We start from the raw sequence: 47,136 nt of genomic DNA on the forward strand, positions 1-47,136 counted from the left end.
GACGTCATCTGCAAGCGCCGCCACCACACGGTCGAGCTCTGGCACACCGTCCGGGCCGAGAAGCAGGCCGCGGACGTCGCCCGGCATCACGACCACTACGCCGCCGGACTGCGGGCGATGGGAACGTACCGGGCCAACATCGCCCAAGTGCTACGGAAGCTCGGCTGACCGGGAGCCAGGACCGAAGCGGGGGCTCACGGGGGCTTGCCGCACGCCCCCCGAGTCTGGTTGGGTACCAGCGCCTCAGGCACGTCGGGTGTGCCGAGCGGGTGGGGAGCGGAGCGGGCAACGTGCATACGACGGTACGGCAGGACGGTCCGTGGCCCTTGCCCGACGGGCTGGGACAGGCGATCCGGGGCACCGCCGAGGAGATCGCCACGCTGGTCCGCAGCGCGAGCGATACGGCGCTCGCCGTGCCCGGGTCGGAGTGGACCGTCGGCGAGGCCGCCGCCCATCTGGCCATGGCCAACGAGTTGATGGCCGATCTGGCAGCCGGGCGTGAGCGCCCCTACGGAGACGGAACGCCCCAGAGTCTCGCCGCGGCCAACGCGGAGTCACTCGCCGTCTTCGGGGAGCGCCGCGCCGAGCCTCTGGCGACGATGCTCATGGAGCAGGCGGAAGCGTTCCTGGACGCGCTGTCACGCCCGGCGGCCGACGCCACGGCACCCACCACTCCCCTGGGCCTGATGACTCGGCCCGTTCTCGCGTCGTACCTGCTGACGCACATGCTCGGCCATGGCTACGACCTGGCTCGCGCCCTGAAGCGTCCGCACATGATCGACCCTGTACGGGTGGGCTTGTGCATGCCGTTCATGCTCTCGGTCATGCCGCGTGTGGCGAACCCCGCGGCCACGGCCGGGCTGACGGCCCATTACCGGATCCGGCTGCGCGGGGGCGGGGCGTTCAATGTGTCTCTGGTCGACGGCGCCGTGCAGGTGACACCTGAGGCGCCGCCGGGGCGCGCGGACTGCACCATCCTGCTCGATCCCGTCGCCTTCCTGCTCATCGCGCTGGGCCGGCTGAATCCCTGGCGCGCCATCGCCCAGGGGCAGGTTCTCGCCTGGGGACCCCGGCCGTGGCTGGCCCCCCGGTTCCCGGCGCTGTTCACCGCCCCCTGAGTCACGTCGCAGGTCAGGACGTCGGCGCCGGCCCCTGGCACAACGCATGGTCCGTGAGGGTCTGGACCGCCTTGTTGAGCCTGTCCTCGTTGACGAGCGCCGTGGTGGAGGTCACCGACACGGTCACCGCGCGTCGTCCGTCGGCGCCGACCGCGGGCCGTCCGTACACTCCGAAGCCGTCGCCCTCGTGCGTGTAGTAGACGCCCCCACACGTCAGGGGCACGACTCGTAGCCCGAGTCCGTATCCGCCCTGCCTGCCCGCGGGCGGTACCGGCAGGTCGTCGTACGGGACGGTCTGCCGCATCAACGCCCACTGCGCGGCGGGCAGCAGTCGCCCGCCGGCGAGGGCGCGGAAGAACGTGTCGAGGTCCGACGGGGTGCTCACCACGCCGGAGTCGGCGGTGTGCTGGTAGCTCTCCTCGGTGAGGTCCAACGGCACGCCCCCGGGCCCGTCGACGGTGACCCGTTCGTGCGGGCCGATGAGATACGGGTTCTCACCGGGGATGTAGGTGCCGCGCAGCCCGAGGGGTGCGATGATCCGGTGCTCGACCAGCTGCCGCCAGTCCGCACCGCCCGCCTTCTCCGCGATCATCGCGGCCAGCAGGTAGTTGGTGTTCGAGTACGCCCACCGGCGCGGGGAACCGTTCGGCGGCGGGGTGAAGAGCGGGGCGTGCCGCATCGCGATCGCGACGAGCTGGGACGGCGGGGTGGCGTCGTACCGGTTCTCGTCGAAATGGTTCCGCAGTTTGTCCTGCACGCCGGGATCGGCGATGTAGTCGAAGATCCCGCTGGTGTGCCGGAGCAGGTCGCGTACGGTGATCCGGGAGCCGTCGTTGCCGTGGCCGCGGACCACTCCGGGCAGCCACCGCTCCACCGTGTCGTCCAGCGAGAGACGCTTCTGCGCGGCCAGTTGGAGCACCACCACCGCTGTGAACGTCTTGCTGGTGCTCGCCACCCGGAACTCCGGGTCCCACGGCACCGGAGCGGTCGAGCCCACGCCCGTGGTCCCGTACCGTGCCCGCAGCACGGCGCCGCCCCGCCCCTCCACTCGGGCCACCACGTTCGCGTCGCCGCCGGCCGCGGTGCGTACCGCCGCCAGATCCCGCCTCAGGTCCCCCGCGGAGTAGCCGCCGCCCGTCGCCTGCGCCCCGGCGGGCATCTCGCCCACCCCGCATGCCATGAGTACCCCCAGGCATGCCGCAACCGCCGTACGCTTCCCCGCCATGCTGTCACCTCTGTGGTCCGCCCAACGCTCCCCTGACCCGTGACAGTCAACCCGCCGCCGCACTCCTCTTCGATGGAGCTACCACCCGGACGCCGGGTGGGGCTGGCCCCCGCGTCTCGTCGTGCCGGCTACGGGGCGTGCCCTTCCAGCCCGCTCAGCAGGATTGCCGCCGCGTCCCTGGCCGCGGCCACCGCCCGCTCGTCGAGCCCGCACAGCCGCAGGCACGATGACGCGACGGCGTCCGTGTCGGCCGCGTCCGGCTCTCGCGAACGCCGTATCTGGATGACGACCTCCACGAGCTGGATCAGCAGTTCACCGATCCGTTCGGCGGCCATGCTCCGGGAGACGTCCTCGGTCGCCGCCAGGGCGCCGAGGGCGCCGTAGCTCGTCTGGAGCCGGCCCCGCTCGGCGCGGAAGGCGTCGAACCGCTCGGCCCGCACTTCCGGCAGCAGATACAGCGTGCCGATGTTGTACGGGGTGCGGGAGAGAGTGCGTACGTCCATCGCGGCCACCGCGTAGAGCGCGGCGGCCGGATCGGCCCGCTCGGGCACCAGCGCCTGGATCCGCTCCACCATCTGCAGACTGGGACGTACGGAGGTGTCCAGGAGTTCGGCGAGGATGTCCTCCTTGGTGGCGAAGTGGTAGTACAGCGAGGCCTGTCTGATGCCGACCCGCTCGGCGATCATCCGGGTGCTGGTGCCGGCGATCCCGCGTTCGGCGAACAGCGCACCGGCGGCGTCGAGGATCTCTTCCCGCGCGGAGGTGCCGGGACCGGACGGCGGCGTGTGCCGGGGCCTGCCTTGACGGGGACGCGTCGTCGTCATGGGCCCATCCTGCCACCCCGGCGCCGGGCACCCGACGGTCCGGCCCCGGGGCGGAAGGCCCCCGCACATGCCGCTGCCCGCGGTCATGCGGAGGCCGTGTAGGCCCGCCAGCCGCCGAAGCGGGTGATGTCGGGCGCGTCCCGGACGGCGTACGGCTCGACGAGGAAGCCGCTGACCCGGCGTCCGTCGGCGAGTTCGACGGAGCCGATGGTCATCGGCGGGGGCACGGCGGCGGTGAACGTCCCGAACCCCGCGGCCGGAAGCCGCCAGATCTCGCCCTCGATACCGGTCTCCGTCCCCCTTTCCGCCGCCTGCCCGGTGAGCCGGACCAGGCCCGGCTTGGGGGGTTCGGTGGCCAGGGCGTGCAACCGGTAGCCGGCGGTGGTGCGGGCCGGGCCGACCAGGGTGCCGCCCGCGTGCACCAGCTGGACGTTGAGCGGCTGCCCGGTGAGGTGGGCGCCGACCACGAACAGGTCGAGCCCCGGGCCGGCGAACCGCTCGGCCAGGACGGCCAGGGCTCGGTCGGAGAAAGCGGGCCCGGTGAACATCACGCCGAACGGCAGCCCGTCCACGAACCCGGCGGGTACGGCGAGCGAGGCGCAGTCCAGCAGGTTGGCGAAGTTGGTGAATCGGCCCAGCCGGGCGTTGGCACCGACCGGGTCGGCCGCCACCTCGTCCAGGGTGGGGTGCCACGTGGTGGTCGGCGTCATGAGCGCCGCGCAGCCGTCGAGCAGCGCGCGTCCGGCGGCGCCGAACGAGACGAGCCGCGCCGTGTCGGCGGCCCAGTCGGCGGCGGTCTTCTCCCGGCCGGCCAGCACGATGGAGGCGACGGTGGGGTCGAGGTCCGTACCGATCAGGTCGCGGTGCTTTTCCAGGTGCGCGCCGACGGCCGCGTACCGCTCGGCGACGAAGGCGCCTCCGTACAGGAGTTCGGCGGCGCGCAGCAGCGGGGTGATGTCCACCTCGACGATCTCCGCCCCGGTGCCGGCGAGTTGGGCCACCGCGGCGTCGAAGGCCTCGTGCCACCCGTCGGCCATGCCCGCGAGGTGCTCCCTGGCGGGGACGGCGATGCGGGGGCGCGCGGGGGGCGGCGGGAGCTGTGTGCCGGTGCGGGAGAGCGGGTCGGCCGCATCGGGGCCTTCGACGATCTCCGCGGCGGTTCGGGCCAGTCGCAGGTCGCGGGCGAAGACGGTCACGCAGTCGAGGGTGTAGCAGGCGGGGACGACCCCGGTCACCGGCACCAGGCCCTTGGTGGGCTTGACCCCGACGATGCCGTTGAGCGCGGCGGGCACCCGGCCGGAGCCGGCCGTGTCGGTGCCGAGGGCGATGTCGGCGATGCCCAGGGCGACCGCGACGGCGGAGCCGGAGGACGAGCCGCCGGAGATGCGGGCCGGATCCCAGGCGTTGCGTACGGCGCCGTAGGGGCTGCGGGTGCCGACCAGGCCGGTGGCGAACTGGTCCAGGTTGGTCTTGCCGAGGACCAGCGCCCCGGCGGCGCGCAGCCGGGCCACGGCGGGCGCGTCGGCCTGCGCGACACGGGCGTACGACGGGGCGGCCGCGGTGGTGGGCAGTCCGGCCACGTCGATGTTGTCCTTCACGGCCGCGACCAGACCGGCCAGCGGCAGCGCCGGGTCGATGCGGGCCGCCTCGGCGAGCACCTCCGCGCGCGGCCTGAGGTGGATCCAGATCTCGGGCCGGCCGACGCCCTCGATACGGTCGTAGGCGGCCTCGACACGGGCGGCCGGTGTCATGGTGTTCATGCCCGCACCGCCGCGAGGATCTGGCCGGGGGCGACCTGTTCACCGGGTTTGACGTAGATCTCCAGCAGCGTCCCGGCGATGGGTGCGTTCACCTTGGACTCCATTTTCATCGCCTCCAGGGAGAGGATCGCATCGCCGCCCGCGACGGTCGCGCCGGGCTCGGCGGCGATCTGCCAGACGGTGGCGGTGAACGGCGCGGTGACCGGGACCGCGTGGTCCGGGACGGTGACGGCGGCAGCGGCGGCCACGGGCTCGGGATCGTTGTCGCGGTCGAACTCGCCCGCGGCCCGCCAGCGCTGTTTCTCCGCCTCGAACGCGGTGCTCTGTCGTCGGCGGAACGCGGCGATCGAGTCGGCCTCGGCGGCCAGGAAGGCGTTGTACTCGGCGATCGAGAAGGTGCCTTCCGCGGTCGGGAAGTCACCGCGGCCGGCGTCGGTCTCGGCGCGCAGTTCGAGCAGTTCCTCCGCGGTGACGGGGTACCACTCGATGCGGTCGAAGAAGCGCAGCGCCCACGGCGATTCACGGAACAGGCCGCCTGTGCGGAACCGGTTCCAGATCTGCACGGTGCGGCCGACGAACTGGTACCCACCCGGGCCCTCCATGCCGTAGATGCACAGATAGGCGCCGCCGATGCCGACGGAGTTCTCCGCTGTCCAGGTGCGGGCCGGGTTGTACTTGGTGGTGACCAGGCGGTGCCGCGGGTCGAGCGGGGTGGCCACGGGTGCGCCGAGGTAGACGTCACCGAGTCCGAGCACCAGGTACGAGGCGTCGAACACGGTGCGGTAGACGTCGTCGGCGCTCTCCAGGCCGTTGACACGGCGGATGAACTCGATGTTCCACGGGCACCACGGGGCGTCGTCGCGCACCCCGGCCATGTACCGCTCGATGGCGAGCCGGGTCGCCGGGTCGTCCCAGCTGAGCGGCAGGCGCACGGTACGGGAGGGGACCACCAGTTCGTTGGTGGGCGCAACCTCGTCCTCCAGCTCGCGCAGCAGGGCGGTGAGGTCACGGGCCCGCAGCCGGCGGGCGTCGGTGTGGATCTGGAGGGAGCGGATGCCCGGGGTGACGTCGACGATGCCGTCGGGCGCGTGCGCGGCGAGGGTCTCCTGCAGGGCGTGGACCCGCATGCGCAGGCCGAGGTCTAGCACCATGGGCCCGTACTCGACCAGGACGTTGTCGTCACCGTCCCGGCGGTAGGTGACGCCGGGACGGGCGTCGGTGGCTTCCAGGCGGCCGAGGACACCGTCGTCGCCGTCTCCGCCCGCGCTGATCAGCGCGGGCGAGGCGCGGCGGGCGTCGAGGGCGGCTGCCTCGGCTTCCCTGACCGGTACGAAGCGGACGGTGTCACCCGGGCGGAGCTGGCCGAGCTTCCACAGCTCGCCGCTGGCGACCACCGCGGGGCAGACGAATCCGCCGAGCGACGGGCCGTCGGGGCCCAGGACGATCGGCGTGTCGCCGGTGAAGTCCAGTGCCCCCACCGCGTACGGCGTGTCGTGGATGTTGGAGGGATGCAGCCCGGCCTCGCCGCCGTCCTGGCGGGCCCACCGCGGCCGGGGCCCGATCAGGCGGATGCCGGTGCGGGCCGAGTTGTGGTGCACCTGGTAGTCGGTGGCGTAGAGGGTGTCGATGTCCTCGCGGGTGAAGAACTCGGGCGCCGCGTGCGGGCCTTCGGTGACACCTATCCGCCAGTGCGAGGTGATCGCCGGGCGGCGGTCTGGCGGGGTCGGGCCGCCGCCGGCGGTCGCCTCGGCCGCGGGCCGCAGAACGTCTCCGGCGCGCAGCACCCGTCCTCCGTGCCCGCCGAAGCCACCGAGGGTGAACGTCGAGGCGCTGCCCAGGTACGCGGGCACGTCGATGCCGCCCCGCAGGGCCACATAGCTGCGCAGGCCCGGTCCCTGGCAGGCGCCGAGCGTCAGGGTCCCGCCGTCCGGGACGGTGACCGGTTCCCACATGGCCGCCGCGCCGCCGTCCACCGTGACCGTGACGGGGGCGCCGGTGACGGCGACGACGGTGGCGTGGGAGAAGCGCAGGGTCAGCCCGTCGGCGGTGACCTCCAGGCCAGGTGCCTGGGCCGGGTTGCCGACGGCCAGGTTGGCCTCCGCGAAGGAGACGGCGTCGAAGGGGCCGCTCGGCGGCACGCCCACGTGCCAGTAGCCGAGCCGGCCGGGAAGGTCCTGGACGGTGGTCATCGCCCCCGCCGTCAGGACGTCGATGCGCGGCTCCGGGTCGGTGGTGGTGGCGAGCGTGCTGGTGCTGTGCAGCGCCTCGCGGACCTCACCGCGCACGGTCAGCTCGCGCAGCAGGCCCAGGTTGGTGACGATGCCGTCGACCCGGCTCGCGGCCAGGGCCTGGCCGAGCACGTCGAACGCGGCGTCCCGGGTGGGGCCCTTGGCGATCACCTTGGCGAGCATGGGGTCGTAGTAGGGCGAGATCTCCAGACCGGTCTCGGCGAAGCCGTCGACGCGGACGCCGGGCATGTCGCCGGCACCCTCTCCGGGGAAGACCGCCCGGGTGATCAGGCCCGAGGAGGGCAGCGAGTCCTTGCCGGGGTCCTCGGCGTAGACGCGGGCCTCCACGGCGTGTCCCGTCGGGGTCCACTCCCGCTCGAACACCGAGTCGGGGACCTTGCCGTCGCGGGCCAGCAGGAGCATGAGTTCGACGAGGTCGACGCCGTACGCCTCCTCCGTCACCGGGTGCTCGACCTGGAGGCGGGTGTTGACCTCCAGGAAGGCGGCCTCCTCGCGTACCGGGTCGTAGACGAACTCCACGGTGCCCGCGCCCCGGTAGCCGACCGAGGCGAGCAGCCGGCGCGAGGAGTCGTGCAGCAGTGCGCGCACCCGGGGAGGCAGGGCCGGGGCCGGGGCCTCCTCGATCACCTTCTGGTTGCGGCGCTGCAACGAGCAGTCCCGGTCGCCGAGGACGGCGATCCGGCCGGTGCCGTCGCCGAAGACCTGCACCTCGACATGGCGGGCGGGGCGCACGAGGCGCTCCAGGAAGACCCCGGCCGACCCGAAGTTGGACTCGGCGAGCGCCGCGACGCGGACGACGGCCTCACGTACCTCGTCGGCCGTGGCGCAGGCCTGCATGCCGATGCCGCCGCCACCGCCGGTGGCCTTGACCATCACGGGCAGCCCGATCGACTCGGCGGCGGTGACGGCCTCCTCGGCGCTCGCGAGCAGTTCCGTACCGGCCAGCAGCGGTACTCCGGCCGCCTTCGCCAGGGCGCGGGCGGTGTGCTTCTCGCCGAAGGCGGTGATCTGGTCGGCGGTGGGGCCGGCGAACCGCAGACCCGCCTCCTGGACGGCACGGGCGAAGGCGGTGTTCTCGGAGAGGAAGCCGTAGCCGGGGTGGATGATCCCGGCGTCATGGGCGAGCGCGGCCTCGATGATCGCCTCGCCGCGCAGATACGACTCGCGGGCCGGGGCCGGGCCGAGGCGGACCGCGTGGTCCGCCTCGCGGACGTGCGGTGCGGCCCGGTCGGCGTCGGAGAAGACGGCGACGGTGCCCAGCCCCATCTTTCTGGCGGTGCGGATGACGCGGCGGGCTATCTCACCGCGGTTGGCGACGAGGACGGCGGTGGGGCGGGTCACGCGGCTCCCTCCGGGGTGCGGGCGGCCGCCGTGGACCGCGCACCGGCGGCGGCCGGTCCGGGGTCCACGACGAGCATCCGCAGCGGGGTCGGGTTGAAGTCGTTGCACGGGTTGTTCATCTGGGGGCAGTTGGACACCACCACCAGGACGTCCATGTCGGCACGCACCGCGACCCGGCGGCCCGGCGCGGAGATGCCGTCCACGATGCCCAGCGCGCCGTCGGCCTCGACGGGCACGTTCATGAACCAGTTGAGGTTGGAGACGATGTCCCGCACGCCGAGGCCGCGCCGGCCGGCCTCGGCGAGGAAGTTCTCGCGGCAGCCGTGCTGGAACATCACGTGGTGGCCGTAGCGCAGGGTGTTGGACTCCTTGCCGCAGGCGCCGCCGATGGTGTCCTGGCGGTCGATCTCGTTGGCGACCACGGTCATCAGCGGGCGGCCCTCGCTGCTGCGCAGCACCGTGCCCGTGCGCACATAGGCGTTGCCCTGCCAGGCCAGGGTGTCGGGGACGCTGTAGCGCTCCTCGGGGTCGTCGGCGTTGTAGAGCAGGCAGTCGGCCGACTGGTTGCCGCCGACGTCGACGATCGTCAGGACGTGCCCCTTCCTCACCACCGCCGACCACGGCGCGTTGGGGGCCACCGTCTCGTCGAGGACGACGGCGCCTTCCACCAGGCTTGCTCCCCAGTCCAGGCGGGAGCCGCCGGCGTACACCGCGCCGACCGGGACGGTGGAGGCCACGGTGCCGCCGGAGACGGTGGGGTGGGCGGCGGGGGTGTTCTCGGTCCGTGCGGTCGCCATGTCACAGCCCCCGGGCTTCGCAGTAGTCGACGGTGTTCAGGTACGCCCGGCGCAGTTCCGGGGTGGCGGTGAACCGTGGCTCGTCCGGGCCGGTCGGGGCGCCGCGCCAGGCGTGCACCCGCAGTGGGCCGACGACGTAGTCGGGGCGTGGGTCCAGTGGGTGGGCGACGTTGGCGATCAGCACCAACAGGGGCATTTCCGCGACGAGTTCGACGTGGGTGCCCGGCCCGGCGCCGCCCCGCCAGGCGAGGGTGCCGTCCGCCTCGACGCGTACGCCCTGGAAGAAGGAGAGGCCGGGCGGCAGGTCGCGCCGGCTCAGCCCGTGCTTGGCGGCAGCCTTGAGGAAGAGCCCGCGGCCGGACGGGGAGGGCCCCTCGGGGCGGGCGTCACCGTACTTGCGCTCGTTCCAGGCGTCGGTGGTGGTGCCGCAGAAGGCGTCGTGCCGGCCGGAGGAGTCACCGCTGACGACGGCTAGGACCCGGCCGTCGCCGGACAGCAGCGGATGGTTCTCGCCCACGTACGCCTGCCACGCCACCTTCTGGGTGTCGGCGACATTGAGTCGCTCCACCGGTTCCAGGGCGTTGAAGAGCAGCAGGTGGGCGCAGGCGTCACCGGTCGGGTCGTCGAAGCGCAGCCGGGTGCCGCGGGCCAGGACCTTGTGGGTGTAGCCGCCAGGTGCCACCGTCTCCCCCCACACCAGGGCGCCGGGTTCCACACCCGGTGGGCGGTGCGGGCTGGCGGACGCCGGAAGGTACGGCATCCACTCCCCGGCCTGCCCGCCCTGGGAGCGGGCGTCGGTGCGGGAGTTGTGGACACTGTCGGTCCGGTGCAGGTCGCGGGCGCGGGCGGACATCGGCCCGGTGGAGTGCCGGTCGTGCGGCGGGCCGGCCGTCGGGTTCTCGGCGATGGTCAAGGGTGTCCCGTCGTTTCGTCGTCGGTGCGTCATCGGTACCTGGCTCGCGTCGTCCGGTCCTCAGGCGGGCTCGGCGACGGCCTCGGTCTCGCGGGGCGGCTCGGTGTGCGTGTGGGGCACGTGCTTCAGCTCGATACGGCGGTGCAGCCGGCGGGCGAGGAAGTAGGCGGCACCGGCGGCGAGGCTGAGTCCGATGAAGAGGGGGGCGCTCCACCTGAGCCACCAGGTGTCACCGGTGAGGTCGTAGATCTCCGCACGGGGCCAGACGAGATTGATGGTCATGCCGGCCTGGTAGAGCACCGCGACCGCGTTGACCGCCAGTCCGGCTCGGCCGAGTGAGAACAGGGGCCGTCCGGTCTCGTCGACGCCTTCCGGCAGCCCGCCGCTGTCGCGGCGCCGGATCCGGGTGATCAGCAGCGGCAGCATCACGCCCAGATAGGCCAGGTACAGCATGGCGATGCACAGGCTGGAGAGGGCTGTGAAGATCGCCGACTGGCGGATGTCGACCAGCAGCGCGACGGCGGCGCCCAGTCCGACCACGATCGACGTGGTGATCGGCGTGCCGGTGCGGGGCGAGACCTTGCCGAGGTGGCGGTGGAACGGCAGCGCGCCCTCGCGCGCCATGGAGTACATCATGCGCGCCCCGGAAGTCTGCACGGCCAGGGTGCAGGCGAACACGGCGACCGCCACGCAGCACAGCAGCAGTCGTCCCAGAACACCGCCGAGCCGGTCGGTGAGCACCCAGGACAGACCACCGGCGGCCAGTTTCCCGTCGGTCAGACTGCGCGCCGCGGTCAGACCCGACAGGATGAGCAGCGCGCCGCCGACACCCGAGGTGACCAGCGCCCGCAGGATGGTCCGGGGGGTGGTCCGGCGCGGGCTGTGGGTCTCCTCCGCCAGCTCGCCCGCCGAGTCGAAGCCGACCATCACGTACGCCGCCATCAGCGAAGACGCGAGGAAGGCCGCCATGTATCCGCCGTGGCCGGACCAGCCGGTGTCGTGGACCACCACCTGCGGTCCCCGCTCGGGCAGGAAGAAGAGCACCAGCACCAGGGCGATGACGCCGATGATCTCGACCGCGACGCCGAAGCTGGTGGCGGCGGCCATCTGGCGGATGCCGAAGACGTTCACCACCGTGGTGATCACCAGCAGGACGCAGCCCAGGAGGACCGCGTTCTGCGCGCCGGTCGGGGAGCCGACCGACGGATCGGCGCCCGGCCCCCCGACGATCTGGAACCCGGACCAGATGCCCGGCAGTACCGCCTGCACGGCGATCGCGGCCGCCGCGACCGTGAGGATCTGCCCGATGATCATGATCCAGCCGACGAACCAGCCCGTCGTGGTTCCGGCCAGCCGGCTCGACCACTGGTAGATCGCCCCGGACACGGGCCAGCGCGCGGCCAGTTCGGCGAAACACAGCGCGACCAGCAACTGGCCCACGAAGACCAGCGGCCAGGTCCAGAAGAACGCCGCGCCGCCGAGACCGAAGCCGAGGCCGAACAGCTGGAAGACGGTGGTGAGGATCGACACGAAGGAGAAGCCCGCGGCGAAGGACGCGAAGGTGCCCACCCCGCGCCGGAGTTCCTGCTGGTAGCCGAAGTCGGCGGGGGTGGTCGTGACGCCACTGTCAGGACCCGGCCCGAGGGGGAGTTCGGTTCGGCTCATCACTGCTTCTCCGATCGGCCGACGGATACCTGTCACTTGACAGGTATGGCGATGGTCGACCGGACCGGTCTCACCTTCGGGTCGGGGAAGTTAACTTCCTGTATCCGCGGCCTCACCGGGCCCGTCGCGGGATCAGGGACGTGAAGCCGGGCCTAACTGACGCGCGTTTCCACCGGAGTGCGCAGAGCGAAGAGGGCGACGTCGTCGTCGTTGCCGACGGGGCGGACCCGACGCAGCAGCTGGTCGGTGAAGGAGGCGAGGGGGCGGTGGGCGAGGGCCGCCGCGAACTGACGCAGCCGTCCGAGCCCCTCGTCCAGGGAGTGCCCGACTGCCTCGATGAGACCGTCGGTGTAGAGCAGGAGCGTGGATCCGGGCGGCAGCACGGCGGTGGCGTCGGGGCGGGGCTCACGGGCCCCGGTACCCAGGAGGATGCCGTGGCCCTCGGTGAGGTAGCGGGTGAGGCCGTCCCGGCTGACCAGCAGCGGCGGCGGGTGCCCGGCATTGGTCCAGCTCAGCTCCCAGTGGCCGGCGTCCGCCACTTTGACCCGGCCGAAGACCATGGTCGCCATGGGCACACTGGTGATGTGCGTGACCGCCTCGTCGAGCCGCTCGACGATCCGGCTGGGAGGTTCCCGCTGCGACCAGGCGTAGGCACGCAGCATGTTGCGCACCTGTGCCATGCCGGCCGCGGCCTCCAGGTCATGGCCGACGACGTCACCGACGGCCAGGGCGGTCGCGCCGTCGGACAGACGGAACGCGTCGTACCAGTCACCGCCCACCTGTGAGGCGTCGGGTGCGGGCAGATAGCGGGCGACCATCTCCAGGCCGGGCACACGCGGCAGCTGGGGCAGGAGGTGGTTCTGCATGGTCTCGGCGACCTTGCGCTGCCGCTGGTAGAGGCGGGCGTTGTCCAGGGCGACCGCGGCCCGGCGTGCGATGTCCTCGATCAGGGGCAGATCCGCGGTGGTGAAGTCCCCCGCCTGGTCGGCGCGGCCCAGTGTGAGGGCTCCCAGGACCTCCCGCGTGCTGCGGATGGGGGCGATGGCGGCGGAGCGGATGCCGGTCGCCTCGAAGAGGCGGTGCTGTTCGACCGCGATGCCGGAATCCGGTGCCTGCTGGTAGGTCTGCGGACCGGCCAGGGTCGAAGCCACCCCGCGCAGGGCTCTGGACAGCGGCATGGGAGATTCCTCCGGCACCGGCGGCATCGGTCCTTCGAGGTCCTCGTGGTGTACCAGCGTGTCGCCGTCCGCGTGGATGACGGCGGTGCGCCACACCTCGTCGCGCTCGGTGATCAGGTCGATGACCACCCAGTCCGCCAGCCGTGGCACGACCAGTGCGACGAGCCGGCGCAGTGTCTCGTCGACGTCCAGGGTGGACGTCAGCCGTGTGGTGGTCTCCGCCAGCAGCGCCAGCCGTTCGAGTTCGCCCAGCGGCTCGGCCGCCGGCTCGGGTCGCGGGCCCGCCTCCTCGGACTGCTGGTCACCGTGGAAGACGACGAGCGTGGCGGCTTCAGGGCCACCGGTGTCGTAGGGGGTGATCATCCATGAGACGGACAGCAGGGCGCCGTCACCGCGCGCGAACCAGTCCCCTTCGGACTGCGCCGTCCGCCCGGCGTGGAACGCCTGCCGCATGCCGCATCGGCTGGTGGGCATCTGCCGGCCACGGGCATCGCGGTGCAGCAGATCGTGCGCGTCATGGCCGAGAAGATCCTCGGCGGACCGTGCCAGTAGGTGCTCGGCCCGCGCGTTGACGGCGATGATGAACCCCTTGTCGTCCACGACGTACGCCGGTGCGCCGATGGCCGCGAGCGCTCCGGCCAGCGCGGTGTCGACCGCCCCGCGGGACCGCTGCTCGACGCTCCGCGTCGGCTCCGCCTCGCTCACGCCCGTACCTCCTCGGTGATCACCCGCCGCGCCGCCCGCCGCGTGCCGCTCCTGTCCTGCATTACTTTCCCGAGTGCCCGTGTGCAAGCACGCCAGGCACCGCCCCGGCGCGCTGCGGCAGGCGGCGGGTACACCAGGTGGCGGTACTGTGGCCGCAAACCGTGGTCGAGGCGGGTGGTAGCAGGTGGAATGGCGGGAGTACGCCGAGCAGATGGCTCGGCTGGCGCGGGATCTGCTGGCCGAGGACTCGGTCCAGGGGACGCTGGACGAGATCGCGGCGTCGGCGGTGAAACTGATCGAAGGCTGTGACGCGGCCGGGATCCTCGCGGTACGCAAGGGCCGGGCCGTCACCCTGGCCGCATGCGGCGCCGTGGTCCACGAGTCCGACCGTCTGCAGGGCGAGCTGGGTGAGGGGCCCTGCTTCGATCTCGCCCGCCGCAAGGACGGTGAGCGTGTGTACCGGATCGCAGACCTGACCCGGCCCCAGCCGGCCTGGAAGCGCTTCGCGGACCGGGCCCGCGAGCTCGGCATCAACAGCATGACCGGCGTGCTGCTCTACACCGACAACGAGGACTTCGGGGCACTCAACCTGTACGGCCGCTCCCCCGGCGCCTTCGGCAAGGACATCGAGACCGCGGGCTGGCTGCTGGCCTCGCACGCCGCCGTCGCGTTGGCCGACGCCCGCACCATCGACCAGCTCGAGCACGCACTGGAGACCCGGCACGCCATCGGCGAAGCGATGGGCATCCTGATGGAACGCCACCACCTGAGCGAAGACGACGCCTTCAACGTGCTGCGCCGCATCTCCCAGCACCACAACGTCAAGATGCGCGACGTCGCCCAGCGGTTCACGACCGAAGGCACCGACCCTGCCTGACAACCGCCGCTCCGGCGCGTTGCGCGGGGTGCGCGGGACCAAGGCAAGGACGGCCCCGGCCGCCTGAGGCCGGTCCGCGCCGGACGCCGACGGCTCCCCCACGGCCTGTCGGCCCACACCCGGACACGCACCGGTCAGACACCCGCGTTCTCAGGTTTCCCAACGACCCCGTCAGAGCACGTCGTACGTCAGGTGCGTCGCGGTCGATGTCGATGTCACGTTCCGCTGGACCAGCGTGCGCGGCGCTCCGCCGGTGAACAGTCGCGTCCCGGCGCCCAGCACGACGGGCGCGAGGTGCAGCGTGAGCGCGTCGACCAGCCCGGCGGCGAGCGCCGAGGCGATCGTGGCGCCCCCGCCCATGAGGATGACGTCGAGGTCCTGGCCGCGATCCGCCGATGCTGCCTCGGCACGCTCGCGCGCGGCGCTGACGGCGTCGGGCAGACCGGTGGTGACGAACGTCCAGTCGAGGCCGGTGAGCCGCACCGACTCCGGCGGCGAACTCGTCACGACGACGAACGCGGGCTTGCCGACCTCCCCGGCTCCGTAGCCGATCTTGTCGTCCCAGCCGTTCGGCCCGTCTACGACGTCGAAGAGGCGGCGGCCGAGGACGACCGCACCCGAACGTGCCGTCTCCTCCCGCAGATACCGGCGGTCGTCCGGGTCATCGGAAAACGCCCAGGTGTGCAGGGCGTCGCCGCCGACGCCCAGACCGTTGTCGGGGCCGGGGTCGGGCCCGGTGACGAAGCCGTCGAGGGAGACCGAGATGTCAGCGATGATTCGAGTCATGCCGGAGTAGACCCGATTCGCCGCCTGAACTCATCGCACTCGCCCTGCATGGGACCCCGCTGGTTCCGCCCGGGCACCCGCACCGGCTTGTCCGCGATCCGCGTCCGCCGCACGAAACCCGAAATCCCAGAGGTCCGACCGCTCCGAAAACCCACACGAAACCAGTGGCCCGAACCCTGGAGGATCCGTAGCGTGTCAGCCATGCCGACGCCCGTCCTGTACTGCCGTGATCCGCTGAATCCCCGGCGCGTGGACGAACACTTCGCGCCGGAGGCGGAGGAGGTTCGCGCCTGTGGTGGGGCGGTCGGGCTGATCGACCACGACGCGCTGTTGCAGGGGGACGCGCGGCGGGCTGTGGCACAGGTACCGGCCGGGCTGGGGGCTGCCTGGTACCGAGGCTGGATGATTCCGGGCGATCGATACGCCGCCTTGGCCGAGGCGCTGGTCCAACGCGATACCGAGTTGCTCGTCGCACCCGAGCGATACCGGGTCGCTCACGAACTGCCGGGCTGGTATCCGACGTTCGTCGACATCACGCCCGCGAGCGTGTGGCGCCCCACCAAGCCGGGCGAGATCTTGGCCGCCGAAGACCTGGCTGTTCTCGCTGAGCCCTTGCCGCCGGGCTCCGGAATCGTGAAGGACTACGTCAAATCCCGCAAGCACGAGTGGGAGGAGGCGTGCTTCATTCCCGATCTCGCCGACACGGCAGGTCTGACCCGGGTCGTGCAGCGCTTCGTGGAACTGCAGGACGAGTTCCTGGCCGGCGGGGTCGTTCTCCGCGGCTTCGAGACCTTCTCGAAGCCGGATTCCATCGCGGCCGAAGTCCGCGTGTGGTGGCTGGACGGCGAACCGAGGTTGCTCACGCCCCACCCGGACAGCCCGTTCGGACGCGGGCTGGTGCCCGACCTCGATCACATCGCGCCTGCGGTGCAGCGCCTGGAATGCCGGTTCGTCACCACCGACGTGGCCCTTCGCTCGGACGGGATGTGGCGAGTCGTCGAAGTCGGTGACGGCCAGGTCAGCGATCTGCACCCGTCGACCGGTCGAAGCAAGTTGGCCGCCCTGCTGGTCGGTCCGTAGCACATGCGGGAAGTGGACTGGGACGAGGTGCGGGCACGGACCCTCGCCCTGTACGCACGACGCCCGAAGAGCTGGTACGGCTGTCGTCGTCCAAGCCGGCACGGTTCGCGCCGGGTACGGGCTGGAGCTACGCGAACACCAACTACGTGCTGGCCCGGCTGGTGATCGAGAAGGTCACCGGCCGTTCCTTCGCCGAGGAGCTGCAGCGGCTGGTCCTGGGGCCGCTGGGCATGACCGGCACCGTGGCGCCGGGCGCCTCGCCGGAGATCCCCGAGCCGCACAACCACGGCTACTACCGCTACGAGGACGCCGGGCAGGAGCGGACGGCCGACGTCACCCTGCAGAACCCGTCCTGGGTCGGAGCCGGTGGTGACATGATCTCGACCACTCGGGACCTGCACACCTACTTCTCCGCCCTGATGGGCGGCAAGGTCCTGCCGGCCGAGCTGCTGGCCGAGATGTGCGCGCCGGACACGACCGTCGGCTACGGCCTCGGGGTGTTCGCGCAGGAAACGGAGGGCGGCACCGTCTTCCACCACAACGGCGCCACCATGGGGTCGGCGGCGCTGATGTACAGCGCCCTGGACGGCAGCAAGACCCTGACCGCGGGGCTGGCCTGGGTGGACGACGCCGACCTGTCGATGGCGCCGGCATTCCGGACCGCCCAACAGCGCTTCGTCGACGAGGTGTTCTGCGGCAAGCTGGCCCGATGAGGAACGGAGTCACGATCGGGCAGGCCGCGGCGTTCGTCGGCGTCACGGTGAAGACGGTGCGGCACTACCACAAGCTCGGCCTGGTCGCCGAGCCGGAACGTGACCGCTCCGGCTATCGGCGCTACGGATCCGGCGAGCTGCTGCAGCTGGTGCAGGTACGGACGCTGGCCGCTGCGGGCGTGCCGCTGGCCGAGATCGGGCCCATGCTCGAAGCCGACGCCGCGCGGTTCGGCGTCGCGCTCGCCGACGTCGAGCGGCAGCTCACCGAACGCATCGATGAGCTGGTCGCCCGCCGCGACACCCTGCACCGGCTCGCCGACGGCGACCGGGCCCTGCTGCCCGACCGTGCCTGCGCGGTCCTGGACCGGATGCCCGGCCTCGGCTTCAGCCCCGACTACGTGGCCGCGCAACGCGAGGCCCTGGTACTGGCCCGGGCGCTGGTGCCGGAGGGCTTCGACGGCTTCCTGACTCAGCTCGAACACGGGCTGGACGATCCCGAGTACATCGATCTGACCCGGCGCGGCGGGGAGGCCGAGGCCTGGGATCCGGACGACCCGAGGATCGAGGAACTGGCGACCGCCATGGCCGAACGCTACCTCGCCAACCCCGCGCTGCTGGGGGACCGAGCCAGTCTGCGGGCATGGGCCAAGGCGTCGGCCCAGTACGAGCTGATCAACGACCACCGCCAGGACCAGGCACCGGTCGCGGCCCGGCTGACCGCGCTCACCGAGGCCAAGCTCCGCTCCGCGGGCATACCCGTGCCGCGCCGAGAACCGCACGTCACAGCAGCCCTGCGACCAGCCTAGGCTCCGGACACCCGCATCGACCCGCCGGTCACCGGTGGACTCACTCGGCGCGTTGTCCGACACGGAGGACGCTCAGATAACGGCGCGCCGCTCGGTCGCCCATCCGCGTGCGGATGCGCTCGGCGACGGCGTCTAGCAACGGCTCACGGACGTCGCGGTCGAGGCTCCGGTACAGCGACAAGGAGCGAAGGTGATCGGCGAAGCCGTCCCCGTCGAACCACTGCACGGCCGGGTACCAGCGCACGATCGTGGGGCCGAACAGGTCTCCGGGATCTTCGACCAGGCCCCAGCCCTCGTCGGTGGTGCGCACATCGTCCTCCAGGGGAGGGTGACCCCAACCGGGGTTCCCCGGGCAGAACCGCTCATGGAGGTCGGCGGTCTCGGCGTACACCTCAGGTTCTCCCGGTCGGCGGACGACGACATGGCCGAGCAGTGCCATCCAGCCTGCGGGACGCAGCACGTCGTGCGCTCGCTGCCAGCCGGTCGACGGGTCGACCCAGTGCCACGACGCCGCGGCCACCAGGACATCGAAGCGTCGACCGCGGTCGTCCCACTCCTCGAACGTCGACGTCTCGACTTCGACGTTGCGGAAGGACGCGATCCGCCGACGAGCCAGTGCGGCCATGTCTGCGCCCGGCTCGACGGCGGTCACGGAGCATCCGAGCGCCGCCAGCGAGCGCGTCGCCTGACCGGTACCGCAGCCCACTTCCAGCACCGGCGACCCTTCGTCCATACCGGTGATGGCGCCGAGGTCGGCGAACAACTCGTCGGGGTATCCCGGCCGAACCCGGTCGTAGAGCTCCGGGACCTCGTTGAACACTCGCCTGAGGTCGTGCCGGTTCGCGGTCTTCGGGTCATCAGCCACGAACGCACAGCCTATGGGGCTCGTCTTGCGTTGCGAAGAAGGACCGGGACTCCAAGGGCGCTTCGACTCGTCCGGTGCCGCCGCCGGTACGGCGGTGCCGTCCCGCTTCCGGGCCCAGATGTGGTCCTGCGTGTCCACGATCCGAAGCTGTTCCTCGGGGGTCAGCCGGCCGAAGCGCACCAGCCGTGCCATGCACCCGTGTCCGTTGTCGGCCGGGTCCTCGGGCAGTTCCGCGAGCAGGCCCTCGTGCTCCTCGGCCGCCGCGGCACCGGCCGCGCCGCCACGAACTGGCGCAGCACGGCACGCCTCCGAGTGGCCGAGGAAAACCATTTGGCTGCCCAACTCGATTCAGGCACGCTCGGCTTGTGGACACCTACCTGGAGACCGAGCGCCTGGCTCTGCGCCGCTTCACCGGCGATGACGCGGACCTGCTGATCGAGCTGGACAGCGACCCGGCGGTGATGCGCTACCTGTCCGGCGGCAACCCGACCGCGCCGGAAATCGTCCGTGAGCGCCACCTGCCGAACATCCTCGCCGGCTACGAAAAGTGGGGCGGCCGCCTCGGACTGTTCGCCGCGCACGAGAAGGACGGCGGCGCGTTCATCGGCTGGTTCATCCTGCGTCCCGAGCGGGAGGGCCCGCTGGACGAAGTGGAACTCGGCTACCGGCTGCGGCAGGCGGCCTGGGGCAAGGGTTATGCCACCGAGGGCTCGCGGGCCCTGCTGGGCAAGGCGTTCACGGAACTCGGTGTGCGCACGGTTTGGGCCGAGACGATGTCCGTGAACCAGGGTTCGCGCAACATCATGGAGAAGCTCCACATGACGCTCACGGCCACCATTCCCACTCCGTCCGACATGCAGATGGTCGAGGGCTCCGAGCTTGGAGGCGTACGGTACGAGATCACCAAGGAGCAGTGGGCGCAGCAGTAGCCACGGTGCGGTGGAGCCGGCAGAGGCGGACTCCACCGCGGGTGCCGGGCCCGCCGCTAGGCGTGGGCGCTGATCACGCCGCCGGCGCTGAGCACGATGTAGACGCGGTCGACCTCGACGCCGGCGTCGTGCTCGTTGGCGTCCAGCGTGGCGGACACGCCGCCGGCGTCGCCGAGGATCCGGGCACGGTAGTGGCCCTCACTCACCTTGGTGACCTTGGCCGTCCAGCCGCCCAGGAGCTCGAAGGTGCCCGGCCCCTCGTGTCCGCCGCCCATCCAGGACTGGACCCGGCCGTCCTGGGTGAGCACGATGAACATGTCGTTGGCGTCGAGCCCGGCGGTCTTGTGGTTCGCCTCTATCGTGCCCAGGACTTCACCGCGGTGGACGATCTTGAGCAGGTAGTGCTGGGCACCGAGCTTGTAGATCCTGGCCTTGCTGCCGTCGGGCAGAGTCTGGGTGCGGACAGGGGATGCCGTCTTGTGCGTGGCGGCGGGAGTGGTGGTGCGACGCGTGTCGGTCGTCTGCGTCCGCATGCCGTTCTGCGCCCTGTCCGCAGTGGTGTTGGCATTGACCTCGCCGGCCTTGGTCCCGGTGGGCCGTCCGCCGTCACTGGTGGAGGCGGAGCCGAAGGTGGAAGTGGAAGCGGATCCGGAGGCCTTCTCCGCCGAGCCGGCGGCGCTGTCCTTGCCTCCGCTCTGGCAGGCGGTCAAGGACAGTGCCGCGGCTACGGCGACGGCCACCAGGCCGGCGGTACGGGCAGAACGGGCAGAACGAGCGGTACGGTGCGTGGTCATGATGAAAGCTCCCCCATGAGCTGTCAGGACGCGGCACCTCACCCTGCTCCCGCGGGGCGACCGGCCGCATCGGCTGTTTCGCTGCACCCCATGAGATGGCACCAGGGCGGATGTTGTTCACCCGAGTCTGTCCGCATTCGGTAACAAGGCAACCGGCCGCAGCCGCCGCACTGCAGTTCACGCCGTACCCGTAGGGGGTGCGGCGCCTCCGGACTACTGCGGCACGTGGGAGACGACCCCTGCGGCCCCGCCCTGGGCAGCGACCCGGCTGAACAGGCGTCCGGCGAGGTCGACGCCGATGACCTCGCCCTTGGCGTCCCGCGAGAAGTAGCCGCGCTGCCCCGCGAGACCGCCCGCGGTGATGATGTACTCGTCGCCGTCACCGGGAAGGAAGCCGATGTCAGCGGCCGGGTAGTCCGGGGGCATTTCCTCGTCCGACGCCTCGCGGATCTCCGGCTTGATGCCGACCGCCAAAGTGAGACGGGTGCCGTCCGTGACGATGTCGAGGTTCATGGCGTCGATCTCGTAGCGGCCGACGACCTGGCGGGCTCGTCCCCCGTCGTACGGGACCGGCTGCGCCGCCGTCTCGATAACGCCTAGGTAGTGCTCGAGCGCCCACCGCACGACGGACTGGTTGCACGGGTAGCCGCCCGGGCCGGCGTTCGCCAGGGAGACCACCGCGAAGTCGCGCTCGGGCACGATGAGCAGCTCGGCGAACTGGCCGTTTCCCGAACCGCCGTGGCCGATCCCGTGCATGCCGTCCAGGTCGTGCAGGAACCAGCAGATGCCGAAGCCGTCGCCGAGCGTGCTGGCGCGCAGTCCGACCGTCTGCTCCCGCATGCGGTGCAGCACGGCGGCGGGCAGGACACCCTCGCCCTCCCCGAGGTGGAACCGTGCCCAGCGCAGCAGATCGCTCACCGATGAGGCGAGGCCGCCGCCGGGATTGTCACCGCGCGCACCCTCCCTGAAGGCGCTCCAGGGCCGGGCGGGGCGCAGTTCGCCGTCGTCGCCGCGGTTGTAACCCACCGCGAACTTGCGCACCATCACCTCGGCCAGCCCGTACACGGTGTCCGACAGACCAACCGGCTCCAGGACGAGCGAGGCCATGGCCTGCTCGAAGGGCAGGCCCGTGACCTTCTCGACGATCCGCCCCGCGAGGTTGTATCCGGCCTGGCTGTACGAGGCGCGGGCCCCGGGCGGTGCGATCAGCGGCAGCTTGGGCAACTTGGCCACGAGCCCGGCCAGGGAGCGGTCGCCCTCGCCGTCGTCGACCAGGTTCCAGTCCAGGCCCGCGGTGTGGTTGAGCAGGTTCAGGACGGTGATCCGCGCCGCCGCCCGCTCGTCGGCGAGCTTCAGCTCGGGCACGTAGCGCCGCACCGGCGCGTCCAGGTCCACCTTTCCCTCGGCAACCAGGCGCATCAGAGCGGTCGCCGTGAAGGTCTTGGACACGGACGCCACCGGGAACAGCGTCTTCTCGTCGACCGGCAACGGGTTGCTCAGGCTCGTCACGCCGTGCGAGGCGTAGATCTCCTGACCGTCCAGGAGCACCCCTACGGCGACACCGGGCACGCCGAGTTCCACGGCCTGCGTCTTGACGAACTCCGACAGCTTGTCCTGCATCACTGCTCCCCCTCGGCTACTTGAACTAAGTGCAAGAGCAGCGTAGACGGACACTCGAACAAAGTGCAAGACTGTGTGGGAGCCAAGTTCCGACAGGGTGGTGCCATGCCGAGAGACACACTGACCGCAGACCGGATCATCCGTGCGGCCATCGAGCTGCTCGATGACGAGGGGCTGGACGGCCTCAACATGCGGAGCCTCGCGAAACGGCTCGGCTCGGCCGCCACGGCCGTCTACTGGCACATCAAGACCAAGGACGACCTGGTCCGACTGGCCAGCGACGCCATCTGGCACGAGGTCGAGGTGCCCGATCTCGATGCCGTCGACTGGCGCACGGCCGCCACCGTCCACGCCTCCGGCATGCACGCCATGCTCACCCGGCACCCGTGGCTCGTCCAGGCATTCGGCAGTCACCTCCTGCACGGGCCCGCCCAGGCCCGGCACAACGACCTCAGTCTCGCCATCTACGAAAGGGCGGGCTTCGCCACCGCCGACGCGGACCGGGCCGCCGCCACCGTGTTCACCTTCGTGCTCGGCAGCGCGCTCGGCCCTGCCGCACAGGTCTCACTCAACCGCCGGCTGAACAAGAACGGCGCGGAGGCCGAGCAGCTGATGGCCGACGCCATGGCACGCGCCACCGAGACCGCCAAGCAGTTCCCTCGCCTGCGCGAGCGCCTCGACACGACGGCTGCCAAGGACTATGCCGCGGCGCCCGACAACACCTTCGCGTTCGGGCTTCAGTCTGTCCTGGACGGCTTCGAGGCTCGTCTCACCGCGGACCGCGCCGGCCGTCGCGGGTGACCGCCCCGGGGGTGAGTGTGGCGCGGGTGGCGGCGCGGCTCAGCTCGGGGCGGTCGAGTACGTCGGTGCTGTCGATGAACTGGTCGACCGCCCCGACAGCCGGGAGGGCGCGGACGGCGGGGTCGCCGATCCGCGCAGTCAGAGCAGCGGTGAAGCGTTCCGCGTGCAGAACCTGGAAGGGACGGCTGTGGTACGGCCGGGTGGCGGGGTCGACCGGGTCGGTGAGGGAGAGCCGGTTGTGCAGGTCGGCGACGGCCTCGTAGGCACCGCTGAGGTGTCGTTCGCGGGTGTGCCAGTCGGTGGCCGCGAGAACAGCGGTGAAGTCGGGGGTGAGGGCGGCGGCCTGCGGGATGCGGGCGAAGGCGGAGCCGAGCCATTTGCTGTAGGGCGGGTAGCGGCGGTTCATGAGCAGACAGAGCCGCATCAGATCACGCACCAGTCGGGCAGCGACGACGGCGGAGCCGAGTTCGTCGCCCACTTCGCCACAGCGGCCGACGAAGGCTTCTTCCTGGGAGATCCGCTGCCACTGGCAGGCGAGCAGGTAGAGCCAGAGGTCGTGGGGATACCAGGCGAGTGCGGCGCGGGCGGGGGCGAGTTCTGCGAGCCCGTCGTGGAAGACGGCGCCGGCGGTGACCTCGGCGAGGTGTTGGGTGGGAGTGGCCAGCCAGTCCGCCGGCGTGATCCGCCGGCGCGGGTCGAAGCCCAGTTGTCCCGTGAACCAGGCTTCGGGGTCGGTGACGTCCACGCGGTGATGGACGGGGCCGCCGGTCGCCTGCATGACCCCGATGCCCACGTCACCGGTCGGGGCGAAATGGGTCGGATAGCCATAGAAGGTCTTCGGCAAGTGGTCGGACAGCAGGTCCGCGATCCTGGCGCCGTGCCGGTCGGCGTCCTGCGGACTCAGGAAGATCTGCAGGCGGGGTCCCCACTCGTGGTCCGCGGAGCGGGCGGTGTCGAACCCGAGGACCTCCGAGCCACTGCCGAGGCGGGCGGCAGAGTGCACGATCCCGGGGGCTGCCCGGTCCAGCACGGGGCGTACGGCTTCGGCATAGAAGCGCCGGGACAGCTCCAGACCGGGTATGAAGGCGGGCGTGGTCATTCCGGGAGGGTGACGAGGAGGGAGTCGTCCTCTGCGCGGGCCCCGGGAAGCCGGTGGCGGGCGGCGATGAGCGCGGCGTCGACATCGCGGGTACCGGTCGCGACGCACAGCGTGTAGGCGACGTCGTTCATCCGCTGGCGCACCTCCTCGCTGCCGGCCTCGGCGTGCAGGATGCGCAGGGTCTTGTACTGCTCGACCAGGTTCGTCAGCACGGCCGGATGTGCCATCAGCATCAGGAGTCTCCCTCGTCACCACTACCCACATGGGTCGTACACGGACCCATGTGCCCCGGATCCTGACCGCAATTCCGGAAGACTTTCGGACAACCGGCAGAGCGCGGAGCCCGGGGCGGCCAGCATGTTCTCGACGAGGTCAGCAGCGCGCGGGGTGCCGCCCTCAGCCCTCACGGCGGCCCGCAACCGTTCGGACCTGGCGATCCGTTCCGGATCCGTGAGCAGGTCGTTCAGCGCCGCGCGAAGGGTCTCGACGGTGGCGTCAGCGGTGTCCACACGGCGGGCGACGCCGAGTTCCACGAGCCGGTCCGCGTTCATGAACTGCTCGGCTGCCTGCGGCACGGCGATCATGGGTACCCCGGCGAGGAGCCCTTCGCCGCAGCCGCCCATGCCGGCGTGTGTCAGAAGGCGTCGGCCTGTTCCAGGATCGCGCGTTGCGGGACCCAGGAGCGCACTTCGACGCCGGGTGGGATGCTGCCGAGTTCCCCGGGGTCCGTGTGCCTGCCGATCTGGAGTACGACGTGCCAGCCGGGCAGGTCACCGAAGGCCGCGACGCACTGGCGGTAGAACGCCGGCTGCCGTGTGTAGGCCGAGCCGAGCGAGATCGGCAGCACGTTGTCCGCGTCCGCCGGGCGGGTCCAGCCGTCCGTGTCGGCTCGGGGGTCGAAGCAGGGGCCGACGAAGGTCACCGCACCGGTGTCGACTCGATCGGCGTGCGGCTGCATCGCGCGTGGGATCAGGGCGAGGGCCCGGGTCGGCCTGCCGGAGAACATGTCCACGTCGGTGGTGGTCGCACCGCAGTCGGCGAGCCACCGCGCGAACCTGTGGCGGTACGCGTCGGCGCCCGGCAACTTCCGCAGATGCGCCGCGACTTCCTGCTCATAGCCGTCCCAGCCGACGAACGTCGGGGACAGCTGCACGAGGGGGCGGCCCTGCGCTTCGGCGAGTGCGCGTGCGGCATGGGCGCCGACGTCGTAGAGGTACAGGTCGGCCGGATCGTTGTCGTAGACGGCGCGCAGTCGCGGGAGCGCCTGCACGGCGTCGTCGAGGAAGAGACCCGCCGCTGCGATGGGATCGGCAGGCCAGGCGTTGTCCGCGACGGGCAACGTGGAGGTGCACGGCACCAGCTCCGCGCCCGCGGAGTCGATCCGGTCGGCCACGAACGGGTCGTTGGCGTAGGTGACCCGGTGCCCGCGGGCCACCAGCTCACGGATGAGCGCCAGGCTGGGCAGGACATGGCTGACGATGGGGACACCGACCACCGCGATGTGGGCGCGGCGACGGGACACGGGCGATCACTCGTTTCTGGTGCGGGACGGATGCGGACCTGTGGCGCGGACGCGGTGTCAGGGCTGGTCGAGGTGCGCGGCGGCCTCCTCCAGGTCGGTTACGGTCCCCGACATGATCGTCCGTACATGCCTGGTGACGGACTCCACGGGCCAGTCCCACCACGCCACGGCGAGGAGCCGGGTGATGTCCGCGGTGTCGTAGCGGGTGCGGATGAGCCGGGCCGGATTGCCGCCGACGATGGCGTAGTCGGGGACGTCGCCGGTGACCACGGCGCCGGCGGCGACGATCGCGCCGTGACCGATCCGCACACCGGGCATGACCATGGCGCCGTGGCCGAACCACACGTCGTTGCCGACGACCGTGTCGCCCCGCCCGGGCAGGTCGGTGATCAGGTCGAACTGCTCGGCCCAGGAGCCGCCCATGGTGGGGAACGGGAAGGTGGAAGGACCGTCCATGCGGTGGTTGGCGCCGTTCATGATGAACCGGGTGCCCGTCCCCCACGCGCAGTACTTGCCGATGACGAGCCGCTCGGGACCGTAGTGGTGGAGAACGTTGCGCGTCTCGAACGCGGTCGGGTCGTCCGGATCGTCGTAGGAGGAGAAATCACCGACCTCGATCAACGGCGACTTCACCAACGGCTTGAGCAGAACCACGCGTGGGTGCTCGGGCATCGGGTGGAGCACGGTGGGGTCAGCGGGAACGGGCGGCATCGCGGAGGCGGTTCCTCTCCAGTGGACCTAGCGCGACAACTGTCGCGTTAAGATGCCGGCACGGCCCTGTCGCCTCGATCAACCGGATACCGATTGCCGATGACAGACCCACTGGACACGACGTCGGACCGCCGTCCGGGCGGTCGTACCGCCCGCGTCCGCGCCCAGGTGCTCGACGCGGTGCGCGCCGAACTCGCCGAAGGCGGGCACGAAGGACTCACGATGGAGGGTGTCGCGAAGCGGGCCGGAGTGCACCGCGCCACGGTCTACCGGCGTTGGCGCGATGTCGGCGGCCTGCTCGTCGACGTCATCGACGCCGCCGGCGAGATCGACTGGCAGCCGCCGGACACCGGCTCGCTGCGCGGCGATCTGACGGCCCTCAACCAGGAGATCCAGGAGTCCCTGGTCGTGCGGCCGTCGTTCGCTGTCGCCCTGATGGCCGCCTCGTTCCACTTCGAACAGGCCGCGCGGGCCCAGACGCGACTGTGGGCGGACCGGTACGCCCAGTGCGAGATCCTCGTCGAGCGCGCCGTCGAGCGCGGTGAACTCCCCGCACGTCACACGGACGCGCGCGGGCTGCTGATCGCGGCCACGGCCCCGGTCTACCACGAGCTGGTGCTCCTGCGTGCAGATCCTGACCCGCGGCTCCCGGAACGGGCCGCGGAGGCGGCGTTCCTGGCGGCTGTCGCGGGCGCCTTCTGGGGACGTCGGGAGGAGAGCGTGTGATCGAGGAAGCGGGGAGCGGACGCATTTCGCCGGCCTTGAGGACACGGGAGGCCTTGCGACGGGCCTGACCGGCCGAGCGGCCATGAAGGTCCGTCAGCGCACTGACGGACCTTCATGGCGGACCGGGGCCGGCAGGGCCTACTTGCCGTCGATGCCGGTCGTGCCAATGTGAATGATCTTGTGTGTCCTGCGGTTCATGTCGACGACGAGCTTCGTCTTCTCCCCGTCGCCCCAGAACAGCGTGATGCCGGCCTCGCTGTACGTCGCCGTCCCGTGGTCGGTGACCGTCCACGCGGCGGGAACGTTCTGCGCGTGCAGCACCCCGTCCTCCTGGTGCGTGTTCTCCCAGTCCTTCAGCTTCTTGAGGTAGGCGGAGTCGATGTAGTAGTTCCGCAGCGCGGTGGCGAGCCTGCTGCCGTGGTCGGGGTCGAATTTGGCGTCCATGTAGGCGCCGTAGAAGTCGGCGATGCGAGTGAAGGAGTCACCCTGCTTGCCGCTGACGGTACGCGGGCCGCCGGCGGACGCCTGGGCGGTGGCGCCCAGTCCGAGGGACAGGGCGAGCGCGGCGATGACGGCGGCGCGGCCGCGAGTGAGTTTGGCGCGACGCGTGCCGGTCGTGCGGGTCTTGCTGGTCATGCGTGTCTCCCCGTTTCCGGTCGGGCTGTTGGCTTGTTGCCCGATGAGCTTCGGCGACAGCCGGAACGTCAGGCAACGAGCTGCCGGCCTGGAACCATCCCACCCCTTGTGACGTGCAGGTACAGGGAGTGCCTGGGATACGGTTCCGGGCCGCAACGGCGACGGGGGAAGGGTGTTGGCCATGGACGAGGTCGCTGAGTTCGCCGAGTTGCTGAGGGAACTCAAGGCCCGCACGGGGCGCAGTTACGACTCGCTGGCTCGGCGAGTGCGGATGAACACCTCGACCTTGCACCGCTACTGCGCGGGCGAGGCGGTGCCGCAGGACTTCGCGCCCGTGGAACGTCTCGCGGCGTTCTGCGGTGCGAGCGAGCGGGAACGCCTGGAACTCCACCGAAGATGGCTGCGGGCCCTGGCCGCCCGGCAAAGCCCCCGCGCTTCCTCCGCCCCGGTGGCCGCCGACGCGGAGGAGGAGCCCCGGGTGCCCGCAGCGCCACCGAGGCCGGACACCGCAGCGCCGAAGACGGACAACGCGGCGCCCGGGACACCGACCGTGGCCCGGCAACCGGGCGTCGGCCACGAGCCCGCGCCCCGGCCCCCGCGACAGCCCCGGCGACGGATGGTGGCGGCCGGTGCGGCCGTCGTCGTCACGGTCGTCCTGGCAACGGTGTCCTTCACCCTGTACACCGACCGGACGCGGTCGGCCCCTGCCGCCTCCTCGACGGCGACGGCAGGCGCTCTCGCCGCTCCTGCCCACCCTTCCCACTCCCCGACGGCGGGGACGCAGGCACCGGCCGTCCGCGCCTCGGACTCGCCGCCGGCAGACGCCCGGACGTCACCGTCCGCCACGGGCGCGGACCCGGCACAAGGCGTGCCGCTCACCTGGACGGCCGACTCCCAGGTCTGGGACGGGGGCTGCGACCACGACTACGTCGTCACCAGGGCTCCCCGCGACGTTCCCCCGCCGCCCGCCCCCGAGGACGCCGCCACCTGGGCGGCGGCCCAGAGCGCGGTGCACGGACACGAGACGGACGTCCGGATCTCGGTGCAGGGCCGGTCCGACACCCCCGTCGTCCTCCAGGATCTGCGGATCCGTGTCGTCGGGCGCACGCATCCCGCACCGGGCAACGCCTACTCGATGGCCCAGGGATGCGGCAGCGACATGACACCCCATTACTTCGCCGTCGACCTGGACAAGGACCGCCCCCTGGCACGGTCGGTGCCGGCCGTGGATCAGGGTGTCCGGCAGCCCGCCGTGAACATGCCCTACCGCGTCTCCGTCCGGGACCCGGAAGAGCTGCTGGTCAAGGCGACCACCGACGGCTGCGACTGCCGCTGGTACCTCGAACTCGACTGGTCTTCGCAGGGACGCACCGGCACCGTCCGCATCGATGACCACGGGCAGCCCTTCCGCACCAGCGCGATCAAGGGTCTGCCGCACTACTGGTACGGCTCCGTCGGCGCCCGGCGCCAGTGGGTGCCGCTGACCGGCTGACGTCCCACACGTCTCGCAAGGAGCGGAGGGCTACCGTACGAAGGTGATCGGGTACGGCGACGCACCGCCGTCCAGCAGATGGTCGTCGCAGCCCTTCAGGAACCGGTCGAAGAACGAGGTCACCAGCGCCCGGTTCGCCGCCACCGCCCGGTGCGAGTCGACCGTCCCCAGCGCGGTGGCCAGGGTCGCGGCCGGTACCCGGCCGGCCAGCTGAGGCAGCAGCGCCTCGGCGTCGGTGAACGAGACGTGCGCGGAGTCGTCCAGCGTGACGTCGGCCTTCCAGCCGCGCTGGTGCTGCCAGAACGACGCCCACGACGGCTCGCGGCGCACGTCGCTCCCTTCGGCGGCGGAGCTGCTGCCCATCAGCAGGAACGGCCGGTTCAGTCCGTGTCGCGCGACCTCGCTCAGGTGGGTGCCGTCGGGCTTGACGGTGTACTCCAGGGTGCCGTCCATGTTGACGCCGGCCTTGATCCGCGGGTCGCCGTACATCGTGCTCGCCGCCGTGAACCCGCCGGCGGAGTGCCCGAACATGCCGATCCGGTCGAGGTCCATGCCGTCGGTCAGCCGGCCCGGCAGGCTCGTCAGCCGGTCCAGCACCAGCTCGGTGTCGGCCTTGCGCGCGTCCATCAGCTTCGTGAAGAACGCCAGTGTCGTGCCGTTGCGGAACGCCTGGGACCAGGCCGCCAGCAGCGGCCCGTTGCCGACCACGTGGCCGTCGGGGAACTCCTCCGCCGGCGCCTCCCCGGTGTGGTCGATGGTGACGACCACGAAGCCGCGCGAAGCGAGATCCTCGACCAGCGACACGTTCCAGTCCCGGGAGTCCCCGGCGCCGGGCGAGTACAGGACGACGGGGAAGCGGCCTGGCGCGATGGCTGCGTCCTTCACCGAGTGCGTCTTGGTCGCGGCCCAATTCACCAGCCCGGCGGGCAGCTTGTTGTTCTCCTCGACCGCCGGACCGACCGCCGCGGCCACCGCCGCCGGGAACTGCCTCGTGAACGGCCGGCCGCCGGTGTGCACCGCCGGGTAGAACACGCTGATCATCAGCTCGCGGTAGGAACGGCCGGGCACCCACGGGTCCGCTCGTTTGTCGTCGGCGAGCCGGAAGGCCGACTCGCCCGTGGCGTAGCGGCCGCGTGGCGCAGGAAGTGTGGGCGTCAGAGCCTTCGCGGGGTTCGACGGCCCGGATGGCGCAGACGCGGAGTGTGGGGCCGGCACAGCCGAGGCGGGAGCCGTACTCGAGACGGCGAGACCAGAGACGACGGCCCCGACCAGAGAGGCGGCAACGATACGGGAGCTGCGCATGGGAGGTTCCTTCAGATGCGGCGTCGCGGTGTTCGGGCACATCGATCTTCGCAACGCGCCTCCCCCCTCATCCACGGTGCTACCTGGCGTTCTGCGTTTCGGGAAAGCCATACCGCAAGAGGGGGGACAACCTCCTTAAGGGGCGCGCAAGCGGTCGGGGAAGGAGGCTTCCACTTCTTCCGGCCTGACGGCATGTCGGGTGGTGCCGTGCTGAAGTTCGCCGGCGCGCTGTATCTGATCCACCTCGGCGTCCAGACGTGGCGGCATCGCGGGGAACTGGCTGCCCCGGACAGCCGGACGGCGACGCGAACCCGCTCCTGACCAGGATCGATCCCCGGCACGGGGCCAGGCTGACCGCGCTGGCCTGCGAGCTGGTCTGGGCCACTACCTGGATGGACGACGCGAACGAGTGCATCGCACCACGCATCGGTCTGCCCCCGTTGGCCGTGGTCATACGGCCGGAGCCGTCCGCCACCGATGAGCGGGACGAGCGGAACGGCCTGCACCGGAAGCCCCGCGCCCTCGTCGAATGGGCGGCGGGACGCCCTTTCGCCTGGGCCCACGACGAGATCACCGACACCGGCCGTGCCTGGGTCACCGCCCACCACCGAGGCCATGCCCTGCTCCACCGGGTCGGTCCCCGGCACGGTCTGACCGACGCCGACCATGCCGTTCTCGACGCGTGGCTGCGGCGCAGCCGGAAGGTGTCTGACCACCGGGCCGCCGCGCGTCCGGTGGGGCCGCAGAAAGTCCCGGAGAAATCTTGGACGGTGATGTCGAGAATCCGTGACCGGCTCCGTCCCCGAGGTGAACGCGACCACAATGGGTCGCACAGCACCGAGGAGAACCACGATGGCCAAGTACCTGTTGCTCAAGCACTACCGCGGCGCCCCGGCTCCGGTGAACTGCGTGCCCATGGACCAGTGGACGCCGGAGGAGATCTCCGCGCACGTGCAGTACATGCAGGAGTTCGCGGCCCGGCTGGAGAAGAGCGGCGAGTTCGTCGACGGTCAGGCGCTCGCCCCGGAGGGGACGTGGGTCCGGTACGACGGTGAGGGGCGCCCTCCGGTCACCGACGGCCCGTTCGCCGAGACCAAGGACCTCATCGCCGGCTGGATGGTGATCGACGTCGACACCTACGAGCGCGCCGTCGAACTCGCCGGGGAACTGTCCGCCGCCCCCGGCGCGGGCGGGAAGCCGATCCACGAGTGGCTCGAGGTGCGCCCCTTCCTGGCCGCGCCCCCCACCATCACGGAGTGACCTCTCACATGACCTCTCGGATCGACGAGGCCCTCCTCCGGAGCCTCACGCCGAGCGTGCTCGCCGTCCTCGTCCGCCGCGGAGCCGACTTCGCGGCGGCCGAGGACGCCATGCAGGAGGCCCTCCTGGAGGCGGTCCGGGTCTGGCCCACCGACCCGCCACGGGATGCGAAGGGCTGGCTGATCACCGTGGCCTGGCGCCGCTTCCTCGACGCGAGCCGGGCGGAGACCGCCCGCCGCCGGCGCGAGGACCTCCTCGACCAGGAACCGGCACCCGGACCCGCGGCCGCCGCGGTGGACGACACACTCCAGCTCTACTTCCTGTGCGCCCACCCGTCCCTGACGCCCTCGTCCGCGGTCGCGCTCACCCTCCGTGCCGTGGGCGGGCTCACCACCCGCCAGATCGCCCAGGCATACCTGGTGCCCGAGGCGACCATGGCGCAGCGGATCAGCCGGGCCAAGCGCACCGTCTCCGGCGTGCGTTTCGACCAGCCCGGCGATGTGGCCACCGTGCTGCGCGTCCTCTACCTGGTCTTCAACGAGGGCTACTCCGGCGACGTCGACCTCGCGGCCGAGGCCATCCGGCTCACCCGGCAGCTCGCGGCCGCCATCGACCACCCGGAGGTGTCGGGGCTGCTCGCCCTCATGCTGCTCCACCACGCGCGCCGCGCCGCTCGCACCGCACCCGACGGCAGCCTGGTGCCCCTCGCCGAGCAGGACCGCGGCCGGTGGGACACCGGGTCGATCGCCGAGGGGGTCCATATCCTGCAGACGGCCCTCGCCCGCGACCGGCTGGGCGAGTTCCAGGCCCAGGCCGCCGTCGCGGCCCTGCACGCCGACGCGCCCACCGCCGCGGAGACCGACTGGGTGCAGATCGTCGAGTGGTACGACGAACTCGTGCGCCTGACCGACAGCCCGGTCGTCCGGCTCAACCGCGCGGTGGCCGTCGGCGAGGCGGACGGACCACGTGCGGGCCTGGCGGCACTCGCGGCGCTGGACGACTCGATCCCCCGCCACACCGCCGTAGCGGCGTACCTCCACGAGCGCGACGGCGCCCTGGCGACGGCGGCACAGCTGTACGCGGAAGCGGCCCGCAAGGCACCCAACCTCGCCGAACGCGATCACCTCACCCGCCAGGCAGCCCGGCTCAACGCCCGCTGACGCTGCCGTGGTCGGTGGAGGCCCCCTCACCGAGCGGGGCGAAACTCCCCGGCGTGGTCGCGCGCCCACTCGGCGAAGGTGCGAGCCGGGACGCCGGTGACCTCCTCCGCCGTGGGCATCGGGCCGGCCGGCGTCGAGGCGAATTCCTTGAGAGCGTCCAGGTCGCTCTCGCCGCCGGAGTAGTCCTCGAACCCGAGCAGGAAGTCCGCGTTCGCCGCGGCGAACCCTCCCTGCCGACGGTAGTTCTCCCGTGCCGCTTCCCGGCTCACGACCTCAAGGCGGATCGGGCGCCCAACGGCCTCGGCGATCAGTTCAATGATCTCGTCGCCGACCACCAGGAGGCTGTCACGCGAACAGGTGTTGCAAAAACCCCGGGACGACCAGTCCGGGGTGCGGAAGCGGCGCCTGAAGTCGATCGCGTCGGGGCGCCTGACCGTGATGTCGAGGGATTCCAGAAGGGCGATGAACTGATCGAGTTCCTGCTGCGCCCGTTCGACCAGGAAACGCGGATACCTGAATCCGGCGGCAAGTCCTTGCAGCCGCGCGGCCCAGGGTGGGATGTCGCATGCCACGACCGGATGGTTGGAGGGGATCGTCGCGCCTTCGAGACGTTCGACGATGACTTCCTCCAGCGGATCCCACTCGTTGTGGGAACTGACCGGCGACAGGGGGACTTCCTCGTCACCCGCATTCGGGGACGACGGTTCCGGCAGCATTGACACCTCTTGGCTCCCTGATGTTCCTCGACTTCGCCGCCGACGCGGTGAACACCTCCGAGTGCCGTCTCGCTCCATCACACTGATCACACTTCCCGCTCACCGTATACCGCTGACTACGCAGAGCGACGTAGCCGAACGTCGAGTGCGTCGTCGCTGGTACCACTGGTGGCGCTCGGGCAGGTCACGATGGACGTGGTAGAGAGGGTCCTCGGTCAGGCATATGCGTCGAAGGAGGGGGAAATCGGTGATGCGGTGGAGGCCCGGCCTGCGCCATGCCTGGGAATGGCTCGGCGTCCACGATCTCTTCCGGCGCGGCCGACAGCTGGAGCTGATGCACCGGGCCATGGGTTTCGCCACGCTGGCCCTGGTGACTTTGGCACCGCTGCTGATCGTGGTCGCCGCGGCCGACCCGATGGTGCGCGGAGGTTTCGCGTCATGGCTCACCGACGGCATGGGCCTCTCCGGCCGCTCCGCCCGCGAACTCACCGACATCATCAGTCCCCCGCGCAGGGTCATCGGCACCACCAGCGCGTGGAGCGCGGTTCTGCTCGCCGTGTTCGGCGTGTCCTTCGGGGGCAGCGTGCAGAACGCCTACGAACGGATCTGGAACCTCGCCCCGGGCCCCTGGCACCGGATCTGGCGGCAGGCCACGTGGCTGGTGATGCTGATGGCGTACCTCTACCAGGAGGTGGCGACGAAAGCGGCACTCCACGGCGCCCAGCGGATCGCACTGTCCGCCGTCAGCGGGGCACTGTTCTTCTGGTGGGGTCAGCGCTTCCTGCTGGGTGCTCAAGTCCGGTGGCACTCGCTGCTGCCCGGCGCGCTCGCCACTCTGCTCGGCCTGGCCGCCCTGCGGGCCTTTTCGCACCTCGTCTTCGCACCGCTCATCGTCACCAACGCACTGAGTTACGGCGCGGTCGGGACCGTGCTGGTGGTGGAGTCATGGCTCATCGGCGTCGGGTTCGTCGTCTACGGGGGCGCGCTTTTGGGGCGCTGGTTCTGCGAGCGGCACTGGCCACGACACCACACGGAGTGACACCACGGTTTCAGGAGTCACTCTGCCGAGTATCTGCCGTGTCCGCCTCGAAGGACTCCGGGGCATGCTGCTTCTCCAGCGTCCCCGCCTCCCTGTCCAACGCACCTGCCGTGGTGTGGGCGGCCTCGCGGATCCTGTCGCGAGCCACCAGGGCGAGAGCCGCTGCCGCCGAGGCATAAGTGCCGGCCAGCACCGCTGACGCCGCTCACCTGGGGAGGACCGACTCGGCGGCTCGCAGCAGAGTCTCGTGGGTCGACCACAAGGCGAGCACGCCGCAGGCCCAACCGGCCTGCATGAACCGGAGATCCGAAGCGCCATGGGCTGGCACAACGCCCGGCTGACGCAGGGACCGCACGCCGAGTGACGGCCGATCGAGCAGATTGATCGGACGTTTGACCGGACGTTTGCACTGTGCCGAGATAGAGGTAGTCGGACCGCCCTTCGCCGTCGACGGCCTTGCGCAGGGCCTTCTCCAGTTCGGCGACGTCGATCGTCTGGCGGGGGCTCGTGGGGCTCCGGGGATCTGCGGGTGTGTCTTGGCCGGGATCTCGCGTGGTGTCCGGCGGATTGGCTTCGCCATCGGTTCTACTCTCCTTCGCGAGCCTGGTCAGGCGGTGTGCGTTCCGTACACGCGGTAGCGCTCGACGTCCGGCCACTTGACGTCCAGGCCCAGACCGGGCCGGCCGGTGTCGGGGCGTAGCGCGCCGCCGTCGGGTGACAGGGTGCCGTCGAACAGCAGGCGCTCGAGCCGCACATGGTCGTGGAAGTACTCCAGGTGCCGCAGCCGGCGGACGGCGCAGAACGCGTGGGCCGACACGGCCGGGGCGCAGTGGGCCGACAGGTCCAGATGGTGGGCGGCGGACAGCCCGGCCGCCTCGAGGACGCCGGTGATGCCGCCGCAACGGGTCACGTCCGCCTGCAGACAGTCCACGGCGGGCCCCTCGACGAGGTTGAGGAAGTCCTGGGTGGTGTAGGCGTATTCGCCCGCCGCGATCTCCAGCCGGCCGGGGCCCCGCTCCCGCAGCATGCGCAGGCCGTCGAGGTCCGCCGAGCTGACGGGTTCCTCGAACCACCGCACGTCCCACTCGTCGTGGAATCGGTGGGCCCAGTACAGCGCCTGCTTGCGGCCCAGCGCTCCGTTGGCGTCGGTGAAGACCTCCGGCTCGTCACCGATGGCCGTGCGGACGGCCGTCAGCCGCTGCGGGTCGCTCTCGGGGTCGCGGGAGGTCTTGAGTTTGACGCGTGGGATGCCCTGTTCCACCCAGCCGGTGAGCTGGTCGGTGAGGCGGTCGAGGGAGTAGTTGGTGAATCCGCCGCTTCCGTACACCGGTACCCGGTCGTGCCAGGCGGGCAGGAGGTGGACCAGTGGCAGCTCCAGCAGCCGGGCCTTGAGGTCCCACAGCGCCACGTCCATCGCGGAGACCGCCATGGCACCGACGCCGGGTCGCCCCGCGTTGCGGATCTGGCGTCCCATCCGGTCCCAGAGGGCTTGCGGAGCGGTGACGTCCGCCCCCTCGACCACCCCCGCGAGCTTGGACTCGACGAACGAGGCGACCGACACGTCCCCGTAGGTGTATCCGAGCCCCGTACGACCGCCGGCGTGCACCCGGACCAGAACGACGGTGGTGGAGTCCCACTCCAGGGTCCCGTCCTGCTCCTTGCCGTCCGGGCCGTCGGTCGGCACCTCGAAGGCGTGCACGTCGACCGACTCGACCCGGCAGGCCTCCAGCCCCGTACCGGCCGCCGCACCGCTCATGAATGCCGTCCCGGCAGGGCTTCGGCGACCTCGGTGAGCTTCTGCCTGACCCCCTTGGCGGCGATGCCCACTCGCTCCGGATCGCGTACGGCGGCCTTCGCGGCCTTCTTGCCCTGCGCCAGCATGATGTGCGGCGGGATCGGCGCGATCTCCTGGTCGACCTTGAACTCCAGCACCACCGGGACGTCCGAGGACAGTGCCTCCTCCCAGGCCTTGCCGACCTTCTTCGGCTTGGCGCAGTAGATGCCCTTCAGGCCGAGCATCTCGGCGTACTCGGCGTAGGGCACGTCGGGGATGTACTGCGAGCCCGGGAACTCGGGGTCGCCGGCCATGGCGCGCTGTTCCCAGGTGACCTGGTTGAGGTCCTGGTTGTTGAAGACGCAGAAGACGAACGGGGCGGCCGGGTCGGACAGACGCTCCGGATACCGCTTGACGGTGATCATCTCGTTCATGCCCTTCATCTGGAACGCGCCGTCACCGACGAACGCGATCACCGGCCGGTGCGGGTGGGCGAAGCGCGCGGCGATCGCGTACGGGGTGCCGGGGCCCATGGTCGCCAGCGTGCCGGACAGGGACGCCCGCATGCCCTTGCGCAGCTTCAGGTGCCGGGCCCACCAGTTCGTGCCCGAGCCGGAGTCCGCGGTCAGGATGCAGTCGTCCGGCAGCCGGGGAGACAGCTCGGCGGCCACCACCTGCGGGTTGATCATGTTCTCGAAGTGCTGGCCCGCCCAGCGGTCACACAGGTCGTTCCACTCGCGGACGTCGTCCTCGATCTGCTCGCGCCAGCGGCGGTCCTCCTTGCGCCGCAGCAGAGGGATCAGCGCACGGAGGGTCTCCTTGGAGTCACCGACGAGATGGGCGTCCATCGGGTAGCGGATGCCGATCAGAACTCGGAGACGTCCGCGAAGAGCAGCTCGAGATCCACCTCCTGCTGGTAGTGCGCACCGAGGGAGAGCCGTTTCTGCTGGCCGATCACGGCGACCACCGGCTGGTGGTCCAGCTTGGCGTCGTACAGCCCGTTGAGCAGGTGTACGGCGCCCGGCCCCGAGGAAGCCGTGCGGCAGCCCACCTCCCCGGTGAACTCGGCATGCGCGCATGCCATGAACGCGGCCATCTCCTCGTGCCGCGTCTGGATGAATTCCGGTTTGCCCTGGGCGCGGTCGAAGGCGCCGAGCAGACCGTTGATGCCGTCTCCGGGATAGCCGTACACCCGCTGGACGCCCCGTTCGGTGAGGCGTTGCAGCACGTAGTCGGCGACTTGGGTCATGGGCTTCTCCTGAGCCGCGGATGCGAGGTCGGGCCCGGGGGTTGCCTCCCGGGGCCGGGTATAAACCCGCTCCACGGCTCAGTACGCGAGACGCGCCGCTTCACCAGTAGTGACGTCGGCCTCCGACCGCGTGCCCGACGGTTCCCAGGAGCCACAGGACTGCGCCGATGACCAGCACGATGATCCCGATCGTCCACAGGATCGCGATGTGGAAGACGAAACCGAGGATGAGTAGCACAACGCCGATAGCGATCATGATGTCCCTCCAGCGAGACCGAGCCAGCGGCTCTAATGGCCGTGTTCCCCGCCGGGGCGTCCGCACGCCTGCCGGTACTCGTTTCGCCACCCGGCTACGGACTCGTCGGCCTGCGGGAACGCGTCAGCGCCCTCGGCGGCCGGCTCACCACCGGACCGGCGGGCGCGGGCGCGTGGCGGCCGGCCGCCCGCATCCCCCACCCCGCCGCCAATCGAAGAGAACGGCACCCGCACATGATCCGCGCCGTGATCGTCGACGACGACGCCCTGGTCCGCCTCGGTCTGACCGACCTCCTCGACGGCGATCCGGGCATCGAGGTCGTCGAGCAGGCCACCGCCCACCGCGTCGACGTCGCCCTGGTCGACGTCCGCATGCCCCGGTCACCTCCTTCGACCTCGACGAATACGTCTACAACGCGCTCGCCGCCGGGGCCGACGGGTTCCTCCTCAAGGACACCGACCCGGCCGAGATCCTGCGGTCCGTCCACCTGGTGGTCGCCGGGTCGGCCATGCCACCCCACCGTGGGCCGCCGCCTCGTCGACCGCTACCACGCCTCCCACCAAGCCCATGTCATCGCGGCCCAGGCCCGGTTGGAGCGGCTCACCCCCCGCGAACGGGACGTGCTCGCCCTGCTCGCCCAAGGCGACACCAACGCCGACATCACCGTTCGCCTGGCGCGACGCGGGACTCACGGCCTGACGGTCGTACGCACACCAGCCTGACACCGCCAGTGGTAGGACCGGCGGACGTACGCAAAGCGGTGGCCTGGGTGACTTCCGGATCGTCGGGCACGCTGGAAACCGTGCCCGGCCGGAAGGCGTCCGGGCGCGGAACCTCTGCTAGGAGAACTTTCGGCATGACCACTGTTGCTGCGTACGCCGCTCCCGCCGCCAAGGCTCCGCTGGAGCGCACCACCATCGAGCGCCGCGCGGTCCGCGAGTTCGATGTGCTGATCGACATCAAGTTCGCCGGTATCTGTCACTCCGACATCCACCAGGCCCGCGAGGGCTGGGGGGAGGCGATCTTCCCGATGGTCCCGGGGCACGAGATCGCCGGCGTCGTCTCCGAGGTCGGTCCCGGCGTGACCCGGTACAAGGTCGGTGACCGCGTGGGCGTCGGCTGCCTGGTCGACTCCTGCCGCGAGTGCGACAACTGCCGGGCCGGCCTGGAGCAGCACTGCACCCAGGGCATGGTCGGCACGTACAACGCCATCGGCAAGGACGGCGAGCCCACCTACGGCGGATACTCCACGCACGTCGTCGTCGACGAGAACTTCGTCGTGCGCATCCCCGACGGTCTGGCCCTGGACGTCGCCGCGCCGCTGCTGTGCGCGGGCATCACCACGTACTCCCCGCTGAAGCAGTGGGGCGCGGGACCCGGCAAGAAGGTCGCCGTGATCGGCCTGGGCGGCCTCGGCCACATGGGCGTCAAGATCGCGCACGCGCTCGGGGCCGAGGTGACCGTGCTGTCGCAGTCCCTGCGCAAGAAGGACGACGGTCTGAAGCTGGGCGCCGACCACTACTACGCCACCAGCGACGCGAAGACGTTCGAGGAACTGGCCGGCTCCTTCGATCTCATTCTCTCCACGGTCTCGGCGCCGCTGGACTTCGGCGCGTACCTCAGCCTGCTGCGGACGGGCGGCGCCCTGGTCAACGTGGGCGCCCCGGAGGAGCCCATCGCCCTCAACCTGTTCTCCCTCATCGGCGGCAACAAGACCCTCGCCGGTTCGATGATCGGTGGCATCGCCGAGACCCAGGAGATGCTGGACTTCTGCGCGGAGCACCGGATCGGCGCGGAGATCGAGCTGATCAGTGCCTCGGAGATCAACGAGGCGTACGAGCGGGTCACGTCCAGCGATGTGCGCTACCGGTTCGTGATCGACACGGCGACCATCTGACACCGGTCGGCAGCGAGGGCCCCGGCGGATGATCCGCCGGGGCCCTCGCCGTGTCACCGCCACGACGCGCGGTCCGGCAACCCTGGTGAAGTCCCGGGTGTCCCCCACACCCGCACCGGCAGGAAGCTCGAAGTTCAGTTCTTGCCCTGCAGTCGCCAGATCTGGTTCTTCTTGGTGCCGAGGGTGCTGCCGGAGTCGCAGGTCCACTGGTGGACGAGGGCTCGCGGCTGGGTGGAGACGCCGGACACGTCGACGCACTTGCCGCTGTGGACGGCGACGAGCTGGTAGTCCTGGCTGTTGCCGAGTGCGGTGACGGGGTTGAGGGTGAACTGCTGGTTGGCGGCGCCGTCGCAGGTGTACTGGATGACGGCGGCGCCGTCGGCCGTGGAGGCGCCGGAGACGTCGAGGCACTTGCCGCTGAGCTCGTTGACCACGGTGTACGTGTTCGCCTTGCCGCTGACCGGCTTGAGGTCGAGCATCTGCTGGTAGCCGCCCTCGCAGTAGTACTGCTGGTACTGGGTGCCGTCGGCGGTGCTGAGGCCGGTGTCGTCCAGGCACTGGCCGCTGTTCTCGCTCACCGCGACCGTGGAGACGGTGGTGTTGGACGGCGGGAGGAGGGTGACGGTGTAGCCGTCCTTGGCGTTGGTGTAGGGGAGGGTCACCGAGGCGGCGTTGCCGCTGACGGCCAGGGTGGTGTCGGAGATGGTGGTGGGTCCGGTGACGGCGGCGCCGTTGTTGTAGGGGATGCGCTGGACGACGGCGCGGACCTGGCCGTTCTCCACGACCGAGGTGGTGTTCAGGCCGGTGAGGTTGACGGTGACGTTGCCGGTGTTGCCGTTGCTGCCGATGAGCACCTTGGCGTTCTTGGCGGTGTTGTCCTTGGTGGCCAGGCCGTCGGTGTTGGCGCCGGGGATGTAGTTGACGATGTTGCCGGTCTGGGAGCCGTAGTAGCGGTACATGAACCACTCACCGAGCGGCAGGTACTGTCCCGCGCTGTTCTTGGTGAGCAGGTTGGCCTCGTCGTCGTGGAGGTTGGTGCCGGAGGCCCAGTTGCCGCGCAGGCCGTCGGCTCCGGCCCGCTCCAGACGGCCGATGAACCAGGCGCCGCCGCCGGGGTTCTGCTGGGACAGGGCGCCGTACTCGTTGATCTGGTACGAGCGGGTGTTGGTCAGGCCCGCGGCGGCGAGGGTCGAGTCGGCGCGGCTCGCGTCGGTGACCGGGTCGCCGGGTTCGTCGTGCCAGCTGTAGATGTCGGGGGCGACGTTGTTGGCCTTGACGTAGTTCAGGTAGGTGGTCCACCAGGTGTTGGTGGCGCTGGGACCCCCGGCGATGCTGGGGCCGACGATCAGCTGGCCGGGGAACGCCGCCCGGACCCTGGCGTAGAAGCGCGACCACATCTGCAGGTACTGACTCTGCGAGGGCTTCCAGAAGCCGCTGCCGTTGGGCTCGTTCCACAGGTCCCAGTCGACGGTCATGTTGTTGGCCTTGACGTCGCCTATGAGCTGGGTGACGAAGTTGTCGAACTGCGTCCAGTCACCGTTGTCGCCGGGCCAGCCCTGGCTGGTGGTGCCGTCGGCGCCCCACAGGTCGTGCGGGAGCAGGACGAAGGTGCCGCCCAGGGCTACGGTCCGCTTGTACTGCGCCAGGGTCGAGTTCCAGCGGGTCTGGTAGTCGGCGAGGCTGGTGGCGTAGCCGCCGCTGTTGAGCTGCGCGCCGCCGGCCCGCATGAAGTGCCACTTGATGTCCTTGAAGAAGTGGTCCTGCGGCAGCGAGCCGTCCGGCGTCATCCCGTAGATCATGCCGGAGGCATGGTAGGTGGGCGCGCCACCGGCGGTGGCGAAGTCGACGGTGACGCTGGTGTCCGCGGCCTGTGACGGGCCGGCGGGCACCAGGGTCGTGGCCAGCGCGGCCAGCAGGACGGCTACGGACGAGGCCGCTCGGCGTCGGGTGCGTGTCGTGGGTCTGGGAGGGGTCGAGGGCGATTTCATGGTGCGGCTCCTGCGTGAGCGGGGAGGGGTACCGGGGCCGGAAGGTCCCCGGGCTGTGGGGGGACGGCCGGTCAGCGGCTGTCCCGGTGGGCGTGTGCCTCGGCGAGCAGGAGGTAGCTGCTGGCGGTCCACGTGTAGGCGCGGTCGCGCAGGCCCGTCCCGGTGAGGGCGTCGAAGTTCTCGGCGAAGCCGTGGGTTTCGCACAGCGCGCGGAAGCGGGCGCTGATGTCGTCCGCCAGCCGGTGGTGGCCGGCGCGGCGCAGGCCGTCCTCGACGAGGACGGTGGCGGGGGCCCAGATCGGGCCCCGCCAGTACCCGTCGGGCAGATAGTGCGGTGAGGTGGGCAGTTCGGTGGCCAGGCCGTACGGCGTCAGGTGGGCCTTGACGCGGTCGGCCAGCGCGGTGCCGACGTCGGCGGGCAGGTGCTCGCCCAGCACGATGGGCATCAGGTCGAGCAGGCTGGCGCTGCTCCAGGTGTCCTCGGTGGTGGCTGACCGGGCAACGAACCTGTCACCGGTCCAGAGCCGGCCGAGCAGCGCCGTCTGGGTCCGTTCGGCCACGGACGTCCACCGTTGCGCCTCGTCCGTCTTCCCCAACTCCGCTGCCAGCGAGGCGAGTTCGCGCAGTTGGAGGGTGAGGAAGGCGGCCAGGTCGGCGGTGATGATCACCCGTTCGGGGTCGAAGGTGGTGGCGTTGTCCCAGCCGCTGTCGTTGCCGTGCTGGTAATAGGGCAGGTCGTTCCCCGGTCCTCGCCGGGCGGCGAGCCAGAAGTCGGTCCAGCGGGTCAACCGGTCGTAGGTCTCCGCCAGTTGCTCTCCGCGAGGAGGCGTGGGCAGTCTCCGGCGCAGGTGCCCGAAGGCCCAGCCGTGGATGGGCGGCTTGACGAAGTTGTACAGGACCTCGGAGTGGGTGACCGAGTCGGGCAGGGCGCCGCTGTCGTCCTGGTGGTCGAAGGGCACGGCGAACTGGTCCAGGGCCAGTTCCGGGCAGCCCGGGGCCAGCGCGAGGGCGTTGAAGCAGTGGTCCCAGCTCCAGACCTTGTCCATCCAGTGCTTGGACATCAGCACGGCCGGACGGGTGACCAGGCCCGCCGGGCGTACGGTCGCCGACCAGACGACGTACGCGGCGAGTTCGGCCGCCGGGGTGGCGGACGAGCGCCAGGGAGCCACCTTGTCGACGAAGTCCGCGAACGCGCGCCGCGCGGACTCCACGATGTCGTCGAAGCTCGCCGAAGGACCGTACGGCGGGCGGGCGGTGTCGAGTTCCTCGATCGCGATCTCCCAAGCCCCGTGCGTCTCCGCGGTCACGGTGACACCGCGGTCGGCGCCGCCCAGGGCCTCGGCCCCGGCCGTCCCGGTGACGGTTCCGGACAGCACGGTGACGCGGTAACGGCGTCCGGTCTCGTAGGAGGTGAACACGTGCGCGTTGGTCGCCGGGTCCTGGAAGAAGTACGTTCCGCTGAAGGGGGTCAGGGTCCGCGCGGCGGCGAGGACGCCCATGGCGAGGCCGCTTCCGCGCAGTCGTACGGTGTCCGGCGACTCGTAGGCGAGGTCGACGCGCCCCTTCTCGGCGCGCCCCGTCTCGCCGATCCAGCTGAGCAGCCCCGGTGTCGCCTCGACGCGGGTTCCGACGCTGTCCCCCGTGGTCGTGTCCAGCGGGACCAGGCGCAGGACGCCGTGCATGCCGTTCTGGTGCGAGACCAGGTGGAGGTCCTCGGCGTACGTCTTCTCGGCCACCACGGGCGATATGTCGAACCAGGATCCGTAGGTGCTGAACGGGATGTCGTGGACGGAGAAGGCCGGGCCGGATCGGGCGGCGGTCATGGTGGAGTGACTCGTTTCTGAAGCAGGAGCCGACGGCCGGCCGACGCGCTGGAGGGCCTGCCGACGGGGCGTGGTGGGGGGTTCAGTCCTTGACGGCACCCGCGGTCACACCGGCGGCGACGTAGCGCTGGGCCAGGACGAGGATGACCGCGGCCGGCAGTGAGGCCACGACGGCGGTGGCCATGATGGCGTTCCACTGCTGGTTGTTGTTGCCGATGTAGTGGTAGATGCCCAGGGTGATCGGCTCGTGGGTGCCGCCGTTGACGAGGGTGCTGGCGAAGACGAAGTCCGACCAGGACCACAGGAACGCGAACAGGGACACCGTGACGACCGCGTTGCGGCTCATCGGCAGGACGATGGACCGGAAGGTGCGCAGCGGCCCGGCGCCGTCCATCGTCGCGGCCTGGAGCAGTTCGCCGGGGATGCCGGACATGAACGCCGTGAAGATCAGGACGCCGAACGGTACGGCCAGGGTGGAGTCGGCGACGATCAGGCCGGGGACGGACTGGAGCAGGCCGAGTTGGAGGTAGATGGCGTAGAAGCCCATCGCCATGATGATGCCGGGGATCATCTGGGCGGCGAGGAGGACGAAGCTGAGGAGGCCGCCGCCGCGCGGGCGGAGTTTGGCCAGCGCGTAGCCCGCGGGTGCGGACAGGGCCACGGTCAGGACGACGGTTCCCAGGCCGATGACGAGGCTGGTGCCGAGGTACGGCAGCTGGTCGTCGAGGACGGTGCGGTAGCCGGCCAGGGTGCCGTGCACGGGCAGCAGGTCAGGGGGGCTCTTGCGCATGTCCTGGTCGCGGGTGAGGGAGACGTTGAGCATCCAGTAGACGGGGAAGAGCATGACCGCCGTCACGGCCAGGCCCAAGGCCGTCTTCCACCAGGGGGCGCGTCGCCGGCGCGATCGCGCGGGAGCGGCAAGGGGTACGGTCGCGGTGCTCATGAGGCGTCCTGCTTCCGCTGAACTCTGACGTAGACCAGGCCGAAGACGAGCGCGGCGACGACGAGCAGGTTGCCGACGGCGGCTCCTGGGCCGAAGGCCGGCAGGAGGTTGCCGAAGCCGAGCTGGTAGGACCAGGTGGCGAAGGTGGTGGACGAGTCCGCCGGGCCGCCCTTGGTCATGATCCAGATGATGTCGAAGACCTTCAGTGTGTAGATCAGGCCCAGGAGCAGGGTGATCGCGGACACCGGGCGCAGCAGTGGGAAGGTGATGCTCCAGAAGCGGCGCCAGGCACCCGCCCCGTCGAGGGCGGCGGCCTCGTACAGGCCGGCCGGGATCGACTGGAGGCCGCTGTAGAGGACGACGAGGTTGAAGGGGACGCCGATCCAGATGTTCGCGATGATCACCGAGGTCAGCGACCAGGACGGTGAGGTCAGCCAGTTCACCGGGGCGATCCCGAGGGCGTGCAGGCCGGCGTTGACGACGCCCGACTCGCTGTTGAGCATCCACGACCAGGTGGAGGCCGAGACGATCAGCGGCAGCAGCCACGGGACGAGGAACAGGGCGCGCAGGGTGGCCGACAGCCGGAAGGTCTGGTTGAAGAAGACCGCGAGGGCCAGGCCGAGGGCGTACTGGAAGACCAGGCACACGGCGGTGAACACCACGGTGTGCAGCAGGGCCGGGGCGAAGGTCGGGTCGTCGAAGACGGTGCGGTAGTTCGCCAGGCCCGTGAACGGCGCGTCGCCCTGGACGAAGGAACGCACGGTGTAGTTGCGCAGGCTCAGATCGAGGTTGCGGTAGAGCGGATAGGCGTAGAAGAGGGCCAGGTAGAGGGTCACCGGGGCGAGGAATCCCCAGGCCGCCCACTGCGGGGAGGCGGGCCGGCGGCGCTTCGGACGAGGGGCCGGGGGCGGGGCGGCGCCGGCCGCCCCGTTCCGCACACCCACGGACCGGCGGTCCGGCAGCCGTGTCGTCTGCTTCATCGCACGCACGTCACTTGGCGGCAGCCTGGGCCGCGGTCAGCGCGTCCTTGGGCGACTTGGATCCGCTGAGGGCGGACTGGACGGCCTTCCACATCTGCTCGGAGATCTTCGGGTACTTGGTGCCCAGGTCGTCGCTGGTGCGCCCCTTGGCCGCCCTGACCGCCTCCACCCACGGTTTCAACTCGGCGTTCGCCGCCACCTGCTTGCCCTGCACCTCGGCGGTGGGGGCCACGTAGGACAGGGTGGTGTCGGTGTCGTAGAGGTTGGCGGTGCTGGTCAGGCAGGCCGCCAGCTTCTGGGAGGTGGTGTAGCGGCCGGTGTCCTTCTGGACCGGGATGGTCACGAACTCACCGCCGGTCGGCGCCGCCGCATTGCCGCCGCCCGCACCGGGGACGGGAAGCACCCCGTAGTCCAGGCCCGCCTTCTTGGCGTTCGCGAGCTGCCAGGTGCCGTTCTCGCTGAACGCGTACTGGCCGGTGGCGAACTCCTGCCAGCTCGTCGTCTGGGTGTTGTTGAGCACCGAGTTCGGGGCGTAGCCGGCCTTCAGCCAGTCCTTCCACAGGGACAGCGCGGACACCGCCTGGGGGGAGTCGAGTGCGGTCAGCTTGGCGCCGGCGCCCCAGAACCACGGCAGGAACTGGAAGCTGCCCTCCTCGGTGCCGATCGCGGAGAAGGTGATGCCCTTCTTGCCCGCCTGCTTGACCTTCGCCAGCGCCGCCGTCAACGACTTCCAGTCCTTGACCGAGGCGATGTCCACCCCCGCTTCCTTGAGCACCTTCTTGTTGTAGTAGAGCGCGAGGGTATTGGCGCCGACCGGCGTGCCGTAGGTCTTGCCGCCCGACTGGCCCGCCGCGAGGAGGTTGGGGTCGACCTTCGAGGTGTCCAGCTTGTTGTCGTCGGTCGTGGTGAGCACACCCGCCTCGGCGAGTGTCGACACCACCGGGTTGTCCACGATGAGGACGTCCGGCGAGTTGCCCTGCTGCGCCGCCAGGAGCGTCTTGTTGCCCAGGTCGCTGGTGTCGAAGGCGGTCCGCTTGACCTTCACTCCCGCCTTGGTCCCGCACTGGTCGAGGAGCTTCGCCCAGGCCGAGGTCTTGTCGAACTGCGGGTAGGGGTCCCAGATGGTGTAGGTGCCGCCACCGGCGCCCTTGGCGTCGCTGCCGCCGGAGCCGGAGGAGCAGGCGGTGGCACCGGCGGCCACGGTCATCACGGCCAAGGCCGCGGCGGTCAGACGGCGCTGTCTGGAGGAGCTGATCATCACGAGGGTTCCTTTTGCTGGACATGGGGTGCCGAGGCACGGATGGGTGAGGAGCGGCCGGCACCGGCAGCACTGTCGGGCGGCTCGGACGTCCGGTGGTGTGAGGGGTGCTCGTGGGCGCGGTCAGGGCATGGGGTCGGGTCTCGCGTCTTCGGTGGGTGTGGCTCGGGCGGGTCCGGTGCTGGCCCGCAGGGAGATCGGCGGGGCCAGGAGGTGGTGCCGGGGCGGCGCGTCGGGGTCACCGAGCCGTTCCACCAGC

General features: G+C 70.9%; 39 protein-coding genes and 6 pseudogenes (1 of these 45 running past the window's edge). 17 read left to right on the forward strand and 28 right to left on the reverse strand.

Going from position 1 to position 47,136, the window contains the following annotated elements:
* Positions 1–168, forward strand: partial view of a hypothetical protein gene (locus tag ACFYMM_RS27255; RefSeq protein ID WP_388390920.1) — the final stretch only. Its footprint begins 588 nt before the window's first position; the window shows 168 of its 756 coding nt (coding positions 589–756); its start codon lies beyond the left edge, outside the window; its stop codon occupies positions 166–168.
* Between the two features lie 122 nt (positions 169–290).
* Positions 291–1,118 carry a maleylpyruvate isomerase family mycothiol-dependent enzyme gene (locus ACFYMM_RS27260; protein WP_388390922.1) on the forward strand — a complete coding sequence of 276 codons (828 nt, stop codon included), beginning with the start codon at positions 291–293 and terminating at the stop codon, positions 1,116–1,118.
* Between the two features lie 13 nt (positions 1,119–1,131).
* On the opposite strand, the gene ACFYMM_RS27265 is transcribed toward ACFYMM_RS27260, so the two are convergent.
* The 8 genes from ACFYMM_RS27265 to ACFYMM_RS27300 form a co-directional block, all read right to left on the reverse strand.
* Positions 1,132–2,343: a serine hydrolase domain-containing protein gene (locus ACFYMM_RS27265; protein WP_388390924.1), complete on the reverse strand. Its 1,212-nt coding sequence runs from the start codon at positions 2,341–2,343 to the stop codon at positions 1,132–1,134.
* Positions 2,344–2,471: 128 nt separating this feature from the next.
* Positions 2,472–3,167 (reverse strand): TetR/AcrR family transcriptional regulator, encoded by a 696-nt coding sequence (locus ACFYMM_RS27270; protein WP_388390926.1) that lies wholly within the window; start codon positions 3,165–3,167, stop codon positions 2,472–2,474.
* 83 nt (positions 3,168–3,250) lie between these two features.
* On the reverse strand, positions 3,251–4,918 hold the full coding sequence (locus tag ACFYMM_RS27275) for an allophanate hydrolase (protein WP_388391013.1): 1,668 nt from the start codon (positions 4,916–4,918) through the stop codon (positions 3,251–3,253).
* A 5-nt stretch (positions 4,919–4,923) separates the two neighbouring features.
* On the reverse strand, positions 4,924–8,517 hold the full coding sequence (gene uca / locus ACFYMM_RS27280; RefSeq protein WP_388390928.1) for an urea carboxylase: 3,594 nt from the start codon (positions 8,515–8,517) through the stop codon (positions 4,924–4,926).
* Complete coding sequence (locus ACFYMM_RS27285; protein ID WP_388390930.1) at positions 8,514–9,314, reverse strand: urea amidolyase associated protein UAAP2; 801 nt, start codon at positions 9,312–9,314, stop codon at positions 8,514–8,516. Before ACFYMM_RS27285 ends, uca begins: the two co-directional genes overlap by 4 nt.
* Before the next feature lies 1 nt (position 9,315).
* The gene (locus tag ACFYMM_RS27290) at positions 9,316–10,167 is read right to left on the reverse strand and encodes an urea amidolyase associated protein UAAP1 (protein ID WP_388391015.1); all 852 of its coding nucleotides are present in this window, start codon (positions 10,165–10,167) and stop codon (positions 9,316–9,318) included.
* Between the two features lie 120 nt (positions 10,168–10,287).
* Positions 10,288–11,892, reverse strand: a complete 1,605-nt coding sequence (locus ACFYMM_RS27295) for an amino acid permease (protein WP_388390932.1) — start codon at positions 11,890–11,892, stop codon at positions 10,288–10,290.
* A gap of 152 nt (positions 11,893–12,044) precedes the next feature.
* Positions 12,045–13,712, reverse strand: coding sequence for a SpoIIE family protein phosphatase (locus tag ACFYMM_RS27300; RefSeq protein ID WP_388391017.1), 1,668 nt, complete (start codon positions 13,710–13,712; stop codon positions 12,045–12,047).
* A 274-nt stretch (positions 13,713–13,986) separates the two neighbouring features.
* On the opposite strand from ACFYMM_RS27300, the gene ACFYMM_RS27305 reads away from it, so the two are divergent.
* Entirely contained in the window at positions 13,987–14,652 is a 666-nt protein-coding gene (locus tag ACFYMM_RS27305; protein ID WP_388391019.1) for a GAF and ANTAR domain-containing protein, read from the forward strand.
* Between the two features lie 171 nt (positions 14,653–14,823).
* Here ACFYMM_RS27305 and ACFYMM_RS27310 read toward each other — a convergent pair whose 3' ends face one another.
* The gene (locus ACFYMM_RS27310) at positions 14,824–15,438 is read right to left on the reverse strand and encodes a dihydrofolate reductase family protein (protein ID WP_388390934.1); all 615 of its coding nucleotides are present in this window, start codon (positions 15,436–15,438) and stop codon (positions 14,824–14,826) included.
* Positions 15,439–15,639: 201 nt separating this feature from the next.
* Between ACFYMM_RS27310 and ACFYMM_RS27315 the strand changes: the two genes are divergently transcribed.
* The 3 genes from ACFYMM_RS27315 to ACFYMM_RS27325 are packed head-to-tail and all read left to right on the forward strand — an operon-like array spanning position 15,640 to position 18,037.
* Entirely contained in the window at positions 15,640–16,518 is an 879-nt protein-coding gene (locus tag ACFYMM_RS27315) for an ATP-grasp domain-containing protein (protein WP_388390936.1), read from the forward strand.
* A gap of 17 nt (positions 16,519–16,535) precedes the next feature.
* Positions 16,536–17,231 (forward strand): serine hydrolase domain-containing protein, encoded by a 696-nt coding sequence (locus tag ACFYMM_RS27320; RefSeq protein ID WP_388391021.1) that lies wholly within the window; start codon positions 16,536–16,538, stop codon positions 17,229–17,231.
* Positions 17,228–18,037 carry a MerR family transcriptional regulator gene (locus ACFYMM_RS27325; protein ID WP_388390938.1) on the forward strand — a complete coding sequence of 270 codons (810 nt, stop codon included), beginning with the start codon at positions 17,228–17,230 and terminating at the stop codon, positions 18,035–18,037. Before ACFYMM_RS27320 ends, ACFYMM_RS27325 begins: the two co-directional genes overlap by 4 nt.
* A gap of 40 nt (positions 18,038–18,077) precedes the next feature.
* Here ACFYMM_RS27325 and ACFYMM_RS27330 read toward each other — a convergent pair whose 3' ends face one another.
* On the reverse strand, positions 18,078–19,232 hold the full coding sequence (locus ACFYMM_RS27330; RefSeq protein ID WP_388390940.1) for a class I SAM-dependent methyltransferase: 1,155 nt from the start codon (positions 19,230–19,232) through the stop codon (positions 18,078–18,080).
* Positions 19,233–19,267: 35 nt separating this feature from the next.
* Between ACFYMM_RS27330 and ACFYMM_RS27335 the strand changes: the two genes are divergently transcribed.
* Positions 19,268–19,831, forward strand: coding sequence for a GNAT family N-acetyltransferase (locus ACFYMM_RS27335; protein ID WP_388390942.1), 564 nt, complete (start codon positions 19,268–19,270; stop codon positions 19,829–19,831).
* A gap of 56 nt (positions 19,832–19,887) precedes the next feature.
* On the opposite strand, the gene ACFYMM_RS27340 is transcribed toward ACFYMM_RS27335, so the two are convergent.
* Complete coding sequence (locus tag ACFYMM_RS27340; protein WP_388390944.1) at positions 19,888–20,625, reverse strand: hypothetical protein; 738 nt, start codon at positions 20,623–20,625, stop codon at positions 19,888–19,890.
* Positions 20,626–20,838: 213 nt separating this feature from the next.
* Entirely contained in the window at positions 20,839–22,245 is a 1,407-nt protein-coding gene (locus ACFYMM_RS27345; protein WP_388390946.1) for a serine hydrolase domain-containing protein, read from the reverse strand.
* A gap of 105 nt (positions 22,246–22,350) precedes the next feature.
* On the opposite strand from ACFYMM_RS27345, the gene ACFYMM_RS27350 reads away from it, so the two are divergent.
* Positions 22,351–23,046 carry a TetR/AcrR family transcriptional regulator C-terminal domain-containing protein gene (locus tag ACFYMM_RS27350; RefSeq protein WP_388390948.1) on the forward strand — a complete coding sequence of 232 codons (696 nt, stop codon included), beginning with the start codon at positions 22,351–22,353 and terminating at the stop codon, positions 23,044–23,046.
* Here the strand turns inward: ACFYMM_RS27350 and ACFYMM_RS27355 are convergent.
* The 4 genes and pseudogenes from ACFYMM_RS27355 to ACFYMM_RS27370 form a co-directional block, all read right to left on the reverse strand.
* Complete coding sequence (locus ACFYMM_RS27355) at positions 23,015–24,145, reverse strand: DUF4037 domain-containing protein (RefSeq protein ID WP_388390950.1); 1,131 nt, start codon at positions 24,143–24,145, stop codon at positions 23,015–23,017. The two genes, ACFYMM_RS27350 and ACFYMM_RS27355, sit on opposite strands and share 32 nt — an antisense overlap.
* Positions 24,142–24,378: a DUF5133 domain-containing protein gene (locus tag ACFYMM_RS27360; RefSeq protein WP_388390952.1), complete on the reverse strand. Its 237-nt coding sequence runs from the start codon at positions 24,376–24,378 to the stop codon at positions 24,142–24,144. The genes ACFYMM_RS27355 and ACFYMM_RS27360 overlap by 4 nt, the downstream gene beginning before the upstream one ends.
* Before the next feature lie 21 nt (positions 24,379–24,399).
* Positions 24,400–25,667, reverse strand: a pseudogene (locus ACFYMM_RS27365) (macrolide family glycosyltransferase).
* A gap of 57 nt (positions 25,668–25,724) precedes the next feature.
* Entirely contained in the window at positions 25,725–26,378 is a 654-nt protein-coding gene (locus ACFYMM_RS27370; RefSeq protein ID WP_388390954.1) for a CatB-related O-acetyltransferase, read from the reverse strand.
* A 99-nt stretch (positions 26,379–26,477) separates the two neighbouring features.
* Between ACFYMM_RS27370 and ACFYMM_RS27375 the strand changes: the two genes are divergently transcribed.
* A complete protein-coding gene (locus ACFYMM_RS27375) occupies positions 26,478–27,104 on the forward strand; it encodes a TetR/AcrR family transcriptional regulator (RefSeq protein ID WP_388390956.1) in 627 nt (208 codons plus the stop codon).
* A gap of 138 nt (positions 27,105–27,242) precedes the next feature.
* Here ACFYMM_RS27375 and ACFYMM_RS27380 read toward each other — a convergent pair whose 3' ends face one another.
* Positions 27,243–27,740, reverse strand: a complete 498-nt coding sequence (locus ACFYMM_RS27380) for a hypothetical protein (RefSeq protein WP_388390958.1) — start codon at positions 27,738–27,740, stop codon at positions 27,243–27,245.
* Positions 27,741–27,921: 181 nt separating this feature from the next.
* Here ACFYMM_RS27380 and ACFYMM_RS27385 point away from each other — a divergent pair, with 181 nt between their 5' ends.
* A complete protein-coding gene (locus ACFYMM_RS27385) occupies positions 27,922–29,232 on the forward strand; it encodes a helix-turn-helix domain-containing protein (protein WP_388390960.1) in 1,311 nt (436 codons plus the stop codon).
* Between the two features lie 30 nt (positions 29,233–29,262).
* On the opposite strand, the gene ACFYMM_RS27390 is transcribed toward ACFYMM_RS27385, so the two are convergent.
* On the reverse strand, positions 29,263–30,300 hold the full coding sequence (locus ACFYMM_RS27390; protein WP_388390962.1) for an alpha/beta hydrolase family protein: 1,038 nt from the start codon (positions 30,298–30,300) through the stop codon (positions 29,263–29,265).
* A gap of 426 nt (positions 30,301–30,726) precedes the next feature.
* Between ACFYMM_RS27390 and ACFYMM_RS27395 the strand changes: the two genes are divergently transcribed.
* The 4 genes and pseudogenes from ACFYMM_RS27395 to ACFYMM_RS27410 all read left to right on the forward strand — a co-directional run bounded on the left by ACFYMM_RS27395 (position 30,727) and on the right by ACFYMM_RS27410 (position 32,954).
* A complete protein-coding gene (locus tag ACFYMM_RS27395) occupies positions 30,727–30,855 on the forward strand; it encodes a hypothetical protein (RefSeq protein ID WP_388391025.1) in 129 nt (42 codons plus the stop codon).
* Positions 30,792–31,229 (forward strand): annotated as a pseudogene (locus ACFYMM_RS27400) (hypothetical protein); the annotation flags it as partial. The gene ACFYMM_RS27395 and the pseudogene ACFYMM_RS27400, both read left to right, overlap by 64 nt.
* Positions 31,230–31,386: 157 nt before the next feature.
* Positions 31,387–31,794 carry a YciI family protein gene (locus ACFYMM_RS27405; RefSeq protein WP_388390964.1) on the forward strand — a complete coding sequence of 136 codons (408 nt, stop codon included), beginning with the start codon at positions 31,387–31,389 and terminating at the stop codon, positions 31,792–31,794.
* Positions 31,795–31,814: 20 nt separating this feature from the next.
* Complete coding sequence (locus ACFYMM_RS27410; protein WP_388391023.1) at positions 31,815–32,954, forward strand: RNA polymerase sigma factor; 1,140 nt, start codon at positions 31,815–31,817, stop codon at positions 32,952–32,954.
* Positions 32,955–33,265: 311 nt separating this feature from the next.
* On the opposite strand, the pseudogene ACFYMM_RS27415 reads toward ACFYMM_RS27410, so the two are convergent.
* Positions 33,266–33,670: pseudogene (locus ACFYMM_RS27415) on the reverse strand (amidinotransferase); the annotation flags it as partial.
* Between the two features lie 250 nt (positions 33,671–33,920).
* On the opposite strand from ACFYMM_RS27415, the gene ACFYMM_RS27420 reads away from it, so the two are divergent.
* On the forward strand, positions 33,921–34,709 hold the full coding sequence (locus ACFYMM_RS27420) for a ribonuclease BN (RefSeq protein WP_388390966.1): 789 nt from the start codon (positions 33,921–33,923) through the stop codon (positions 34,707–34,709).
* Between the two features lie 607 nt (positions 34,710–35,316).
* Here the strand turns inward: ACFYMM_RS27420 and ACFYMM_RS27425 are convergent.
* From ACFYMM_RS27425 to ACFYMM_RS27435, 3 genes and pseudogenes are all read right to left on the reverse strand, one after another.
* Complete coding sequence (locus ACFYMM_RS27425) at positions 35,317–36,465, reverse strand: enolase C-terminal domain-like protein (protein ID WP_388390968.1); 1,149 nt, start codon at positions 36,463–36,465, stop codon at positions 35,317–35,319.
* A pseudogene (locus ACFYMM_RS27430) lies at positions 36,462–37,732 on the reverse strand (thiamine pyrophosphate-binding protein). The gene ACFYMM_RS27425 and the pseudogene ACFYMM_RS27430 overlap by 4 nt, the downstream one beginning before the upstream one ends.
* A 100-nt stretch (positions 37,733–37,832) precedes the next feature.
* Positions 37,833–37,988 (reverse strand): DUF6131 family protein, encoded by a 156-nt coding sequence (locus ACFYMM_RS27435; RefSeq protein WP_388390970.1) that lies wholly within the window; start codon positions 37,986–37,988, stop codon positions 37,833–37,835.
* A 233-nt stretch (positions 37,989–38,221) separates the two neighbouring features.
* Here ACFYMM_RS27435 and ACFYMM_RS27440 point away from each other — a divergent pair.
* A pseudogene (locus ACFYMM_RS27440) lies at positions 38,222–38,671 on the forward strand (LuxR C-terminal-related transcriptional regulator); the annotation flags it as partial.
* A gap of 173 nt (positions 38,672–38,844) precedes the next feature.
* Positions 38,845–39,885, forward strand: coding sequence for an NAD(P)-dependent alcohol dehydrogenase (locus tag ACFYMM_RS27445; protein WP_388390972.1), 1,041 nt, complete (start codon positions 38,845–38,847; stop codon positions 39,883–39,885).
* A 134-nt stretch (positions 39,886–40,019) separates the two neighbouring features.
* Here ACFYMM_RS27445 and ACFYMM_RS27450 read toward each other — a convergent pair whose 3' ends face one another.
* From ACFYMM_RS27450 to ACFYMM_RS27475, 6 genes and pseudogenes are all read right to left on the reverse strand, one after another.
* Positions 40,020–41,873 (reverse strand): RICIN domain-containing protein, encoded by a 1,854-nt coding sequence (locus tag ACFYMM_RS27450; RefSeq protein ID WP_388390974.1) that lies wholly within the window; start codon positions 41,871–41,873, stop codon positions 40,020–40,022.
* Positions 41,874–41,944: 71 nt separating this feature from the next.
* Entirely contained in the window at positions 41,945–43,696 is a 1,752-nt protein-coding gene (locus ACFYMM_RS27455) for an amylo-alpha-1,6-glucosidase (protein WP_388390976.1), read from the reverse strand.
* An 82-nt stretch (positions 43,697–43,778) separates the two neighbouring features.
* Complete coding sequence (locus tag ACFYMM_RS27460; protein ID WP_388390978.1) at positions 43,779–44,639, reverse strand: carbohydrate ABC transporter permease; 861 nt, start codon at positions 44,637–44,639, stop codon at positions 43,779–43,781.
* Positions 44,636–45,619: a carbohydrate ABC transporter permease gene (locus ACFYMM_RS27465; RefSeq protein ID WP_388390980.1), complete on the reverse strand. Its 984-nt coding sequence runs from the start codon at positions 45,617–45,619 to the stop codon at positions 44,636–44,638. The genes ACFYMM_RS27460 and ACFYMM_RS27465 overlap by 4 nt, the downstream gene beginning before the upstream one ends.
* A 10-nt stretch (positions 45,620–45,629) precedes the next feature.
* A complete protein-coding gene (locus ACFYMM_RS27470; RefSeq protein ID WP_388390982.1) occupies positions 45,630–46,877 on the reverse strand; it encodes an extracellular solute-binding protein in 1,248 nt (415 codons plus the stop codon).
* A 123-nt stretch (positions 46,878–47,000) separates the two neighbouring features.
* Positions 47,001–47,136: pseudogene (locus ACFYMM_RS27475) on the reverse strand (LacI family transcriptional regulator); the annotation flags it as partial.

Origin of the sequence: Streptomyces sp. NPDC006739, from assembly GCF_042869815.1 — a bacterium.
Taxonomy (GTDB): Bacteria; Actinomycetota; Actinomycetes; order Streptomycetales; family Streptomycetaceae; genus Streptomyces.

Coding starts and splice junctions, on each gene's coding strand:
- ACFYMM_RS27460 (WP_388390978.1), bottom strand. CDS start 44,639: ATGAGCACCGCGACCGTACCCCTTGCCGCTCCCGCGCGATCGCGCCGG.
- ACFYMM_RS27465 (WP_388390980.1), bottom strand. CDS start 45,619: ATGAAGCAGACGACACGGCTGCCGGACCGCCGGTCCGTGGGTGTGCGG.
- ACFYMM_RS27355 (WP_388390950.1), bottom strand. CDS start 24,145: ATGACCACGCCCGCCTTCATACCCGGTCTGGAGCTGTCCCGGCGCTTC.
- ACFYMM_RS27315 (WP_388390936.1), top strand. CDS start 15,640: ATGCCGACGCCCGTCCTGTACTGCCGTGATCCGCTGAATCCCCGGCGC.
- ACFYMM_RS27445 (WP_388390972.1), top strand. CDS start 38,845: ATGACCACTGTTGCTGCGTACGCCGCTCCCGCCGCCAAGGCTCCGCTG.
- ACFYMM_RS27285 (WP_388390930.1), bottom strand. CDS start 9,314: ATGGCGACCGCACGGACCGAGAACACCCCCGCCGCCCACCCCACCGTC.
- ACFYMM_RS27345 (WP_388390946.1), bottom strand. CDS start 22,245: ATGCAGGACAAGCTGTCGGAGTTCGTCAAGACGCAGGCCGTGGAACTC.
- ACFYMM_RS27330 (WP_388390940.1), bottom strand. CDS start 19,232: ATGGTTTTCCTCGGCCACTCGGAGGCGTGCCGTGCTGCGCCAGTTCGT.
- ACFYMM_RS27405 (WP_388390964.1), top strand. CDS start 31,387: ATGGCCAAGTACCTGTTGCTCAAGCACTACCGCGGCGCCCCGGCTCCG.
- ACFYMM_RS27435 (WP_388390970.1), bottom strand. CDS start 37,988: ATGATCGCTATCGGCGTTGTGCTACTCATCCTCGGTTTCGTCTTCCAC.
- ACFYMM_RS27395 (WP_388391025.1), top strand. CDS start 30,727: ATGTCGGGTGGTGCCGTGCTGAAGTTCGCCGGCGCGCTGTATCTGATC.
- ACFYMM_RS27385 (WP_388390960.1), top strand. CDS start 27,922: ATGGACGAGGTCGCTGAGTTCGCCGAGTTGCTGAGGGAACTCAAGGCC.
- ACFYMM_RS27270 (WP_388390926.1), bottom strand. CDS start 3,167: ATGACGACGACGCGTCCCCGTCAAGGCAGGCCCCGGCACACGCCGCCG.
- ACFYMM_RS27295 (WP_388390932.1), bottom strand. CDS start 11,892: ATGAGCCGAACCGAACTCCCCCTCGGGCCGGGTCCTGACAGTGGCGTC.
- ACFYMM_RS27380 (WP_388390958.1), bottom strand. CDS start 27,740: ATGACCAGCAAGACCCGCACGACCGGCACGCGTCGCGCCAAACTCACT.
- ACFYMM_RS27455 (WP_388390976.1), bottom strand. CDS start 43,696: ATGACCGCCGCCCGATCCGGCCCGGCCTTCTCCGTCCACGACATCCCG.
- ACFYMM_RS27305 (WP_388391019.1), top strand. CDS start 13,987: ATGGCTCGGCTGGCGCGGGATCTGCTGGCCGAGGACTCGGTCCAGGGG.
- ACFYMM_RS27350 (WP_388390948.1), top strand. CDS start 22,351: ATGCCGAGAGACACACTGACCGCAGACCGGATCATCCGTGCGGCCATC.
- ACFYMM_RS27310 (WP_388390934.1), bottom strand. CDS start 15,438: ATGACTCGAATCATCGCTGACATCTCGGTCTCCCTCGACGGCTTCGTC.
- ACFYMM_RS27470 (WP_388390982.1), bottom strand. CDS start 46,877: ATGATCAGCTCCTCCAGACAGCGCCGTCTGACCGCCGCGGCCTTGGCC.
- ACFYMM_RS27425 (WP_388390968.1), bottom strand. CDS start 36,465: ATGAGCGGTGCGGCGGCCGGTACGGGGCTGGAGGCCTGCCGGGTCGAG.
- ACFYMM_RS27265 (WP_388390924.1), bottom strand. CDS start 2,343: ATGGCGGGGAAGCGTACGGCGGTTGCGGCATGCCTGGGGGTACTCATG.
- ACFYMM_RS27450 (WP_388390974.1), bottom strand. CDS start 41,873: ATGAAATCGCCCTCGACCCCTCCCAGACCCACGACACGCACCCGACGC.
- ACFYMM_RS27360 (WP_388390952.1), bottom strand. CDS start 24,378: ATGCTGATGGCACATCCGGCCGTGCTGACGAACCTGGTCGAGCAGTAC.
- ACFYMM_RS27325 (WP_388390938.1), top strand. CDS start 17,228: ATGAGGAACGGAGTCACGATCGGGCAGGCCGCGGCGTTCGTCGGCGTC.
- ACFYMM_RS27420 (WP_388390966.1), top strand. CDS start 33,921: ATGCGGTGGAGGCCCGGCCTGCGCCATGCCTGGGAATGGCTCGGCGTC.
- ACFYMM_RS27375 (WP_388390956.1), top strand. CDS start 26,478: ATGACAGACCCACTGGACACGACGTCGGACCGCCGTCCGGGCGGTCGT.
- ACFYMM_RS27340 (WP_388390944.1), bottom strand. CDS start 20,625: ATGACCACGCACCGTACCGCTCGTTCTGCCCGTTCTGCCCGTACCGCC.
- ACFYMM_RS27275 (WP_388391013.1), bottom strand. CDS start 4,918: ATGACACCGGCCGCCCGTGTCGAGGCCGCCTACGACCGTATCGAGGGC.
- ACFYMM_RS27370 (WP_388390954.1), bottom strand. CDS start 26,378: ATGCCGCCCGTTCCCGCTGACCCCACCGTGCTCCACCCGATGCCCGAG.
- ACFYMM_RS27290 (WP_388391015.1), bottom strand. CDS start 10,167: ATGTCCGCCCGCGCCCGCGACCTGCACCGGACCGACAGTGTCCACAAC.